54 protein-coding genes and 1 riboswitch (1 of these 55 running past the window's edge) are annotated in these 57671 nt (G+C 66.0%); of the genes, 22 read left to right on the plus strand and 32 right to left on the minus strand.

Going from position 1 to position 57671, the window contains the following annotated elements; translation table 11 throughout:
- Positions 1 to 525 precede the first annotated feature (525 nt).
- The 11 genes from groL to NU1_RS36675 form a co-directional block, all read right to left on the minus strand.
- On the minus strand, positions 526 to 2151 hold the full coding sequence (groL, locus tag NU1_RS36625) for a chaperonin GroEL (RefSeq protein ID WP_067528831.1): 1626 nt from the start codon (positions 2149 to 2151) through the stop codon (positions 526 to 528).
- A 240-nt stretch (positions 2152 to 2391) separates the two neighbouring features.
- Positions 2392 to 3114, minus strand: coding sequence for a Clp protease N-terminal domain-containing protein (locus NU1_RS36630; protein ID WP_067528832.1), 723 nt, complete (start codon positions 3112 to 3114; stop codon positions 2392 to 2394).
- A gap of 63 nt (positions 3115 to 3177) precedes the next feature.
- Positions 3178 to 3531, minus strand: coding sequence for a PH domain-containing protein (locus NU1_RS36635; protein ID WP_067528833.1), 354 nt, complete (start codon positions 3529 to 3531; stop codon positions 3178 to 3180).
- A gap of 103 nt (positions 3532 to 3634) precedes the next feature.
- Positions 3635 to 4717: an NAD(P)/FAD-dependent oxidoreductase gene (locus NU1_RS36640; RefSeq protein WP_067528834.1), complete on the minus strand. Its 1083-nt coding sequence runs from the start codon at positions 4715 to 4717 to the stop codon at positions 3635 to 3637.
- Positions 4718 to 4840: 123 nt separating this feature from the next.
- Positions 4841 to 5731, minus strand: coding sequence for an RNA polymerase sigma-70 factor (locus tag NU1_RS36645; RefSeq protein ID WP_067528835.1), 891 nt, complete (start codon positions 5729 to 5731; stop codon positions 4841 to 4843).
- A gap of 316 nt (positions 5732 to 6047) precedes the next feature.
- Positions 6048 to 6476 carry a hypothetical protein gene (locus NU1_RS36650; protein ID WP_067528836.1) on the minus strand — a complete coding sequence of 143 codons (429 nt, stop codon included), beginning with the start codon at positions 6474 to 6476 and terminating at the stop codon, positions 6048 to 6050.
- Positions 6477 to 6613: 137 nt separating this feature from the next.
- A complete protein-coding gene (locus NU1_RS36655) occupies positions 6614 to 7570 on the minus strand; it encodes a helix-turn-helix domain-containing protein (RefSeq protein ID WP_067528886.1) in 957 nt (318 codons plus the stop codon).
- A 302-nt stretch (positions 7571 to 7872) separates the two neighbouring features.
- On the minus strand, positions 7873 to 8226 hold the full coding sequence (locus NU1_RS36660) for a UBP-type zinc finger domain-containing protein (RefSeq protein ID WP_067528837.1): 354 nt from the start codon (positions 8224 to 8226) through the stop codon (positions 7873 to 7875).
- The gene (locus NU1_RS36665; RefSeq protein ID WP_067528838.1) at positions 8226 to 9695 is read right to left on the minus strand and encodes an ATP-binding protein; all 1470 of its coding nucleotides are present in this window, start codon (positions 9693 to 9695) and stop codon (positions 8226 to 8228) included. The genes NU1_RS36660 and NU1_RS36665 overlap by 1 nt, the downstream gene beginning before the upstream one ends.
- Before the next feature lie 8 nt (positions 9696 to 9703).
- The gene (locus NU1_RS36670) at positions 9704 to 11377 is read right to left on the minus strand and encodes an NAD(P)/FAD-dependent oxidoreductase (RefSeq protein ID WP_170264365.1); all 1674 of its coding nucleotides are present in this window, start codon (positions 11375 to 11377) and stop codon (positions 9704 to 9706) included.
- Between the two features lie 52 nt (positions 11378 to 11429).
- Complete coding sequence (locus tag NU1_RS36675) at positions 11430 to 11615, minus strand: hypothetical protein (RefSeq protein WP_067528840.1); 186 nt, start codon at positions 11613 to 11615, stop codon at positions 11430 to 11432.
- Positions 11616 to 11829: 214 nt separating this feature from the next.
- Here NU1_RS36675 and NU1_RS36680 point away from each other — a divergent pair, with 214 nt between their 5' ends.
- Positions 11830 to 12282, plus strand: coding sequence for an SRPBCC family protein (locus NU1_RS36680; RefSeq protein ID WP_067528841.1), 453 nt, complete (start codon positions 11830 to 11832; stop codon positions 12280 to 12282).
- Positions 12283 to 12347: 65 nt separating this feature from the next.
- On the plus strand, positions 12348 to 13037 hold the full coding sequence (locus tag NU1_RS36685) for an SIMPL domain-containing protein (RefSeq protein ID WP_067528887.1): 690 nt from the start codon (positions 12348 to 12350) through the stop codon (positions 13035 to 13037).
- 49 nt (positions 13038 to 13086) lie between these two features.
- Here the strand turns inward: NU1_RS36685 and NU1_RS36690 are convergent, their stop codons facing one another.
- Positions 13087 to 14115: a beta-ketoacyl-ACP synthase III gene (locus NU1_RS36690; RefSeq protein ID WP_067528888.1), complete on the minus strand. Its 1029-nt coding sequence runs from the start codon at positions 14113 to 14115 to the stop codon at positions 13087 to 13089.
- 210 nt (positions 14116 to 14325) lie between these two features.
- Between NU1_RS36690 and NU1_RS36695 the strand changes: the two genes are divergently transcribed.
- The 5 genes from NU1_RS36695 to NU1_RS36715 all read left to right on the plus strand — a co-directional run bounded on the left by NU1_RS36695 (position 14326) and on the right by NU1_RS36715 (position 20752).
- A complete protein-coding gene (locus tag NU1_RS36695; RefSeq protein WP_067528842.1) occupies positions 14326 to 14598 on the plus strand; it encodes a GlsB/YeaQ/YmgE family stress response membrane protein in 273 nt (90 codons plus the stop codon).
- Between the two features lie 213 nt (positions 14599 to 14811).
- Positions 14812 to 15528 (plus strand): phosphatidylserine decarboxylase, encoded by a 717-nt coding sequence (locus tag NU1_RS36700; RefSeq protein WP_067528889.1) that lies wholly within the window; start codon positions 14812 to 14814, stop codon positions 15526 to 15528.
- Positions 15528 to 16436 carry a CDP-diacylglycerol--serine O-phosphatidyltransferase gene (gene pssA, locus NU1_RS36705; protein WP_067528843.1) on the plus strand — a complete coding sequence of 303 codons (909 nt, stop codon included), beginning with the start codon at positions 15528 to 15530 and terminating at the stop codon, positions 16434 to 16436. The genes NU1_RS36700 and pssA overlap by 1 nt, the downstream gene beginning before the upstream one ends.
- Positions 16437 to 16696: 260 nt before the next feature.
- On the plus strand, positions 16697 to 18907 hold the full coding sequence (locus NU1_RS36710) for an AAA family ATPase (protein WP_067528844.1): 2211 nt from the start codon (positions 16697 to 16699) through the stop codon (positions 18905 to 18907).
- Between the two features lie 573 nt (positions 18908 to 19480).
- Positions 19481 to 20752 (plus strand): hypothetical protein, encoded by a 1272-nt coding sequence (locus NU1_RS36715; protein WP_169815192.1) that lies wholly within the window; start codon positions 19481 to 19483, stop codon positions 20750 to 20752.
- 3 nt (positions 20753 to 20755) lie between these two features.
- Here the strand turns inward: NU1_RS36715 and NU1_RS36720 are convergent, their stop codons facing one another.
- The 5 genes from NU1_RS36720 to napA all read right to left on the minus strand — a co-directional run bounded on the left by NU1_RS36720 (position 20756) and on the right by napA (position 25259).
- A complete protein-coding gene (locus NU1_RS36720; RefSeq protein WP_245720482.1) occupies positions 20756 to 22057 on the minus strand; it encodes a phosphatase PAP2 family protein in 1302 nt (433 codons plus the stop codon).
- A gap of 189 nt (positions 22058 to 22246) precedes the next feature.
- A complete protein-coding gene (locus NU1_RS36725; protein ID WP_067528847.1) occupies positions 22247 to 23392 on the minus strand; it encodes a glutamate--cysteine ligase in 1146 nt (381 codons plus the stop codon).
- 11 nt (positions 23393 to 23403) lie between these two features.
- Complete coding sequence (sodC, locus tag NU1_RS36730) at positions 23404 to 24090, minus strand: superoxide dismutase[Cu-Zn] (RefSeq protein ID WP_067528848.1); 687 nt, start codon at positions 24088 to 24090, stop codon at positions 23404 to 23406.
- Positions 24091 to 24206: 116 nt separating this feature from the next.
- Positions 24207 to 24761 carry a LytR C-terminal domain-containing protein gene (locus tag NU1_RS36735; RefSeq protein ID WP_067528849.1) on the minus strand — a complete coding sequence of 185 codons (555 nt, stop codon included), beginning with the start codon at positions 24759 to 24761 and terminating at the stop codon, positions 24207 to 24209.
- 144 nt (positions 24762 to 24905) lie between these two features.
- Positions 24906 to 25259 carry a nucleoid-associated protein NapA gene (napA, locus tag NU1_RS36740; RefSeq protein ID WP_067528850.1) on the minus strand — a complete coding sequence of 118 codons (354 nt, stop codon included), beginning with the start codon at positions 25257 to 25259 and terminating at the stop codon, positions 24906 to 24908.
- Between the two features lie 300 nt (positions 25260 to 25559).
- Here napA and NU1_RS36745 point away from each other — a divergent pair, with 300 nt between their 5' ends.
- From NU1_RS36745 to NU1_RS36765, 5 genes are all read left to right on the plus strand, one after another.
- Positions 25560 to 26150, plus strand: a complete 591-nt coding sequence (locus tag NU1_RS36745) for a peptide deformylase (protein WP_067528851.1) — start codon at positions 25560 to 25562, stop codon at positions 26148 to 26150.
- A complete protein-coding gene (locus NU1_RS36750) occupies positions 26143 to 27150 on the plus strand; it encodes an N-acetylglutamate synthase, CG3035 family (RefSeq protein ID WP_084522149.1) in 1008 nt (335 codons plus the stop codon). Before NU1_RS36745 ends, NU1_RS36750 begins: the two co-directional genes overlap by 8 nt.
- A 154-nt stretch (positions 27151 to 27304) precedes the next feature.
- Positions 27305 to 28120: an exodeoxyribonuclease III gene (locus NU1_RS36755; RefSeq protein ID WP_067528852.1), complete on the plus strand. Its 816-nt coding sequence runs from the start codon at positions 27305 to 27307 to the stop codon at positions 28118 to 28120.
- Between the two features lie 334 nt (positions 28121 to 28454).
- Entirely contained in the window at positions 28455 to 29306 is an 852-nt protein-coding gene (locus NU1_RS36760; RefSeq protein ID WP_067528853.1) for an alpha/beta fold hydrolase, read from the plus strand.
- Positions 29299 to 29868, plus strand: coding sequence for a TetR/AcrR family transcriptional regulator (locus NU1_RS36765; protein ID WP_084522150.1), 570 nt, complete (start codon positions 29299 to 29301; stop codon positions 29866 to 29868). The genes NU1_RS36760 and NU1_RS36765 overlap by 8 nt, the downstream gene beginning before the upstream one ends.
- 54 nt (positions 29869 to 29922) lie before the next feature.
- Here NU1_RS36765 and NU1_RS36770 read toward each other — a convergent pair whose 3' ends face one another.
- The 3 genes from NU1_RS36770 to NU1_RS36780 all read right to left on the minus strand — a co-directional run bounded on the left by NU1_RS36770 (position 29923) and on the right by NU1_RS36780 (position 34864).
- Entirely contained in the window at positions 29923 to 30564 is a 642-nt protein-coding gene (locus tag NU1_RS36770; RefSeq protein WP_067528855.1) for a hypothetical protein, read from the minus strand.
- 409 nt (positions 30565 to 30973) lie between these two features.
- Positions 30974 to 32797: an acyl-CoA dehydrogenase gene (locus NU1_RS36775; protein ID WP_067528856.1), complete on the minus strand. Its 1824-nt coding sequence runs from the start codon at positions 32795 to 32797 to the stop codon at positions 30974 to 30976.
- Between the two features lie 147 nt (positions 32798 to 32944).
- Positions 32945 to 34864 carry an acyl-CoA dehydrogenase family protein gene (locus tag NU1_RS36780; RefSeq protein WP_067528857.1) on the minus strand — a complete coding sequence of 640 codons (1920 nt, stop codon included), beginning with the start codon at positions 34862 to 34864 and terminating at the stop codon, positions 32945 to 32947.
- Between the two features lie 179 nt (positions 34865 to 35043).
- On the opposite strand from NU1_RS36780, the gene NU1_RS36785 reads away from it, so the two are divergent.
- A complete protein-coding gene (locus NU1_RS36785) occupies positions 35044 to 35670 on the plus strand; it encodes a TetR/AcrR family transcriptional regulator (protein WP_067528891.1) in 627 nt (208 codons plus the stop codon).
- Between the two features lie 71 nt (positions 35671 to 35741).
- Here the strand turns inward: NU1_RS36785 and NU1_RS36790 are convergent, their stop codons facing one another.
- Complete coding sequence (locus NU1_RS36790; protein ID WP_067528858.1) at positions 35742 to 36011, minus strand: hypothetical protein; 270 nt, start codon at positions 36009 to 36011, stop codon at positions 35742 to 35744.
- Positions 36012 to 36039: 28 nt separating this feature from the next.
- Entirely contained in the window at positions 36040 to 37212 is a 1173-nt protein-coding gene (locus NU1_RS36795) for an LGFP repeat-containing protein (RefSeq protein WP_067528859.1), read from the minus strand.
- Between the two features lie 255 nt (positions 37213 to 37467).
- Here NU1_RS36795 and NU1_RS36800 point away from each other — a divergent pair, with 255 nt between their 5' ends.
- The 3 genes from NU1_RS36800 (at position 37468) to NU1_RS36810 (ending at position 42263) form a co-directional block, all read left to right on the plus strand.
- Entirely contained in the window at positions 37468 to 38673 is a 1206-nt protein-coding gene (locus NU1_RS36800; protein WP_067528860.1) for a homogentisate 1,2-dioxygenase, read from the plus strand.
- Positions 38670 to 39863: a fumarylacetoacetase gene (fahA, locus tag NU1_RS36805; RefSeq protein ID WP_067528892.1), complete on the plus strand. Its 1194-nt coding sequence runs from the start codon at positions 38670 to 38672 to the stop codon at positions 39861 to 39863. The genes NU1_RS36800 and fahA overlap by 4 nt, the downstream gene beginning before the upstream one ends.
- 105 nt (positions 39864 to 39968) lie before the next feature.
- On the plus strand, positions 39969 to 42263 hold the full coding sequence (locus NU1_RS36810) for an MMPL family transporter (protein ID WP_307645723.1): 2295 nt from the start codon (positions 39969 to 39971) through the stop codon (positions 42261 to 42263).
- A 163-nt stretch (positions 42264 to 42426) separates the two neighbouring features.
- On the opposite strand, the gene NU1_RS36815 is transcribed toward NU1_RS36810, so the two are convergent.
- On the minus strand, positions 42427 to 43107 hold the full coding sequence (locus NU1_RS36815; protein ID WP_067528862.1) for a TetR/AcrR family transcriptional regulator: 681 nt from the start codon (positions 43105 to 43107) through the stop codon (positions 42427 to 42429).
- Positions 43108 to 43205: 98 nt separating this feature from the next.
- On the opposite strand from NU1_RS36815, the gene NU1_RS36820 reads away from it, so the two are divergent.
- Positions 43206 to 44633 (plus strand): lipase family protein, encoded by a 1428-nt coding sequence (locus NU1_RS36820; RefSeq protein ID WP_169815193.1) that lies wholly within the window; start codon positions 43206 to 43208, stop codon positions 44631 to 44633.
- Positions 44634 to 44839: 206 nt separating this feature from the next.
- Here NU1_RS36820 and NU1_RS36825 read toward each other — a convergent pair whose 3' ends face one another.
- On the minus strand, positions 44840 to 45034 hold the full coding sequence (locus NU1_RS36825; protein ID WP_067528864.1) for a hypothetical protein: 195 nt from the start codon (positions 45032 to 45034) through the stop codon (positions 44840 to 44842).
- 105 nt (positions 45035 to 45139) lie between these two features.
- Positions 45140 to 45265: riboswitch (TPP riboswitch) on the plus strand.
- Between NU1_RS36825 and thiC the strand changes: the two genes are divergently transcribed.
- On the plus strand, positions 45257 to 46951 hold the full coding sequence (gene thiC / locus NU1_RS36830; protein WP_084522152.1) for a phosphomethylpyrimidine synthase ThiC: 1695 nt from the start codon (positions 45257 to 45259) through the stop codon (positions 46949 to 46951). Its footprint overlaps the riboswitch before it by 9 nt.
- Before the next feature lie 268 nt (positions 46952 to 47219).
- On the opposite strand, the gene NU1_RS36835 is transcribed toward thiC, so the two are convergent.
- A complete protein-coding gene (locus tag NU1_RS36835; RefSeq protein WP_067528865.1) occupies positions 47220 to 47627 on the minus strand; it encodes a VOC family protein in 408 nt (135 codons plus the stop codon).
- Positions 47628 to 47695: 68 nt separating this feature from the next.
- Positions 47696 to 48343, minus strand: coding sequence for a TetR/AcrR family transcriptional regulator (locus NU1_RS36840; protein WP_067528866.1), 648 nt, complete (start codon positions 48341 to 48343; stop codon positions 47696 to 47698).
- Positions 48344 to 48430: 87 nt separating this feature from the next.
- Here NU1_RS36840 and NU1_RS36845 point away from each other — a divergent pair, with 87 nt between their 5' ends.
- Positions 48431 to 49579, plus strand: a complete 1149-nt coding sequence (locus NU1_RS36845) for an epoxide hydrolase family protein (protein WP_067528867.1) — start codon at positions 48431 to 48433, stop codon at positions 49577 to 49579.
- A gap of 343 nt (positions 49580 to 49922) precedes the next feature.
- Positions 49923 to 50546, plus strand: coding sequence for an NAD(P)-dependent oxidoreductase (locus NU1_RS36850; RefSeq protein ID WP_067528868.1), 624 nt, complete (start codon positions 49923 to 49925; stop codon positions 50544 to 50546).
- 211 nt (positions 50547 to 50757) lie between these two features.
- Here the strand turns inward: NU1_RS36850 and NU1_RS36855 are convergent, their stop codons facing one another.
- Complete coding sequence (locus tag NU1_RS36855; RefSeq protein WP_067528869.1) at positions 50758 to 51906, minus strand: GTP-binding protein; 1149 nt, start codon at positions 51904 to 51906, stop codon at positions 50758 to 50760.
- Positions 51907 to 51986: 80 nt separating this feature from the next.
- Between NU1_RS36855 and thiD the strand changes: the two genes are divergently transcribed.
- Both thiD and NU1_RS42435 read left to right on the plus strand, forming a co-directional pair.
- On the plus strand, positions 51987 to 52829 hold the full coding sequence (thiD, locus tag NU1_RS36860; RefSeq protein WP_067528870.1) for a bifunctional hydroxymethylpyrimidine kinase/phosphomethylpyrimidine kinase: 843 nt from the start codon (positions 51987 to 51989) through the stop codon (positions 52827 to 52829).
- A gap of 117 nt (positions 52830 to 52946) precedes the next feature.
- Positions 52947 to 53114: a hypothetical protein gene (locus NU1_RS42435; protein WP_169815194.1), complete on the plus strand. Its 168-nt coding sequence runs from the start codon at positions 52947 to 52949 to the stop codon at positions 53112 to 53114.
- A gap of 5 nt (positions 53115 to 53119) precedes the next feature.
- Here the strand turns inward: NU1_RS42435 and NU1_RS36865 are convergent, their stop codons facing one another.
- From NU1_RS36865 to NU1_RS36885, 5 genes are all read right to left on the minus strand, one after another.
- Positions 53120 to 53893 carry an SDR family oxidoreductase gene (locus NU1_RS36865; protein WP_067528871.1) on the minus strand — a complete coding sequence of 258 codons (774 nt, stop codon included), beginning with the start codon at positions 53891 to 53893 and terminating at the stop codon, positions 53120 to 53122.
- 80 nt (positions 53894 to 53973) lie between these two features.
- The gene (locus NU1_RS36870; protein ID WP_067528872.1) at positions 53974 to 54588 is read right to left on the minus strand and encodes a TetR/AcrR family transcriptional regulator; all 615 of its coding nucleotides are present in this window, start codon (positions 54586 to 54588) and stop codon (positions 53974 to 53976) included.
- A gap of 5 nt (positions 54589 to 54593) precedes the next feature.
- Entirely contained in the window at positions 54594 to 55385 is a 792-nt protein-coding gene (locus tag NU1_RS36875) for an enoyl-CoA hydratase family protein (RefSeq protein WP_067528873.1), read from the minus strand.
- Positions 55386 to 55431: 46 nt separating this feature from the next.
- Positions 55432 to 56592 carry an acyl-CoA dehydrogenase family protein gene (locus NU1_RS36880; RefSeq protein ID WP_067528874.1) on the minus strand — a complete coding sequence of 387 codons (1161 nt, stop codon included), beginning with the start codon at positions 56590 to 56592 and terminating at the stop codon, positions 55432 to 55434.
- A gap of 3 nt (positions 56593 to 56595) precedes the next feature.
- Positions 56596 to 57671: the 3' portion of an ATP-binding protein gene (locus NU1_RS36885; protein ID WP_067528875.1), read on the minus strand. The gene runs 913 nt beyond the window's last position; 1076 of the gene's 1989 nt are visible here — the last part of the coding sequence; its start codon lies off the right edge, out of view; it ends in the stop codon at positions 56596 to 56598.

The following is a 57671-nucleotide window of genomic DNA, read 5'->3' on the forward strand; positions in this document are numbered from 1 at the left end:
GCAACCATCCCAGCAGAACCAAATCCGCTGTTCGGGCCGAACCATGTGAGCATCAGGCGCTCCTCGTACGACCTCGTTTCCAAGGGGCTTCGCAGATCCGCTCGAGATACTCGAGTTGATCAGCGTCTCGGCCCCTGGTCGGTGTCCGTGTCGCTCTGACCTGGAATAAGTTACGTGTTGGCGAATGCAGTGTCAAATCGGCTGGTCAGAGGCCCAAAACTTAGTTGGCACGTTCGCACGATTGCGACCTGCCCGCACGAACTTTCGAAGAAGTCGCCTAAAACAATGCGACCGGTCCCTTCGAATGCGTCGAAAGCCAATCATCCGAATCGGTTAACCCGCCTTGCTTCCGCACGATCCGTGCGCTGGGACCCACGGAATCCGACCCACCGAATGAATTCCCACACGGCGTCCCGGGCCTCGCATCCCACCGATAACGCCGAAGACCGGCCCACCCGTAGGTGGACCGGTCTTCGGTGAGTGCTGCGAGAACCGGGATGGTTCAGCGCGGACTGCTGATCGGAATCAGAAGTCCATGCCGCCCATGCCGCCGGTCGGATCGCCGCCCGCGGGGGCAGCCTTCTCCGGCTTGTCGGCGACGACGGCCTCGGTGGTGAGGAACAGAGCCGCGATGGAGGCCGCGTTCTGCAGGGCCGAGCGGGTGACCTTGACCGGGTCGGCAACGCCGGCGGCCAGCAGGTCGACGTACTCGCCCGAATCGGCGTTCAGGCCGTGGCCCGCCGGGAGGTTCGAGACCTTCTCGGCGACAACGCCGGGCTCCAGGCCCGCGTTGAAGGCGATCTGCTTCAGCGGCGCGGACAGCGCGACGCGAACGATGTTCGCACCGGTGGCCTCGTCACCCTCGAGCTTCAGCTCGTCGAGAGCCGGAGCCGACTGCACGAGAGCCACGCCGCCACCGGCGACAATGCCCTCTTCGACGGCGGCCTTGGCGTTACGCACGGCATCTTCGATGCGGTGCTTGCGCTCCTTGAGCTCGACCTCGGTCGCGGCACCGGCCTTGATGACCGCAACACCGCCGGCCAGCTTGGCCAGGCGCTCCTGCAGCTTCTCGCGGTCGTAATCCGAATCCGAGTTCTCGATCTCGGTGCGGATCTGCGCAACGCGGCCCTTGATGGCCTCCGCGTCGCCGGCGCCCTCGACGATGGTGGTCTCGTCCTTGGTGATGACGACCTTGCGGGCCTGGCCCAGCAGCTCGATGCCGGCGGTGTCCAGGGACAGGCCGACCTCTTCGCTGATGACCTCGCCACCGGTGAGGATGGCGATATCGGCCAGCATGGCCTTGCGGCGGTCACCGAAGCCCGGCGCCTTGACGGCGATGGACTTGAAGGTGCCACGGATCTTGTTGACCACCAGGGTGGAAAGGGCTTCGCCCTCGACGTCCTCGGCGATGATCAGCAGCGGCTTACCGGCCTGGATAACCTTCTCCAGCAGCGGCAGCAGGTCCTTGACGGTCGAGATCTTCGAGCCGACCAGCAGGATGTACGGATCCTCGAGCGAGGCTTCCTGACGCTCCGGGTCGGTGACGAAGTAGCCCGAGATGTAGCCCTTGTCGAAGCGCATGCCCTCGGTGAGCTCCAGCTGGAGCCCGAAGGTGTTGCTCTCCTCGACGGTGATGACACCTTCCTTGCCGACCTTGTCCATGGCCTCGGCGATGAGCTCGCCGATGGACGAGTCGCCAGCCGAGATACCAGCGGTAGCGGCGATCTGCTCCTTGGTCTCGACCTCCTTGGCGGACTCCAGGAGGCGGGCAGTGACGGCCTCGACGGCCTTCTCGATGCCACGCTTCAGACCCAGCGGGTTGGCGCCGGCCGCGACATTGCGCAGGCCTTCGCGCACCAGCGCCTGGGCGAGCACGGTCGCGGTGGTGGTGCCGTCGCCAGCGACGTCATCGGTCTTCTTGGCAACTTCCTTGACGAGCTCCGCGCCGATCTTCTCGTACGGATCCTCGAGCTCGATTTCCTTTGCGATGGAGACACCATCGTTGGTGATGGTGGGGGCGCCCCACTTCTTCTCCAGCACGACGTTGCGACCCTTGGGGCCCAGCGTCACCTTGACAGCGTCGGCCAGGGCGTTCAGACCCCGTTCGAGACCGCGGCGAGCCTCTTCGTCGTACGCAATTGTCTTGGCCATTGCGTTGAGATCCTCCAGATCAGGGGATTGACACGATCTGGCCAGGCGCGGTGCCCGCGACGGACGACCAGGGTTACCGGCCTCACCGTCCCGACCTAGCACTCACAAGTCGAGAGTGCCAAAGCCATTTCTAGCACTCACCGATGGCGAGTGCAAGGTCGGGGTGGGCGCCCCCAACCACCGCAAAGAGGAGTCCGGGGGACTTGCCCCCGGACTCGGCGAAGGTGCGCACGACGCGAACTATTTGCCCGAGGTGATGGAGGCCAGCAGGGCGGCGATATCCGATTCGACCGATGCCTTGTCCAATCCGAGGCCGGAGAGCAGGCCGGTGCCGTCCTCGAGTTCCAGCAGGGCCAACAGGATGTGCTCGGTGCCGATGTAGTTGTGGCCCATGCGCAGGGCTTGCCGGAACGTGAGTTCGAGCGCCTTGGTGGTCTGCGCGTCGAATGGAATGAGAGCGGGCGGGGCCGCGTCCCCGGCAGCGGGGATATTGGCCTCGGCCACCCGGCGAACCGCGTCGGCGGCAATGCCCTTCGCGGTGATGGCCTGCACCGCAAGACCTTCGGGCTCGCTGAGCAGGCCCAGGATCAGATGCGATGTGTGGATCTCCGCATTGCCGGCCGTGCGGGCCTCCTCCTGCGCGGCCACCACCACATTGCGGGCACGCGGGGTGAACTTGGCGAAACCGGCATTGGGGTCCATGGCCTCGGTCGGAGCTCCCGGGGCCTTGGGGACGAAGCGCTTCTGGGCGGCCTGCTTGGTGACTCCCATGCTGGAACCGATCTCGGTCCAGGAGGCGCCGGAGCGGCGGGCCTGATCCACGAAGTGGCCGATCAGGTGGTCGGCCAGGCCATCGAGGTGATCACCGAGAACCACCGCGTCGGACAGCTGTTCCAGCACATTGTCGGGGCGGGCCTTCTTGATGCCATCGATCAGGTCGTCGAGGCGGAGCGAGTGCGTCATGCGTCAACTATAGGTTGACCATTGAGCATTGGTCAACCATTAGTTGACGATAGTGCCGACGGACTAGCGCCCGATCGCGGTCCGCAGCTTCGACACCACCCGGTCCGGACGCTCGACCTCGACCACCACCCGCGCGTACTTCCCATCGGACAGCTCGATGACCACCGCCTTCTCCGGATTCCGCACATCCCAGAAGGTCCGCTTACCCTTATGGAGGTAGGTCCCCGCCGTGATCACCCGCGGCAGGTAGGTACCTCCGAAGCGAATACCCCTGGGCTTGCGAGCCAGCTCCGGATCGAGCTCCACCCCGCGCACCTCGCTCAGTGGAATCACCACGCGCCGCTTCAATGTCCACAACCGGTGCCAGCCCTGCGGCTCCACAACCAGCGTCCGTCCCTCGGTGCGCACTTCCGCCATGCCACATTCCTCCACTCGACGAAACCGGACCCGGACAATCGGCCCATATCCGATCATTCCCGAATCCGGAGCCGAGTGGCGGTAAGCCGACACGCCCGGATTCCTAGGGGCGAGCAGTCCAGGCCGCGCCGCGGACGACTCCCTCCTTGAACCAGGCTGCGGAGCGACCGGTCAGGACGGTGCCGGTGGGTGTGTCGTCGGCTCGGAGGAATTGGATTACGCCGTCGCGGCGACCGAGGCTCAGGCACTGGATGTAGTAGCGGAAACGCAAGGGATGAGCCGGTTTTCCGTGCAGAGCGTCGGCGATGGCGGCGGCCGCCCGGGTACCGGTGGGCAGCGCGGTGGCGCAGGCCATGCGCAGGTCACGGTCGCCGGGGCCGGGGATTACGGCGGCGTCGCCCGCGGCGTAGATCTCCGGGTGCGATTGCGAGCGCATGGCCGTGTCAACCAGGACGCGACCGCGGTGGTCGACCGCCAGACCGGAGTCGGCAGCCAGCTCCGGGACGGCGAAACCGGTTGTCCACAGCACTGTTTCGGCGTCGACGTGGTCGCCGTCGGCGAGGTCGAGGCCGGTCGGGGTCACCGCTATGACCTTGGTGCCGGAACGGACCCGCACGCCGAGCCGATCCAGGACCGCCGCCACGTGCGCACCCGCCCGATCCGACAGCCAGGCCGCCGGTTCCGCGGAGGTGATCAGCAGCACCGACAGATCCGGTCGGGTCTCAGCCAATTCGGTCGCCACCTCGATACCGGTCGAGCCGCCGCCGACCACCGCGACTCGGCCGGTGAGGGCGGGTACGCGGGCGGTGTCCTCCGGTGTCGCGACCGAATGCGCGTATTCGGCCACGCCGGGGGTGGTGGCGTCCGCGATACTGCCGAGGGCGTAGGCGAGCGAGTCGTAGGCGATCTCCCAGTCACCGTCCAGGGCCACCAGGCGAGCGCGGGTGTCGATGTGGGTGGCGCGGGCCTGGACGAATTCGATGCCCTTGCGCTCCAGCCGCTCCCGCAGGTTCCAGCGCGGTACCGGCTGGCCGACCAGAGCCTGATGCAGGCGTACCCGCTCGACGAATTCCGCTCGCGCGTCGATCACCGTGACCCGCGCGCCGCGCACTTTCGCCGCGCGCCCGGCCGCCGACAATCCCGCGTAACCCGCGCCGAGTACGACAATCCGATGCTGTTCGGTCATTGGAGTGACTCCTTTCGAAGGGCCGATACTCCTCAGACCGGATAGCGATGCCATCCCTGACAGCTCCGAGACGTGTGCTGCGTCACTGTGGCCCGTCGACGATGGCGACCGCCCCCGCGGCGATCAGCGAGATGTCTTGTCGGTGCGGGCGAAATAGTCCAGCTTGTCCGGGTTCAAGATCAATCGGACAGCATGCACCAGGTCACCGGATACATCGAACGCGGCGACCACCAGTACGACGCCGGTGACCCGAACCACCAGGGCGAGAGCACCATTGACCTCTTCGACGGAGAACTCCAGCTCCGAGATATCACGATCGAGCAGGCCGGTGAGGTAGCGGGCCACCCGATTCGCACCCGCGATCGGCCTGCGGGCGGCGGTTACCTTGCCGCCACCGTCCGCCCTGGCCACGATATCGGTGGCGAACATGCGCTCCAGTGCGGTCACATCCCCGGAACGGGCCGCGAACAGGAAGCGGTCCAGCAGTTCTCGCACGCGCTCGGGGGTCGCGTCGAAGCGCGGGCGCTCGTCGCGCACCCGCTGGCCCGCACGCCGATACAGCTGTTGCGAATTGGCCTCGGAAAGCCGCAGCATGTCGGCGATTTCGCGGTGTGTGTAGCCGAAAGCCTCGCGCAGTACGAAAACCGCGCGCTCGGTGGGCGTCAATCGTTCCAGCAGTGCGAGGAAGGCCAGCGACACCGACTCCCGCTGCTGCGCCGATTCCAGCGGTCCGAGTTCACCGTCGCCGGTTCGCACCGGCTCCGGAAGCCACTCCCCCACATAGGTTTCGCGGCGGGCACGCGCCGAATCCAGCCAGCTGCGGCACTGATTGACCAGCACCGTGGTCAACCAGGCTTCGGCGGAGCGGATTTCGGCGCGATCGGCACCGTCCCAGCGCAGGTAGACCTCCTGCACCGCATCCTCGGCCTCACTCGCCGACCCCAACATGCGGTACGCGAGCGCGAACAACCGCCGACGCTGCCGTTCGAATTCCGACAGCCCACCGATGTCCACTGGCCCACCCGTTCTCGCACTACTAGGTCGAGCGGGGACGATACGCCTACGTGACCGCCGAACGCTGTGACCACTCGCACGCCGCCACGGTCCGCGCGCTACCAATGAACGGCCGACCGATCCCTATTGGCGATCGACTGCACCCGACCGCCCAGGCAATTCGGACTGGCATCGACCGCTGGGGTACCCACACCGTCATTTCGGCGTGGGTTTGGCCGGAATCCACTGCGATTGGTTCAGGCATACCGAGTGTGGATCCCGGCCAAAAGCACGCCGGGATGACGAGCGGTCACCGTTCGAGCCGATGATCGCCGAATTACTTCGCGGCGACGCGGATGGCTACGGCGACGGGGGTGTCGGTGTAGGTCTGGGCCAGGCAGGCGAGTTTGGCGGTGCCGAGGGCGACGTTGGGGCTACCTTCCAGCTCTGAGCCCGGGTTGGCGGTCAGGACCTGATCGATCACCTGTTTCTGGGTGTCGTCGGTGAGGTCGCGGAATTCGCCGCAGGTGGTTTGCGCGCCATTGGCCGTGGTCTGCTTCGCCAGGGCCGGGGTGGTCGGCGCGTCAGCGGGCGGCTCCACGACCGTGAACGTGGTTGTGGTGGGCGCGGTGGTGTGCGCCTCGGAGCTACTGGACTGCGTTACCTTGCGCAGCCCGTTCACCTCAGGGGACTCGTCCTGCCCACAGCCGGACAGCCCCAACGCCAGCGCGCCGAACGCGCAGACGATGACCGACATTCGCTTCATACCGTGCTTTCCGAGTGTGTTCTGGGCGCCGGACCTGCCCGGCGCTCGCAGCAGCGTACCGGGTGGGCACGATGCCGGGGAGGCGAGCAGGAAACAGGACGGTCGCTTCAGCACCTTCGCACGTTCGGCAGGGGTGGCTATCGCTCACGCGCGATGGACCGCCACTCCCGCGGGGTCATCCCGTACGCCTGGCGGAATCGGCGTGCGAAATGCGAGGGATCACGAAAACCCCCGAGCGCCGCGATCACCGCGATCGACCGATGACCATTGCGGGGACGGACCAGTTCGGCCCGTACCCGTTCCAGTCGCTGACCGATAATCCACTGCTCCAAACGGAAATCCGCACTGTGACAGAGCTTGTACAGATAGCGCACCGACACGCTGTGGGCGCGGGCGATCGATTCCGGGCCGAGGTCGCAGTCGGTGAGGTTGCGGCGCACATATTCCCGAACCTGGGTCAGGAGGATGTCGGCGGGCACCGCGGTTCCGTCGACGCTGTTCGCGCCGGCGGCCGAGGTCAGCAACGCGCGCACCAATTCTGTACTCGCGCTGCCGAGTTCCCTGGCGGCCGGATCGGAGGTGAGTGTGTCGGCTCGGCGCACGAGCAGTTCGATGTGACTGGACATCAGGTCGTGGAGCGGGCTGGCCAGTAGCCGCAGCGCCGCCGTTCGAATCGTTTCGGCCGGCAGCCCCAACTGCTCCAGCGGCACCAGCACGGCGGAGAATCTCGATAGTTCACGCCAACCGACTTCGTACGGCAGGTTGTAGTCCAGGACGAACAACTCATTCGACCAGACCGCCTCATGAGCACCGAAGCGGTGCCAGGTGGTCCCCGATTCGGCCAATCCCAGCGCAATTACCGGTGACGGTCCGCCGCATACCTGCTTCCCCGTACGAAGGAGCCGGAATCCGGAGCACTCGACGTGATAGATCGTTGCCGCGCCGAGTTCCCACAGGTCGAAACGCGCGTTCAGTTGATCGCCGGCGGTCTCGGGCAGGACGTACTGTGGCGCGGCGGCACGGACCACATGATCGGCCACCATGTCTGCACGCTCATCGGGACGGACCCCGTACGTATCCAGCACAGTCGCCATGACGTCCTCCGGAAGCATCCACGACGGTCACCGCTGCGCGACCACAACCGTGCGCCCTCGGACCGGACTCGTGCGTTCACAGTCGATTCTCGCCGCCGCGGTCCGCCTATGGTGACAAAACCGGCTCTCCTTTGCTGGCTGTTTGGGATACAGGGCTCCCGCCCGCACATCGGGGACGTGATCCAAGGGCGCTCCCGGGGATCACCTGCCGCGCACGCTGTCGATGACGCCAGATGGGCAGCAGGTCATCCCGCCCACCGATAGGCGAGCGGGGCCATCCGCGATTCAGGTGGCCGCGCTGATCAATTCAGGTGACGCTGCCAATCCGCGGGCACCCGGTCACGCGGTCCCGGCACCGTCTGATCCAGCGGATGATGCCGCGGTGCCGCCAATTCCGGACCCTCCCCATAGGTCTCGCTGGTGGCGTAGTTCCAGAACCACTCCTCGCCCGGCTCGTAACTCTGCACGAACTGGTGGCCGGTCTGCTTGAAATGCTTGGTGGCGTGCTGGGACGGGGAGCTGTCGCAACAACCCACGTGGCCGCACTGGGCGCAGCGGCGCAGATGCACCCACCAGCCCTGGGCCGCGTCGCATTCCACACAGCCGGGACCGCTGGGGGCCACCGCGGCGTCGATTCCCTCGATCTGCTTCGACATCACTTTCCTCCCGTATCGGATTGTGCCGCTTCGATTTCCGCGCCCTTCGGCGGATTCAGCGGCAGCCGGACGATGAAGCGGGTATTACCGGGCTCGGATTCCACGCGAATATCGCCACCGTGCTTGTTCACCACAATGCGGAACGAGATGTCCAGACCCAGCCCGGTGCCCTCACCGACCGGTTTGGTGGTGAAGAACGGCTCGAAGATTCGGGTACGGATATCCGGTGGCACACCGGGGCCATCGTCGCCGATTTCCACTACCGCACAGTCGTTCTCGCGATAGGTGCGCACCGTGAGGGTGCCGTGGCTGTTCATCGCGGCAATGGCATTGTCGATCAGGTTCGTCCACACCTGATTCAGTTCCGCCGCGAAGCAGGGCACGGGCGCCAGCCCGCGGTCGTACTCCTTGACCACCTCGATATCGTCACCGATCTTGCGGCCCAACATGACCAGGGTGCTGTCCAATAATTCGTGGATATCCACCACCTGGAAGGGCGCGCGGTCCATCTGCGAATACTGTTTGGCCGCGTTCACCAAAGACGATATGCGGGTGGTGGAGTCGGCGATCTCGTTCATGAGCAGCTCGGTCTCGACCGTGTAGTTGAGCCAGCGGATCGCGCCCTCGAACACACCCTCACAATCGGCGAGCGCGCCGTGCACCCTCTCCAACCAGTCGATATCGAATCCGGCCTGTACAAAGTTGGGCGCGAGGTCCCAGCCGTTCGAAATACCGTGCGCCTGGAGCCAATCGCCGAGTTCGTCCTCACGATCGGCGGCCTCCAGCGACGTGAGCGTCGGAGCCTTGGCGACCTGTGCGGCCGCCTCCTCCTGAAACTGCACCAGCGCCTCGAGGGTATTGGAGTCGAATGTGCCGTGCGCCATCATCTTGAGCTTGTGGCGCATTCCGGCGACGCGCTCACGCAGCGATGAGGTGGCCCGAACCGCCGCTGCCGCAGGGTTGTTCAACTCGTGCGTCAAACCCGCCGACAGCGAACCGAGGGCCAGCAGGCGTTCGCGCTGCCCGAGGATCTCATTGGAATTGCGGTTGCCGAAGAACACGCCCTCCAGCAGGTGCAGCGCCATCGGGAACCACTCCTGCATGACGCGGGCGAAGGTGCCCGCATCCAGGACGAAGAATTTCGACGGACGGGTCACATAGAACGAGCCGGAGTAGTTCTGGTCGACCTTGTCGCCCATATACGCCGTCCACGCGCCGGCGTAGGAACCGTGATGGCTGGTACGCACCAGCTCGATCTCCTCGCCACCGGACAGTTTGGTCAACACCACCTCGCCGTCCATGAGCACGTAGAAGCAGGTGGCGGGATCACCCTCCCGGAATACCGGACCCGGTTCGAAATACTCGACGCGACCCTCGCGGCACAGCAGGGCCAGCTGCTCGTCGTCCAGCTTCTCGAACAGGAACAGATCCCGTAATTCGTTGGGATCGCAAATCACCTGGGCGCCCATCAGGCCTCCTACTGTTTCGCCAGGTAGCGGTGCACGAGCATGACGGCCATGGCACCTTCGCCCACCGCCGACGCCACCCGTTTCGCCGAGTCCGATCGCACATCACCGGCCACGAAGACGCCGGGCACGCTGGTTTCCAGATGGCCGGGCGGCCGGGGCAGCTCCCAGCCCGCCGGACGTTCACCGTCCACCATGAGATCGGGTCCGGCCACCACGTATCCGTCGCTGTCGCGCTGCACCACACCGTCCAGCCACTCGGTTTCCGGTGCGGCACCGATGAACAGGAACAGCCGCTCCGCCTCGACCTTCTCCTCGACACCGGTGTCGTTATCGCGTAGGACGATTCGCTCCAGGTGATCGTCACCGTCGACGGAGACCACCTCGGTGCGGGTGTGCACCTTGATATTCGGGATACGCTCGATCTGCTGAATCAGGTAGTGCGACATGGAATCCACCAGTGACTCCGCCCGCACCAGAATGTGCACATCGCGCGCGTGCCGGGATAGGAAGACTGCCGCCTGGCCCGCCGAATTCGCCCCGCCGACAATGTAGACGTCACGTTCGGAGCAATCGGAGGCCTCGGTCATTGCGGAGCCGTAGTAGACGCCGCGGCCGGTGAAGTCGTCCACGCCGGGGGCCGGGTGGTGCCGGTAGTTGACGCCGGTCGCGATGAGTACCGCGTGCCCCGCGATATGGCCGCCGTCGGCGAACTTCACCACACGCGCGGAACCACAGGGTTCGATGGTCTGCACCTCACGGGCGGTCACCAGCTCGGCGCCGAATTTGACCGCTTGTCGCCGCGCCCGATCGGCCAGTTGCGCGCCGGACAATCCATCCGGGAAGCCCAGGTAGTTCTCGATGCGGGAGCTCTGCCCGGCCTGGCCGCCGGTCGCGGTGCGCTCGACCAGAACGGTGCGCAAGCCCTCCGACGCGCCGTAAACCGCCGCGCCCAAACCGGCGGGGCCGCCGCCGATCACAATGAGGTCGTAGAACTCACCCGATGGGTTGGTATTCAGACCCACGCTGGCAGCCAGTTGCGCGTCGCTCGGCTCCATCAGCGCTTCCCCGGCCGGATTGATGACCACCGGGCACTGGTCCTCGGTGGCTCCCGCCGCCGTCAACAGTCGCGCGCCCTCCGGCTCATCGGCCAGGTACCAGCGATACGGCAGCTGATTGCGCGCCAGGAATTCCCGCACCTCCGAACAGCGTGCCGACCAGCGGTGTCCGACCACCTTGGTTTCGGTCACCGGCCGCCGCTCATCACCGCGCCACGCCTCCAGCAGTGCGTCGATCACCGGGTACAGCTTCTCCTCCGGCGGATCCCAGGGCTTGAGCAGATAGTGATCGAGATCGACCACATTGATCGCCTCGATGGCGGCATTGGTGTCGGCATAGGCGGTCAGCAGTACGCGGCGGGCATGCGGATGCAGGTCCATGGCCTGCTCGAGAAATTCGATGCCATCCATACCGGGCATCCGGTAGTCGGCAATGAGGACCGCGACCGGCTGACCACGCAGCTTCATCTCCCGGAGGGCATCGAGCGCGTCCGCACCGGACTCGGCCCGCAGAATTCGATAGTCCGCCCCGTAGCGGCGGCGCAGGTCGCGGACCACCGCACGTGAGACGCCGGGATCGTCGTCCACGCTGAGAATGGCCGGTTTCACGGCAGCAGGTGAAGTCACCTAACGAGTATGAACGTCGACGTCAAACCGGGCCGACGCGTTCGCCGCGGGCTCAAATCTGATGCTGCTGAACCAGATCGAGCTCGGACGGGGTGAGCAGCCGTTCGAGGCGCTCCTCATTGGGCGGTCGGGACCGCTTGCCGGAGTTCATGGACCGAATCTCATCGGTTTCTGGCGGCGGCAGCAGGGGCACGGTCTCGTTGCCCTGCTTGCGTTGAAGGAGCGAGCGCAGATTCACGGCCGATCACCTCACGTTTCAGTCGAAGCTGGAGGCAGTGTCTTGCTACGTCTATCAGCCATTGTGCGCCGGTTATTACGTGCAGCGCCGCCAGCGCACCGGAATGTGATCTAGTTGATTTTCAGTGTTCGGCCCTCTGTTCGATTGCCGCGGCCACACCGGGCCCAACTAGGATGTGTTCCACCCCTAGTTCCAGCTCCCGGAGGCCTGAGCGTTGCCCAAGAACATCGAAGCCAGCATCGATATCGCCGCGGCGCCGGAAAAGGTCTGGGCGGTCATCTCCGATCTCAAGCGGATGCCGGAATTCAGCCCGCAAACCCTGCGTATGCAGCCCCTCGGGGCCGTTCGCACCGGAACCTGGACCCTCAACTTCAATACCGACGGCAAGGCCTACTGGCCCACCACATCCCGCGTGGTCCGCTTCGAGCCGAATAAGGCCATTGCCTTCCGGGTCCCGATGAACCGCACCGTGTGGAGCTTCATTCTCGAGCCCACCACCGATGGCACCCGGCTCGTACAGCGTCGCGACTGCCCGAACGGCACCACCACCTGGATCTCGCGCAAGGCCATCGATGCCGCCATGGGCGGCGAGAAGCCGTTCGAGGAGAAGCTCGAGCAGGGGATGCGCGAAACCCTCAGCAAGATCAAGGCCGTCGTCGAGAAGTAGGTGGTTACGGCATCGCAGCCGTTTCTACCGGGTTGGACGTCGGCGCGGGCGTAGGTTCGCTGGGTATGCGACGAATGACAACCATCTGTGCCGCAGCCGCCGGTTTCGCGCTGGTGCTGACCGGCTGCGGTAGTTCCGATTCCGACCGCGATCGCAATGTCAGCGTGGTCGGCACCGGGGAGGTACGGGGTGCGCCCGACATCCTCAATGCCGATCTCGGCGCCCAGGTGAACGCTGGCGATGTATCCGCCGCGGTGGACGGCGTGAACGCCAAGGCCAAGGCCATGGCCGATGCCATGGTGAATGCCGGGGTGCAGCGCGAGGATATTCAGACGAGCCAACTATCGGTACAGCCGGAGTACGCGCCGGAGGGCCGCAATATCACCGGCTATCGCGCCACCAATTCGGTCCACGTCGTGGTGCGTGACCTGAGCAAGGCGTCGGCGGTGTTGGACGCCGCGGTCAAGGCCGGGGGCAATGACACTCGCATCAGCAATGTGTCCTTCGATCTGGCGGACAACTCCACCCTGTTGACCGATGCGCGCGCCCGCGCCTTCGAGGACGCGAAATCCCGTGCGCAGGAGTATGCGGACCTGTCCGGACTGAAGCTCGGTGAGGTCGAGACCATTACCGAGAGCAGCAATGGCGGAAACACTCCGATGTATCGCGAATCCGCGCCCACCAGCGATTTCGCCCTGGAACCCGGTCAGCAGACGGTGAGCTTCACGGTGCAGGTCACCTGGAATTTGAAGTAACCGACCGTCATCCCGGCGGTATTCACGCGGCCGGGACGACGGTGCGGCGCTACTTCCAGTTCGGCAGCGTGACCACCTGCGCGGCGTAGGACAGACCCGCGCCGAAGGCGATGAGCAGCGCGGTGCCGCCCGGTTTGGCATCGCCGTTACGCAGCAGGGCCTCCATGGCCAGCGGAATCGAAGCGGCGGAGGTATTTCCGGCCTCCTCGATGTCATTGGCCAGCGCGCAATTCTCCGGCAGTTTCAGGACGCGGGCCATGATCTCGATAATCCGGCCATTGGCCTGGTGCGGGATCATGGCGTCCAGGTCGTCGACGGTGATTCCGGCGCTGTCCACGGCATCGCGGCACACCTTCTCCAGCGAATGCGCGGCCCAGCGGAATACGGCCGTACCCTCCATCGCCAGATACGGGCGCACCGCGTCGGTGCCCTGCTCGTCGATCTCGCGGAAGAACTCCATCCAGTCCTTGTCCTGGCGGATCGCGTGATGCTGGGTGCCGTCCGAACCCCAGACGGTGGGGCCGATATTGGGCTCCTCCGACGGGCCGACCACCACCGCGCCCGCACCGTCGGCGAAGAGGAAGGCGGTGGAGCGATCCTTGGGATTGATGGTGTCGGTGAGCTTCTCGACGCCGATCACCAGCACGTTCCGGGCGGTGCCGCCCTTGACGAGATCCGAGGCCACCGCGAGCGCATGGCAGAAACCGGCGCAGCCGGCCGAGATATCGAACGCGGCGGCGCCGTTGATCCCCAATTCGGTGGCGACCTGCGGCGCGGCGGCCGGGGTGAGGAGCAGCCAGGTCGAGGTAGCGACTATGACGCAATCGATGTGATCGGCGGCTATCTCGGCGGCCTCGATGGCGTCCCTGGCGGCCGCCACGCTCATACTCTTGACGGTTTCGTCCGCGTCGGCGAACCGGCGGGTCTTGATCCCCGAGCGGGTACGGATCCATTCGTCACTCGAATCGATCGGTCCCGCGACCTCGTCATTGGTTACGACCCTTGCTGGGCGATAGACGCCGAGCCCAAGGATCGCGGTGTGCTCTGCCCCTCGGATCGAGGCAAGTCGAGCCGGCATCATCTTCTCCTATGTACTGCGCGTCGAGCTGTCACCTTCATCGGGTCCCCCACGGCCGGCCTGCGACACCGTAGACATGAGGCCCCCTCATATTAATCGGAACAGGCTCGACCGCGAGTGCGTATTCTCACTACTGAGGGGTATTGCAATGTGGGCCACGTCGGTTCACCCCGACTGGTTCACCCGTTTCTCGGATCAAGGGAGAACAGCATGCTCGGCCTCGGGATCATCGGCTGGATCATCATTGGCGGACTCGCCGGATGGATTGCCAGCAAATTCATGGGCACTGACGCCCAACAGGGCATCTTGCTAAATATCGTCGTCGGCGTGGTGGGCGGCCTACTCGGCGGCTGGATTCTCACCCTCTTCGGTGTCGACGTTGAGGGCGCAGGCCTCATCTTCAGCTTCCTCACCTGCCTGGGCGGCGCGACGATCCTGCTGTTCCTGGTGAAGCTGGTGACAGGACGCCGCGCAGGCGTCTGATTCCGCCCCACACGCGTCAGTGACTCGACGTACGGGCACCGGTCGGCCATGCGCCGCGCCGGTGCCCTGTCACGTCACGGCAACTTCTCGGCATCCTTTCGGCATGATCTGCGGTATCGCACCTACAGCCGAGAACACGAGGGAGGCGGCGCATTCCCGTAAGGTGTGAGCGCGGTCCCTGACCGCCCCTATCCACGCATGAAAGAGGAGCTTGTGGCCCGCCGTCCCACCCCGCCCGGCACTCCCGAAACCACCGGACTCGGCCATGTGGCCGATCTGGTTCGCTCCGCGATCCCGCCGCTGCATCCCGCCGGTCTGCCGTTCGTCGCGGCCCCGCTGGCCGTGGCCGCGATCGGATACCGGCGCAAGTGGGTGCGTCGCGCGGGCCTAGCAGCCGCGGCCGCCTGCGCCACCTTCTTCCGGCATCCGCACCGGGTGCCGCCGAACCGGGCCGGAGTGATCGTCTCCGCCGCCGACGGTGAGGTCGCACTGGTCGATACCGCCGTGCCGCCCGCCGAGCTCGGGCTGGGTGATCAGCCGTTGCCGCGCGTGAGCGTCTTCCTGTCCGTACTCGATGTGCATGTGCAGCGGGTTCCGGTCAGCGGTGTGGTCACCGAGATCGCCTATAAGAAGGGGCAGTTCCTCTCCGCCGACCTGCCCGATGCCAGCGAAGCCAATGAGCGCAACAGCATGGTGCTGGAAACCGAGGGCGGACAACGCCTGGTGGTGGTGCAGATCGCGGGACTGCTGGCGCGTCGCATCATCTGTGAGGCCAAGGTCGGCGACAAGCTGGCCATCGGTGACACCTACGGACTCATCCGGTTCGGCTCCCGCGTGGACACCTACTTCCCGATCGGCACCCGCCTGCTCGTCAACCCGGGCCAGCGCACTATCGGCGGGGAAACGGTGCTGGCCGAACTGGATTCATGATGGAGCAGCTTGCGCCTTCTCCCACCGATCATCAGCGCCGAGGTCGCCGCACCGTGCGGTTGCTGCCCAGCATGGTCACCATTCTGGGGCTGTGCTCGGGTCTGTCGGCGGTGAAGTTCGGTATCGAGGGCAAGCTCGGTATCGCGCTGGCGCTGGTCGGCGCGGCCGCCATTTTCGACATGCTGGACGGTCGGCTGGCCCGCATGCTGGATGCCACCACCAAAATGGGCGCGGAGCTGGATTCGCTGTCCGACGCCATTGCCTTCGGTGTCGCACCCGCCCTGGTGCTGTACGTGACATTCCTGCATACCGACAGTGTCGGCTGGATCCTCGCGCTCATGTTCGCGGTCTGCATGGTGTTGCGGCTGGCCCGCTTCAACACCCTGATGGACGACGACGACAACATCCCCGACTGGCAGCGTGAATATTTCGTCGGCGTGCCCGCCCCGGCCGGAGCGCTGGTCGTGCTGCTGCCGATCGCGCTGTCGGAGCAGTTCGGCGACGGCTGGTGGGTGAGCTTCCCGGCGGTGGCGGTGTGGATCGTATTCACCGGCCTGCTGTGTGTGAGCACGGTGCCCACCCTGGCCGTCAAGTCGGTCTCGGTGGCCCCGCGCACCGCGCCCATTCTGCTGGTCCTGGTGGCGCTGGCCGCCGCACTGCTGGTCACCTACCCGCTGATCCTGATGATGGGATTGGTGGCGCTCTACCTCGGCCACATTCCGTTCGCCATTCGCTCGGCCCGCTGGGTCGCGGCGCGGCCGGAGACCTGGCACCACAAGCCCGCCGAACGGCGGGCCCAGCGCAAGGCCCAGCGGCGGATGCGGCCCATCGGACGGGTGTCGTCGGCGCGGCTGCGGCTGCGGCGGCCAGGAGCCCGGCAGCCGTATCGCGAAGACGCCAACCACTGAGATCACCCCACTCGGAGAAGCCGCGCGGTTCACGCAACCGCGCGGCTTCGGCCATTTTCGGCGTTCTTCGGGCCTGGTGCGTGGCTCCGCGGGATCCGGGAAACCTCCTGTGATCGGGCCGGGCCGTCCGGCACAGCCGCGGCCCTGACGAATTGCGCTACCGAACCGCCTGGCCCGGCAAGCGCGGAAGTAGCGCGGGAAAGGATGGAAGTAGTGCGGGAATTCGCGGGGCGGTCGCGAAGCGGGGCGGGGCAGGCACAATGGTTTGCGTGCCAGAACTCGCGTTGACCGCTCGTCTCAATATCTCGGCCGCTGATGCGCGGCGGGGGCTGGTGCGGTTGCATCCGGAGGCGCTGGCGGCGCTGGGGTTGCGGGAGTGGGATGGAGTGGCGTTGATGGGGGCGCGGCGAACCGCCGCGGTGGTGGCGGTCGCACCGGCGGGGACACCGACCGGGGTAGTGCTGGTGGATGATGTGACGCTGTCGAATGCGGGGGTGAAGGAGAGCTCGGCGGTGGTGGTCTCACCGGTGACCGTCTATGGGGCCAAACAGATTTCGGTGACGGGGTCGGCGTTGGCGGCGGGGACCATTCCGGAGGCGACGCTGCGACAGGCCTTGCTGGGGAAGGTGGTCACGGTGGGCGATACCGTGTCGTTGCTGCCGCGCGATCTGGGGCCGGGAACGAGCACTTCGGCTGCCAGCCAGGCATTATCGCGCACGTTCGGGATCGCGTGGACGTCGGAATTGCTGACCGTGACCGCCACCGATCCCGCGCCGGGCCCGGTGAGCGTGCAGCCCAATAGCGCGGTGGTGTGGGGCCCCGGGGTGGCGGAGACCGATCGGCCGCTGGCCATTACCGATGAGGCGACGACATCCGGGCGGGTGCCACCGACCATAGCGACGCCGGCGGTACCCCTGGCCGATCTGGCGGGTGTCCAGGCGCAGGCGGCCAAGCTCACCGAATGGCTGAATCTCGCGCTCGACGAACCGGAACTATTGAAAACCCTCGGCGCCCCACCGCATCTCGGCGTTCTGATCTCCGGACCCGCCGGCGTCGGTAAGTCGACGCTGGCGCGGGCGGTGATCTCACCGCGACGGCTGGTGGAATTGGACGGACCCTCGGTCGGTGCGGCCGAGAGCGGCAACCGGTTGCGTGAAGTGGGCATGGCGGTCGCCGAAATCTGTTCCGGCGCAGGGGGTGTGCTGCTCATTACCGATATCGACGCGCTACTACCCGCCGAGGCCGAACCGGTCGCGACCCTTATTCTCGACCAGTTGCGCGCGGCGGTGGCCTCCCCGGCGGTGGCGCTGCTGACCACGACGGCGCACCCATCCCGGGTGGACGCCCGCCTCCGTGCCCCCGACCTGTGCGACCGCGAACTGGCGCTGCCGCTGCCGACCGCCGCCGTGCGCACGGCGCTATTGGAGCAGCTGCTGCGCAAGGTGCCCACAGACAGCCTGAAGCTCGATGAAATCGCTGCCCGCACACCCGGATTCGCTATCGCCGATCTGGCCGCGCTGGTGCGTGAGGCCGCACTGCGAGCAGCATCGCGGGCCAGCCGCGACCACACCGACCCGATACTGCTGCAGGACGATCTGGTCGGGGCGCTGCAGGTGATTCGGCCGCTGTCGCGCTCCGGGACGGAAGAACTCGCCATCGGCAGCCTGAGCCTCGACGATGTCGGCGATATGGTCGAGACGAAACAGGCACTCACCGAGGCGGTGCTGTGGCCGCTGCGCCATCCGGACTCCTTCGCCCGCCTCGGTATCGATCCGCCGCGCGGCGTCCTGCTGTACGGCCCACCGGGCTGCGGTAAGACCTTCCTGGTCCGAGCCCTGGCCGGAACCGGACAGTTGAGTGTGCAGTCGGTGAAGGGCGCCGAACTCATGGACAAGTGGGTCGGCTCCTCGGAACGGGCGGTGCGTGAACTGTTCCAGCGCGCCCGCGATTCCGCCCCCTCGCTCATCTTCCTCGACGAAATCGACGCCCTCGCACCCCGCCGCGGCCAGAGCAGCGATTCGGGCGTCACCGATCGCGTGGTCGCGGCCCTACTCACCGAAATGGATGGGGTGGAGCCGCTGCGCGATGTGGTGGTGGTCGCCGCCACCAACCGCCCGGACCTCATCGATCCGGCGCTGACCCGCCCGGGCCGACTGGAAAAACTCATCTTCGTCCCGCCGCCGGACACCGCCGCCCGCGCCGAAATCCTGCGCACCGCAGCCAAATCCGTACCTCTCGCCCCCGATATCCGGCTCCGGGTACTGGCGGCGGATCTGGACGGCTATTCGGCCGCCGACTGCGCCGCCCTACTCCGCGAGGCGGCGCTGGCCGCCATGCGCCGAGATGTCCACACCGCCGACGTCACCGCCGATGACATAGCGAAGGCGCGGGCAGCGGTACGCCCGTCCCTCGACCCCGTGCAGGTGGAGACGCTGCGGCTGTATGCCGCCCAGCGTGCCAGCGCGGGCTGAGCGGACTCGCGCACCGAGGGTCGGACCCGAGCCCCTCCGCGCGCGGGCGGATCCACGACTGCCGAGCGACGCATCAGAAACCCCGGCGTGTTCTTGCCGGAAGCACTGTTGACCACGTCTCTACCGATCGCAGCTCGCCACCCCGCCATCCCGGCGCGCTTCCTCGCCACCCCATCAGCCCGGCACGCTTCCGCGCCACCCCATCATCGCGGCGTGCTTTCTCGTCGCCCCCGTCATCCCCGCGTGATTTCTCTCGCCCCGTCATCCCGGCGTGCTTTTGGCCGGGATCCACTTCCGATCGAGGGTGGATTCCGGCCAGAAGCGCGCCGGAATGACGAGAGGGTGGGTGACATCGCGCGTTGACGCTCAGTAGTTGCCGCAATAGCTGCTATCCAGCCAAAAGCAGACCAGTCGGTCGCTTATGAATTCGTTCAGCAAACCTCGCACATCAGGCGAGTCGGACTGTTCGGTTGCGTCTACAACGGTAGTTTCAGGCTGGTGAGGGCGTATAAGGTAGCAGCCGAAACGATCACAGCGCTAGTCGCGGCGACGGTTGCCGGACTGTCGCTGGCGATGCCTATCGACTTTGCCTGGACATCTCAAACTTCGGCATTGCAACTCGATCTGCTGGCTTACAGCCTGCCGCGCGCCATTGCGGCCGGAGCGCTGGCCGCATTGATCACGGCGGTACTGCTCACCACGCTCGGCAGCGTTGTCGCCGCGTGGATTACCGCTCTGGGCGGTATGTCGGTGCTGCTGATCAATCACGTCTTCGGGGAGAGCCATCCGTCGAGCGTGTCGCTATCGACGATGAACTTCATCGACTCCCTGGCCGGAGGCGCGGCACTGGGCGCGCTCGGCGCGGCGGTACTGCATCACCGGCTCCCGGCCTACGGCTGGACACTGGGCGTACTCACCAGCGTGTTGATCGGTTCGGTGAATCCACTCCCCCATGTGGGCGGATTTCTGAACGAGACGGTCCCGGCGGCGAACTGGCACCCCACCGATATGCCGCCGATGTGGATGATTCTGGTGACGATGGCGCTACTGACCATCAGCGCGCTGGCCAATCGCAAACGCCGTCCCGTGGACCGACCTTCGATCGAACTCCCCATGACGCCGATCCTGGCGGGTGTGTTGCTGGTGCTGGTCTTCATATTCAGCGCCGAGTGGTTGTCCCGGCACGGGCAGAGTCTCGCCGATATCGGGGTGGCGGTGCTGGCCACCGTCGGCGGCGCGATTATCGCCGCCATGCTGCTGCCGGGTCGCGATGGCGGACTGGTGCTACTCGTGGTGGCGGTGAGCGCGGTCGGCAGCGCCGCCATTGCCGCCTCGGTGCCGGCCTGGACGATTCCACTGCTATTGATCGTGACGGCGCTGGGGTTGCTCGGGGGCAGCCGCAAGCCCGCCCCGACCGCCTGTCTGATCGCCCTCTTGGGATTGGCGGTGTACACCGCGTTCACATCCAATACCGAGAGCTCGCTACTGATCATGATCGGCACCACCGCGCTGGCGTGGATCGCCGGATACGCCCTGGGGTCGGCCACACCGCGCTTTGTGCCGAACCGGGTCCTGGGCACCGTGATGCTCTTTGTCCCGTCGGCGGTACTCGGGTTGCGGGACTTCGTCTCGCGCGGGAACTACGTGCTGCGGGAGAACCGCGATGACCCCCTGGTGTGCACGATAACGCCGCAGGATTCCGCATCCCCGGCGTGGGCGGCATTCGCCATCACCATCGGATGCCTGATCGGCTGGCGGCTATTGCACATCAGCCGCCCGGCCACCGAGCCCACCGGGGCGGCACCGGGCAGCTCCCCTGACTCGGACGCCGATTCCGATACCTAGAAATCAGCCGCGGACAGTAACGACCTGGCGGGATTCGGAAGGTACGGCCGCCGCGAACCAGGTGCGATAGAACAGCGTCACGAAAGCGGCGAAGGACCCGAGCACCAGAGCGCCTGCGATAACCGGGGATTCGGCCATGGTCACCGGCAGGAATCGGTATGCCAGCAGCAGTCCGGCCAGCAGCGCCGCACCGCCCGCGACAAGACGAACGCGGAACCAGCCCCAACCGCGATCGGGAGCGCGCAACACGGATTCGATGGTGAGGCACAGCACCGCACCCGCTACCAGGTCCACGCCGTAGTGGTAGCCGAAACCGAGGGTCGCGGTGAGAGTGGCCGCCAGCCAGAAGGTTCCGCCCCAGCGCAGCCAGCGCGGCGCGGGCGCGCCATTGTTATCGCGGCGCGTATGGACGAAAATGGCCATGGCCCAGGCGGTGTGCATGGAGGGCATGCAATTGCGCGGCGTCGCATTGTCGAATGGCATGGGCGCGGGATTCTGCTCCATGGGCGGCACCAGCTGCGGCCAGTAATTGCCGATCTGCAAACCGTTTCCATCGGGACCGTAGGCGAACATCGGCCCGACCACGGGAAAGAGCACGTACACAACGGGTCCCACCAGGCCGAGCAGCAGGAAGGTCCGCACCAGGTAGTGATCCGGCCACACCCGGTGGGTCACGACACCGCGCAACTGCCAGGCCGCGACCACCATGGCGGCGACGGGCAGTTCGATATAGACCCAGTGCAGCACGGCGTACACCACGGGTCCGAGCGCGTCGACGAGCTGGCCCATGAACCAGGCCGGATCACCCAGCGCGTGGTCGGCGAGCAGCACGTACGGATCGAGCACGGTGGGCCCGGCCAGAATGGTGATGTGCAGCCACACGTCACCGACCTTGGTGGCGAGTGCCAGCAGCGCCCCCAGAGCGGCGGCGTGCAGCGCCGTGGTGAATGGTCGCGTATCCGCGCCGCGCCGGACAGCGGAACGCCATCCCCAGCACGCGCCGATACCGATGGCGGTGAGCACGATGGTCGGGCCGTTGCCCAGGGCGAAATTCCCGTCGACCAGCAATCGGGCGGTCGCGAACACCACGTCGATCCCCACCGCGGCGCCCAGCGCGATACCGCGCCACTTCCAATTCAGGCCGACCAGCGCCAGGGCCAGTCCAGCCCAGGGCACCGATATCGACTTCGGTGTCCCGACGTAGTCACGCCACAGGCTGACCAGCGGGCCTTCGAAGTTCTTGTGGGAGGCCACAATCTGCAGCGTGACCAGCAGTACGGGCACAGCGGCGACGGCGGCGACCACCGCGACCTGCCGTCCGGATACCGATCCACGACCGCGGCGCGCCTGGTCAACCGAATCGCGCGGGTCGTCTACGAGCACGCGGACAATAGTAAACGTCGTATGAACGTGACCCGCGCCCCAGCTGAACGGCTGGTTGGCTCCGGGGATTTCGGCCGCGCGAAATACCGGGACCGGCCGGTCGGGACCCCGCTACTGCTCGAGCTCCTTGACCAACGCATCCACAACCGCGACGAGGTCGCCCTGCGCCGCCGCGGCCACTCGACGCTGCCGCTGATACGACGCGCCGCGCTTCGGAATCTCCGCGACCATCGCCAACTCGTTCTCGCAACCGAGGCTCTTGGCCGTCGGCTCCAGCCGGTTCAGCAGTTCCATCAGGTCATCGGTGACGAGGCGTTCATTGCTCTCGGCGTCGGTGATGACAATGGCGTCCAGACCGTAGCGGGCGGCTCGCCATTTGTTTTCCTGGACGTGCCAGGGCGGGATGGTGGGCAGGGTTTCGCCGGATTCGACTCGGCGGTCCAGGTCCACAATCAGGCAGTGGATCAGCGATACCAGGGCGGATAGTTCGGTCCGGGTGGACATGCCGTCGCAGACGCGGACCTCGATGGTGCCCCATTTGGGGGCCGGGCGGATATCCCAGTGCATACCGCCGAGCTGCTCGAACACGCCGGTTTTCATCTGGTCGTGCGCGTAGGCCTCGAACTGGGTCCAGTTCTCGAATTGGAAGGGCAGTCCGGCGGTGGGTAGCTGCTGGAACATGAGCGAGCGGTTGCTGGCGTATCCGGTGTCCACTCCGGCCCACATGGGGGAGGACGCGGAGAGCGCGAGCAGGTGGGGGTAGGACAGCAGCAGGGTATTGAGGATCGGAAAGACTTTTTCGGGGTGCGAGATTCCGACGTGCACGTGCACACCCCAGATGAGCATCTGCCGCCCCCACCACTGGGTGCGTTCGATGAGTTCGTCGTAGTGGGGAGTGCGGGTGAGCTGCTGGGCCGACCACTGTGCGAAGGGGTGGGTTCCGGCGCAGAACAGGTCGACGCCGAGCGTGTCGGCGGCGCGGCGCACGGTGGTGATGGTCTCGCTGAGCTCGTCGACGACCTCGCTGACGGTGTCGTGCTTACCGCTGACCAGTTCGACGGTATTGCGCAGCAGTTCCTTGGTGATCTGCGGTGTGCCGTCCCAGGCACGCATATCACCGCAGGCGTCGAAAACCGCTGCGGCCTTGCTGGACAGGTCGCGCGTCGTCTTGTCGACGAGCGCGACCTCCCACTCCACGCCGAGCGTGGGCCGGGGGGACGAGTTGAAGGGAACCTTCGAGATACCTGCCCCGCCCATGGCTCTCCTGTTTATCCGATAACGCCGCACGCGACCCGGCTGCCGGCGTCACCGGTCGCCAAGGTGTCGGCGTCGGGTCCGGAGCCGCCGGGGTGGCTGTAGCGGCTGGGGATGTTTCCGAAGTTGTCCGCACCCGCGTGGATCATCAGGGCTTTGCCCTTGATGTCGTCGAGTGAAACCTTGTCGGTGGTCGTGACGAGCTTGGCGTTGCCATCGCCTCGCACCTCGAGGGAGGTGAGGTCACCGCTCATGGGGCGGGCGTTCTGGTCGCCGACCTGCAGGTGCGAACCCGCGGACAGGAAGTCACCGGCCGGGCCGCCGGTCGGCGCGACCGAGTTCGGCTCGCATTTGCCGAACTGGTGGATGTGCATGCCGTGGAAGCCGGGCTTGAGACCGTGCGCCTCGACGGTGATCTCCAGGTGGCCGCCGGTGCTCCGGAAGGTGGCGGTCCCGATGCTGGCGCCGCTGGAGTCCTTCAGCTGGGTGCTGACGGAGTCGGAGGTCGGAGTGGCGTGGCCGCCGTCGTGTCCGGTCTCCGCACCCGCCGGGGCGGGCGAACTCGTGAAGACCGGCGGGTTGATCCCCTTGACGTCGCTCGATTCCTGGCTGCTGGAGCAGGCCGCGAGGCCCAAGGCCGCGACCGCAAGCACCGGGGTCACAGTCCGCCAGGACGGGCGACGAGTTGTGGACGGGGCCATCGGGGAACTCCTTTACGAGTACCGAGTTTACGGGTACAGCGGGGTGGACAGGTTTCGTACCGGACAAGATGATGCCAGAGACATCACGGTGTCCCGTGCAGGGGCCGGGCGGTCGTTCAGTTGCCGGTCACAATGACGATGACTCCGGATGGCGAGTCGGCGATCCCGGGAAAACGTGGTTCGGCCGTGACACCGAGTTCCTCGGCGATGGCAACGGCCGCGGCCTGCTCAGTTGTCGAACTGCCGTAGTACACGGTGGTTTTCGGGACATTGGTGCTGCCATAATTGCCGGTCTCGGCGACATTCCAGCCGCTCGCGGTCAACTCTCCAGCGGTTTGCGCGGCGAGCCCCGCGACCATGCTGTTGTTGAACACCCGCACCGGGACCGTCTTGTCCACCGCGTCGACCGAGGCGGTGGTGGTCGGCGGGACCGTGGTGGTGGGGTCGGGCGGCGTGGTGGCGGTGGGGGTCTCCGGCGGCGTCGAATTCGACTGTGTCGCCACAACACTGGCGGTGGTCGTCGGTGAACTCGGCGCGGCTTCCGGATCCTCGGTGTCCGAACTCGACAGGGCCATCGCACCGATGCCCGCGAACACGATGGCCAAGGCGATCAGCACCATGGCCAGCGCCCGCAACGGCGGGCCGCCGGACGGCGTATTCGGATTGCTCACGGCCCCGAGCCTAATCCCAAGTGCCGTCGGTACGCCGGATCACATGGGTAATGCGCCAGAACGAGGTCGAAAATGCCTGTCACGCCGGGCAGCCGGTACGACCGGAAGACCGGGGCCGTGTCAGGCTTGGAAACCCGGGCCGTGTCATACCTGGAAACCCAGGCGACGGGCCGCGCGGGCCTTCTGTCTACTTGCTCGCAATCGCCGCAGCCGCTTGACCAGCATCGGGTCGGCGGCCAGTGCTTCCGGCTTATCCACCACGGCATTCAGCACCTGGTAGTAGCGGGTGGGCGACAGCGCGAACAACTCCCGAATCGCTTCTTCCTTGACTCCGGCGTACTTCCACCACTGCCGCTCGAACCCGAGGATCTCGAGTTCCCGGCGGGAAAGGCCATGAGCCCCATCCTCGTCGGGCAGCGCGGCGTTCACCGCGATCGCATCGCTCGCGGAAGGACTGTCCTCGCTTGCGGAGATATTCCGTGCCGCTGCGCCGTCCATAGTGCTCCCTCGCCGAGTTGTCACCAGACGAAATTGGTGCTGGTCCGTCGCCGATCATTCAACCACGCGGTACAGACTTGACAGCGCGTACCGTTCGGCGTGTTCGCGACACGAGCGACCGGCGTGGCTGTGTTAATTGCCTCCGCTTCGCTTTGGCGGTTCGTGGCCCTGTTGAACCCCGGTCTTCCCTCCCTCCGCTCCTCCGCAACGCTGCCCCGCTCCACTCGGTCCAGACCGGGGCGGGCCACGAACAGGCCGGTCAGAGGATTGGTGATGGTTCACACAAAGTAGGCTGCTCGCATGGCTATCCTCCCCATCGTGATCGTCGGTGACCCGGTTCTGCATAACCCGACGACACCGGTTACCGGGTCGTTGGAGGAGATCGCGACGCTGATCGCGGACATGTACGACACGATGGACGAAGCCAATGGCGTGGGTTTGGCCGCCAATCAGGTAGGGGTGGGCAAGCGACTGTTCGTCTACGACTGCCCGGACGAACTTCCCGACGGCTCGATGACCCGCCGCCGGGGGTGCGTGATCAACCCGGTGCTGGAGACCTCCGCGATCCCGGAGACCATGCCGGATCCCGAGGATGACGAAGAGGGCTGCCTATCCGTTCCGGGTGAGCAGTTCCCCACCGGCCGCGCCGAGTGGGCCCGGGTAACCGGCATCGATGAGCACGGCGAACCGGTCGATATCGAGGGCAAGGGCTTCTTCGCCCGCATGCTCCAGCACGAGACCGGCCATCTCGACGGCTTCCTGTACACCGATGTGCTGGTCGGCCGCCACGCCCGGGCGGCGAAGAAGGCAATCAAGCGAAGTGGTTGGGGTACACCGGGTTTGACCTGGGTGCCGGGTACCGTGCCGGATCCGTTCGGGCATGATGACTGATCCCGCCGTGCCCAATCCCGCCCTGCCCGATCCCCCCGCACCCGATTCCAGCCCCGATTTCTCCGCACCGCCGATCGGGCGGCGCGTGGTGGTGCGCTACCGACTGCCCGAAGGCTATGCGCAGCCGCTGACCGATGTTATCGGCGAGCTGGTTTCGGCGGATCCGCTCGTGGTGCGCACCGGCGACGGCCAGGTGGTGCAGATCGCCGCCGATCGGGTAGTGGCATGGAAGTCACTGGGCCCCAGGCCTATCCGCACCAAAGAGATCCGCGCGCTGGAGGCGGCGGCCGCTGACGGCTGGCCCGGATTGCAGCGCAGCTGGGTGGACGGCTGGCTGCTGCGCGCCGGTGCGGGTTACACCGGACGCGCCAATTCGGCTGTGCCACTAGGCAGTTCGGGTGAACCGGCAATCGCTTCGGCGGAGACGCTGCGTCGCATCGGCGAGTGGTACGCCGCGCGCGGCCTGCCCGTGCGACTCCAACTGCCGGATCGACTGGCACCGGTGCCGCCGGATTGGCGGACCTGGAGCGAGACCGCGGTACTGGCCGCGGATATCGCGAATATGGCGCTGCCGCAGGGGCCTTCCATGGTGCGGATCGATCCCGAACCGTCCGATGGCTGGCTGGCTGTACATCGCGATCGTGGCGGGGACACCCCTGCTGCGCCCACACCCGACCTGGAGGTGCTGACCGCCATCCGGGAGGGTGAGTTGGGTTTCGCGACACTCGGATTGCCCACCCCCATCGCCATTGCCCGCGGTGCGATCACCACCGCCCCGGACGGTCGGCGCTGGGTCGGACTGACCTGTGTCGCGGTGGCCCGCGAGCATCGTCGGCGCGGGCTGGGTTCACTGGTGTGCGCGGAGCTGGTTCGCTGGGGCCGTACCCGCGGCGCGACCCACACCTACGTCCAGGGGGAGGTCGATAACGAGGCAGCTCTGGCGATGTACCGGGAAATGGGGTTCGTCGACCACCACCGGTACCGGTACGCGGCACCGTGACGCGGTGCGCGGTGAGCTCGGGCCCGTCGGCTCCGGCATCGGCGCGATAGCCGCGCGCACGGTACGTCCGTAAGGATTCGAAGCGGTAAACAAGGGGCTCGGCAGCGGCGACAATGGATGCTGTCGGCGTCGACATTCGATCGAGAGGTTTTTCGTGCGGCTCGCGACCTGGAACGTGAATTCGATTCGCTCCCGTGTGGACCGGGTGCTGTCCTGGTTGGACCGCTCCGACGTGGATGTCCTGGCCATGCAGGAAACCAAGTGCCGCGACGACCAGTTCCCCTTCGAGCGTTTCGAGGAGGCCGGGTACGAGGTCGCGCATGTCGGCCACAGCCAGTGGAACGGCGTCGCCATCGCCTCGCGCATCGGATTGACCGATGTGGAGACCGGCTTCCCGCATCAGCCCGGCTTCGACAAGGACGCCGGTGAGTCGCTGCTGAGCGCCCCCGTGGTGGAGGCCCGCGCCATCGGCGCGACCTGCGGCGGGGTGCGCGTCTGGAGTCTGTACGTACCCAATGGCCGTGCGCTCGCGGACCCGCACTACACCTACAAGCTGGAATGGCTTGCCGCCCTGCGCGATAACGGCACCGACTGGCTGGCACAGGATCCGGCGGCGCAGATCGCCCTGGTGGGTGACTGGAATATCGCCCCCACCGACGACGACGTCTGGTCCCCGGAGTTCTTCGTGGGCAAAACCCATGTCTCCCAGCCGGAACGGGATGCCTTCGCCGCCATGACCGCCGCCGGATACGCGGATGTCATGCGCCCGATCCACCCCGGCCCCGGTATCTACACCTACTGGGACTACACCCAGCTGCGCTTCCCCCGCAAAGAGGGTATGCGTATCGATTTCATCCTCGGCTCCCCCGCCCTGGCGGCGCGGGTCACGGACGCGAATGTGGACCGCGAGGAGCGAAAAGGTAAGGGCGCGAGCGATCACGCCCCGGTAATCACCGACCTCGCGGACTGAGGCCCGCCCGGCCTGCGCGTCGTCCAGCCCCGTCATCCCGGCCCGCCGACGCAGCTCGCGTCGCAGCTCGTCATCCCGGCCCGTCGACGCGGCCCGCCGTCCCGGCTCGTCATCCCGGCGTGCTTTTGGCCGGGATCCACGCCCTTGCCAGCGCCTCAACTCACCACGGTGGATTCCGGCCGAAAGCATCCCGGAATGACAAGATTTGGACGCCCGAGATTGGGCCCACGGGGTCGGGACCCGCGAAATTGGACCCATGTCTTGACAGCGAAAGCTATGGCTATTAGCTTTGTGGCTACAGTGATTAGCTGAAGCAGTTCGACAGGAGTTCGACATGACCGAGTACCTCACCCTCGACGGTGGACGGATCGCCTACGACGTGGCGGGCAGCGGACCCCTGGTGGTGCTGTCGCACGGCATCGGCGATCGGCGTCAGGCTTACCGGCACCTCGCTCCCATCCTCATCGAGGCGGGCTACCGAGTCGCCAACGCCGATATCCGCGGCCACGGCGAATCCTCGATGAACTGGACTTCCCACGATGGGAGCGAAGCGATCTCACGCACCGATATAGCGGGCGACCTACTGGCCCTCATCCGGCATCTGGGCGGCCCGGCGGTCATTATCGGCCACTCGATCTCCGGCGGCGCGGCCACCATTGCCGCGGCCCAGGACCCCGCGGCGGTCAGCGGCGTCATCGAACTCAACCCCTTCACCAAGACGCAGGGGTTCCCCGTGAGCGCACTGTTCACCGTGCCGCGCTACCGCCGGGGTATGTCGCGACTGCTGGGCACGATGATCTTCAAGAGCCAGAGCCTGTGGTTCAAGTACCTGGATGTGGCGTACCCGATCAAGCCCGCCGACTATGACGAGTACATGGCCGATCTGGCGGCGAAGCTGAGCGAGCCCGGCCGGTTCGCCGACTTCATGAAGACGAGCAAGTCGACTCCGGCCGATGCCGAGGCGCACCTGTCCCAGCTCACCTGTCCGGCCCTGATCATTATGGGCACCGAGGATCCCGACTTCGCGGACCCGAAGGCCGAGGGCGATGCCATTGTCGCACTCATGCCCGCCGGGATCGGCGCCGTCACCTTGGTCGAGGGCGCGGGACACTATCCGCACGCCGAAACCCCGGCCCGCATCGCGGAATTGGCGGTGCCCTTCCTGAAGCAGCACGCTCGTGCCTAGGGCCGGGCTCTCCACCACCGAGGTGATCCGGGCGGGGGCGGAGTTAGCCGATGAGGTCGGCTACCCCAACCTCGCCATGGCTCCGCTGGCCCAGAAGCTCGGCGTCCGAACACCTTCGCTGTACAAGCACGTGGCGAGCCTGGCCGAGCTACAGCGCGGTATCGCCGTGCTGGCCATGACCGAACTGGATCGCGCTACCCGTGATGCCATGCACGGGTTTTCGGGTACGGCGGCGCTGGACGCGTTCGCGCGCTCGTTCCGTGATTACGCGATCACCCATCCCGGCCGCTACGCCTCGACCGTCGGGGCCGGATATCACGGCGAGGGCGATCCGATGCTGGAACCCGCTGCGCGCATGGTCGATTCGATCACCGTGGTACTGCGCGGCTACGGCATTCCGGATGCGGAAATGGATCACGCGATGCGCACCATTCGCTCGATGATCCATGGATTCGCCGAGCTACAGCTGTCCGGCGGATTCCAGTGGAGCGGCGATCCGGAGGTCAGCTTCGAGTGGATGCTGCGCTTCATCGACGCGGGCCTGCGCCACCACACCCGCTGAGCCGTCGCCGAACCCAGCCGACGGGCACCGAAACCGGACCAGCGCCACCGATTCTCATTCGGTCGGTCGGGCCTTGATGGCGTCGCGGGATATGAAGACGTCGTAACTGCCCGGTACGGCAATGACCGCATTGCCGTACGCGGCGCGCACGAAGGGTTCGGTGTACCAGCTTTCGGCGCGCATATCGTCGAAGAAGTCGCCGTCGCCGCCATTGAGGAAGATGTGGTTCTGCTTGGTGGCGATACCGTCGAGGCGCTGGCCGTAGAGGCGGGTGACCTTGTATCCGGCGTTGACGCCGAGGGCGTTCACCCACGGTTCCATTTCGACGATATTTGCCTGCAGCACCCACATATCGCCCTCGATGCGGTACTGCAGATGCTGCTCGTCGTACTGCTGGTCACCGAAGAGCGTGAGGTCCACATTCATCAGGTGTTCCTCGCCCGGGACCTTGGTGGCGACGATATGGGCTGCCTTCACTTCGCCGGTGAGTCCGAGGAAGGTCTGCAGCAGCGTCGTGACCCAGAGGATGATCACCGCCACCAGAATGAGTGCGACCGCGCCCATTCCGCGCCCGGCGACCACCCGCCAGCCGAGTCGGCGAGCCTTGAGAACAGCGGTCACCAGCATTGCCAGTGCCAGAACAGCGAGCACAATGAGCAGGACCTGGATCCAGCCGAACGTCACCGGGAAGACCATGCGGTAGTTGTACCCGGAACTACCTGTGCGACACCGCAAGTTATCCACAGTTGTCCACACCGTTGGCGTGTCATGTCGGCGCGTCCTCCACACACCGCGCCGGAGTTCCCCACTCCACTACCGGTATGCGCGGCTTCCACCACCCCGGTATGCGCGGCTTCCATCATCCCGGCACGCTTTTGGCCGGGATCCACACCTGTGAGTGCAGCGAACAATCGCGGTGGATTCCGGCCAAAAGCACGCCGGAATGACGAGGCAGGCGACCGGCACGACGAGTGCGCGAAGCTGGCACAACGAGTGCGCGCCCGGAGTGACGAGTGCGTGCGGCCGGAGCGCGAGGGCCGCAGCGGAAATGACGCGGCCCCGGCGTTGCGATGTCGCAGCGCCGGGGCCTTCGGGTCGCAACGACCTAGAACGCCGCTTCGTCGAGCAGCATGATGTCGTTGTCGATGTTCTCGATAATCGTGCGCACACCGCTCAGCAGCGGCAGCTTGTTCTTCGCGAACCAGGAAGCCACGGCCACCTTGCCGGTGTAGAACGACCTGTCCTTGTCCGAGGCACCGGCCTCGAGCGCGGCGTGGGCGATCTTCGCCTGCTCCAGCAGTCGCCACGCGATAACGAGATCGCCTGTGGCGTACAGGAATCGAACCGAACCTAGGCCGACCTTGTATAGCTCCTGCGGATCCTGCTGCCCCGCCATCAGGTAGCCGGTCAGCGCGGCCGCCATGGCCTGCACATCGGTCAGGGCCGCGCCGAGCAGCTTGCGCTCGTGGTCGAACACGGTGCCCTCGTCGACGAACTTCTGAATGAGTCCGGCGACGTGCGCCAGCGCCACACCCTTATCGCGAATGATCTTGCGGAAGAAGAAGTCCTGCGCCTGGATGGCGGTGGTGCCCTCGTACAGCGAATCGATCTTGGAATCGCGAATGTACTGCTCGATCGGGTAGTCCTGCAGGTAGCCGGAGCCGCCCAGGGTCTGCAGCGATTCGGTCAGGGTCTCGTATCCGCGATCGGAGCCGCAGCCCTTCACGATGGGCAGCAGCAGATCGTTGACCCGCTCCGCCAGCTCGGCGTCCGCACCGAAGTTGGCGGTCGCCACATCGGCGTTCTGGTATGCGGCGCAGTACATGTAGAGCGCGCGCAGCCCCTCCGAGTACGCCTTCTGCAGCGCGAGGCTGCGACGCACATCCGGGTGATGGGTAATGGTGACGCGCGGCGAGGTCTTATCCGCCATCTTGGTCAGATCCGCACCCTGCACGCGCTGCTTGGCGTACTCGAGGGCATTCAGGTAGCCGGTGGACAGCGTGCCGGTGGCCTTGGTGCCCACCATCATTCGCGCGTTCTCGATGACCTTGAACATCTGCGCGATGCCATTGTGGATACCGCCGACCAGGTAGCCCACTGCGGGCTTCTCGCCGCCGAAGGTGATCTCACAGGTGGGCGAGGACTTGATGCCCATCTTGTGTTCGACGCCGGTCACGTACGCGCCGTTGCGATCGCCGATGGCCATGGTCTCGGAATCGAAGTGGAACTTCGGCACGATGAACAGCGACAGACCCTTGGTGCCCGGTCCCGCGCCCTCGGGGCGAGCCAGCACCAGGTGGAAGATGTTGTCGGCGGTATCGCCCACGTCGCCGCCGGAGATGAAGCGCTTGACGCCCTCGACATGCCAGGTGCCGTCGGCCTGCTCGACGGCCTTGGTGCGACCCATGCCGACATCGGAACCGGCATCGGGCTCGGTGAGCACCATGGTGCCGCCCCAGCGGTTCTCCCAGGCGTGCGCGGCCCAGCGCTTCTGCTCATCGGTGCCCTCGGTGTAGATCACCTGGTGCATGAGCGGACCCATATTGAAGAAGCTGGCCGAGTTATTGGCGGCCACCAGCATTTCCTGAATGCCCCAGATGAGCGCGTTGGGGGCCGAGACGCCGCCCATCTCCTCGGGCATGCCGAGACCGGAGTAGCCGGCCTCGTTGACCGCGGCCACGGTCTTCTTCAGCGATTCCGGAACGGTGATATCGAATGTCGCGGGGTGGTACTCCACCGGATTGCGATCGGCGTCGGCGAAGGATGCGGCAATGGGCCCGACCGCGAGGCGTTCCGCCTCGGCGAGCATGGTGCGTGCCGTTTCACCGTCCAGATCGCCGTAGGCGCCGCCATCGAGCAGCGTCCCGATTCCAAGCACTTCGAACAAGTTGAACTCGATATCACGCAGGTTCGCCTTGTAGTGCGACACGGGCCCGGCCTCCTAGCCGTAGATGATCAGTTAACTGGAGGTTGCCGTACGTTTGTCCGGTTACGCAACCGTAGGTGCTTGTGCAACTAGGCGCATATGGCCGGACCCGTGCTCTGCGGGAAGATAGCTTGGTCTATTGAACCTGTTCTAGGGGTTCATCTCATAAGCTCCCGCCAGCGCACGAACCTGGCCCAACACCTGCTCGAACCGCTCCGGATCGGCAATCGGGCGGCGGATGAGATCCAGCGATCGCACCTGCTGAGCCCTGGTTGCCGATGGTTTGCTATTCAGGCTAACCGCATGTTTTGAGAATTCGCGCACAAACAGGTCGAAGAGTTGATCGATCACCGCCGGATCGGTCCCCTCGATCGCCGCCTGTTCCAGGATCAGCTGAGCGTAGGGCACCATCGAGAACAGCTCGCCGAGCGCGAAGAGGAAGTCCACATCCTGCTGCTGCTCGGCGGTCGGGGTCGCGGCGGCCAGCAGCGTCTGCAGGGCCTGCGCCTGCTCCAGGAAGACCGCCACATTCGGGATATGCGAGTACTGCTCGAAGACCGGCCGCCAGTCGGCGAAGCGAATCTTGCCCAGACCCTTGCTCGGGCCTTGACGGAACAGGAATTCGTCGTCGGCGCCGTCGCGGCGGGTGGGTATGGGAGCGTGTGTGGCGCGGGCGAATTCGGCCTTCAGCTTGGGCACGGCCCTGCTCGCCGGCGCGGCCGCACGACGACTCGCCCAGCTCAGCGCGCCGGAGACCGCGCGCACGGCACCCTGCGGTGCGATGGCCGCTCCGGGCAGGTAGCGCAGTGCGGCCAGACCGGCGTCGGCCGGATGGAACATGTAGGCGGGCATGAACTTCAGCGACAGCGCCAGATTCACGTGCACCGTGCCCTCCAGGCGCGGCAACCCGAACATGCCGATCATGGCCATCGGGAAGTACATATCGTTCTCGAAGCCGCGGGCGGCGATGACATCGGCGACGTCCTCGTACAGCCGCTGCCCGTGCCGGGTGACCGACATCTTCTCGATGGCGTTGAACAGCAGGTAGCGGCGATCGTCGTCACCGGCCGAGCGCATGTAGTCGATGGCGCGCTCGCTGTAGAGCTTCATACCGATGAGCCGAGCGTAGGAGTCGGCGAGCAGGGCGCGCACCTGGGGGAATTCGGTCACCCTGTGCCCGAACAGCACTCGGTTCTCGGCATGGGTGCCGGCCTCGTACATGGCGTGCTCGCACGCGCCGACCGCACCGAAGCCGAGATTGAACTTGCCGACATTGACGGTATTCATGGCGGCGTCGAAGGCCTCGCGGCCGGTATGCAGAATGTCTTCGGCGGCAACCGGGTATTTGTCGAGATCGAAAGCGGCGACGTACATCTGAGAGTCGACGACATTCCTGCGCAGCTTGTAGTTCTTGTGCCGGGAGTCGGCGGCGAAGAACAGGTAGCCGGAGTATTCCTCGTCGGTCATCTGCCGCATGAAGTCGGCGGAGTCGATAATCGGCTTGTCGGCGCGTCGGCCGAAGACCGAAACCATCGCCGCCGCATTGCCATTGCCGATGTAGTACTTGCCGCCGGTGGCGGTGAAGCCACCGCGCGCCTTGGGCTCGAGGACCATATCGGTGGAGTAGATATCCGCGCCGTGCGCCTGTTCGGAGAGTCCGAAGGCGAAGATCTCACCGGAGTCCAGCGCCGCCGCGGCCCGCGCCTTGGCCGCCTCGTTGCGGCTCTGCCAGATCGGCCCGAGGCCGAGAATGGTGACCTGCCAGACGTACCAGTACTGCATCCCGTAGAAGCCGAGGATCTTCGACATCATGGCGATACGGGCGGTGTCCCAACGCTTATCGGGATCGCCGGCCGCCTGCGCGGCGGGGGTCAGGAAAATGGCGAAGACCTTCTCGCTCTTCACGAAGTCCAGGAAGTCGGAGTACCAGACCCGATCACGGCTGTCGGCCAGCAGCCGCACCTTGCCCTTCCGCTCGAACCAGTCCACGGTGGCGCGCAGCAGGCGGCGCGATTCCGCGTCGAATTCGGCGAACTCGCAGGTCTTGGGGTTGAACAGGGCTTCGGTCATGGTCGGCTCCTCCGGCCTCGTCCACCGCACCCAGGGCAACGGACGCAGCGTGACGCGGGACTATCCTGACGATTTCATTCGTGAATGTAGCATTATCCTTCACCAACGTAGGAAACGATCTTGTGAATCCCCGTGACCAGCCGTTCACCGCGAGGATCACGCTGCTATCGTCGGTGCCCATGGGTACCGAACCGGCTGTACGAGGGCGACAGCGCGCGCAACATCTCGGTCCCGAACGTCGCCGACCGCAGGTACTCGATACGGCACTCGAGATCGCCGTGGAGAACGGCATCGCGGACGTCACCATCGCCGCCGTAGCCGACCGCATGAAGGTGACCCGCCCGGTCGTGTACGCCTGTTTCACCGACCGCGTCGAACTCATCGAAGCCCTGATCCGCCGCGAAGAGGACTACCTGCTCCGCGGCATTCTGGACGCCCTCCCCCGCCGCCGGGTCGAGGCCGACGAGGCCGTCTTCGTCGAGGGGTTCCGTGCCCTCCTACACACGGTGAACGCCCGCCCGGTCACCTGGCGTCTGTTGTACGGCAATCCCGATCCCGCCGTGGCGGATTCGTTCGGCCGGGGCCGTGAACTCGCCATGGAGCGCTGCACGCGGCGGCTCCGCCCGACCCTGCGCGCGTGGGGCACCGCGGAAGCGGAGCGGAAACTGCCCGCCCTGGTGGAACTCTGGGTCTCCGCCGGGGAGGGGGCCGTGCGCACACTGCTGTCCCGGCACGGTGAATGGAATCCGGATACGTTGGGCGAATTCGTCGGGGCAGCCGTATACCGCGCCCTACGGCACGCCTGAGAAGTGTCGGCGCGACCCGGAAGCGGGTCGCGCCGAACATCATTGGGTCGATCAGCGAGTCAGTGCGTCGATCAGTGCGCGGTCCCCGGAGGCCGCTGCGACTTATGGGTGACCATCGCGACCAACGCGGTCAGCACCGCGCCGACCACACCACCACCCGCGACCTGAGCGAGGATCTGGCCGAAGTCGAGGCCGCCACTGGTTACCGCCTGAATGATGGCACCGGTAATACCGCCGCCCACCGCGCCGACGGCGCTATTGCCCGCCACCCCCAGGCCGTTGCGCGCACCGGCGAGATTACCGCCGATCAGTCCGGCGACAAGTCCCAGAATCCATTCCATAGCTCCAGTCCCTTCTCGGTTACCGCGGTTACGACCTGCGCCCGGTGTTCTCGTCGGTGCCGCTCTCCTGGTCCGCGCCGGTCCGACCATCGGTGAGCGGCGGTATGTCATCGCCCACCAGTGGGGTCAGCCGGGTGGTTTCGCGCTTCGCGTGCCGTCCGCCTCCGGTCCCCACCTCGGGGTTCTGCCACTGCGGTGCATCCACATTCGGCGTATTCGGTCGGCGCACCTCCGTACCGGACATGCCGGGCTTGCGGACCTCCGCATTCGGCATATCGGCGCTGGGGGCCGTCATGCGCGGCGGATTCGACTGCGGCACAGTCGCCTCGGGCGCCTTCGCGTTCGGCGTCTTCGGCTTCGGCACCGACATCGACGGCGCGGTCACCGGACCACGGCGGCGACCACCCAGCATCGCGAGCAGCCCGCCCGCGACCGCGGTGATGGCCAGTCCGATCGGGACGGCCCACCACCGGTTGATTCCGGAACTCGACGCTTCGGGTGCACCGATATTCGGGGAGGGCACCCCGGGCACGTCGATATTGGGATTAGGGACGGCTCCCCCTTCGGCATTCGCCCGGAAGCCGGGCAGCGAGGCCGCCAGGGCGGGCGGCTGGGTGGTCAACCCATTCGTCTCCGACCAGCTGATCTCGGTTCCGCCCGGACCACTGAACTGTCCGGTCTCGATGCCGTTGACGACGGCGGTATCGGTGGTCGGGTAGCCGAAGGGTCCTTCGACACCGCCGCTGGCCGTCCATGCGTCGAGCACCTCACCCCGCATCAGGTGGGCACCGGACTGCGGACTCCAATAGATCGCCGCCCCACCGGGTCTGGCGAAATCATTGAAGCGCCCGGTCCCGTCACCGGCACCGCTCTCATCGTTGCGCGGGAATCCGAGCGCGGCCGGGCCGCCGAGCGACCGGTACTTGTCGAGGATCCCGCCGTGCATCACGTGGGCGCCGGTGTCGGCCGAGTAGAAGATGGTGCCGCCCGCATAGTCGCGTTCGGCGCCATCCGCGATATCGGTGGCCGCTCCGACCGGATTACCGAGCAATGATTCGGAGCCGCCGAACTCGGTGAAGCGCTCATTGATCGCAGTGGTCGCCTCATCGGATGGCGCGGCCGATGCGGCGGGGGCCCCGCATAGGCCGGAGGCGAGTAGGGCAGCGAGTCCGCTCGCGAATGCGAGACGCGAAATTGACATAACCAACTCCTCTGACGGCGATGTCCACGACGAAATGTCAAAGAATTTCAGCGAGAAAAGTCGGAATACGATGGATCGCGCACCCGCTCGGGCACTCGGCCATTCAAGCACGACCAGAGGAAGGTGCAAGGAAACAATTCAGCAACATATTTCTAATTCCATTGTTGGAATTACATCGTTGCAAATATCGCAATCGCGTGGCTACGATGGACGCGGGGCTGGCGGGGCCAGCGCAGTCGGACGGGAGGCCGGAACATGGCGTTCTATCGACAGGTGGGGGCAGTGCCGCCAAAGCGGCACACCCAGCATCGCGATGCCGATGGGAAGCTCTACTACGAGGAGCTGATGGGCGAGGAGGGGTTCTCCGGCGATTCGTCGCTGCTCTATCACCGCGGCCTACCACCGGCCATTGTGGATTCGCAGGTCTGGGAGTTGCCGGATCAGCGAACCTACCCGAATCATCCACTCCAGCACCGGCATCTGCGGTTGCACGAACTGTTCCCGGGCGACGTACCGGCTGCCACCGACGTGGTGACGGGTCGACGACTGCTGCTCGGCAATGCCGATGTGCGGATCTCATATGTGGTGGCGGCGCAGGAATCGCCCTTGTACCGCAATGCGATCGGCGACGAGCTGGTCTACATCGAAGCCGGGGCCGGGCGGGTACAGACGGTCTTCGGTGAGTTGCCGGTGCGGCAGGGCCATCAGGTGCTGCTACCGCGCGCCACCACGCACCGTTGGCTGCCGGAGGGACCGGAACCCTTGCGCGCCTACATTATCGAGGCTTCCGGGCATATCACCCCGCCCAAGCGGTATCTGTCCCGGTTCGGCCAACTGCTCGAGCACGCGCCCTACTGCGAACGCGATCTACACGGGCCGGCCGAACCGCTGCTGGGCGACGGCACCGATGTCGAGGTGCTGGTGAAGCACCGACCGTCCGGCGAGGTCGTCGGCAGCCGAATGGTTTACGCCGCACACCCGTTCGATGTGGTCGGCTGGGACGGCTGCCTGTATCCGTTCGTGTTCGATATCGCCGATTTCGAGCCCATTACCGGTCGTATACACCAGCCACCGCCCGCGCATCAGGCCTTCGAGGGCAGCAATTTCGTGATCTGCAATTTCGTACCGCGCAAGGTCGATTATCACCCGTTGTCTATTCCGGTGCCCTACTACCACTCCAATGTGGACTCCGACGAAATCATGTTCTACTGCGGCGGAAATTACGAGGCACGCAAGGGTTCCGGTATCGGACAGGGTTCGGTGTCGGTACATCCCGGTGGCTACGCGCACGGGCCGCAGCCGGGGGCCTATGAGCGCAGTATCGGCCTGGAGTTCTTCGACGAGTTGGCGGTAATGGTCGACACCTTCCGCCCGCTCGGGCTCGGGGAGGGTGCACTGGCCTGCGAGGATTCCGAGTACGCGTGGACATGGTCGGGTCGTGGTCCGAGGGGGCGGGAATGAGTAGTCGGGTGCGTATCGAGATTCCGGAGGGCTCCGGGTTCGGGCCACAACATTTGCCGTACTGTGTCTTCGCCCCGGCGGGTGGCGAACCCCGTGTCGGGGCCCGGCTGGGCGATTGTGTCGTGGATCTGGCCGTGGCACTGGATGATCCGATGTTCGCGCAGCCCAGCCTCAATGCCTTCATGGCACAGGGCCCGGCCATCTGGCGTGAGGTCCGCGAACGCCTGCAGGCGGCGGCGGACGGCGAATTCCCGGCCGCCGCGGTGCATGCGGTATCGGCGGTTCGGCTGCAACTGCCGGTGCAGGTCGGCGACTACGTGGACTTCTACGCCAGCATCGATCACGCCACCAATGCCGGGCGCATCTTCCGGCCGGATTCCGAACCGCTGCTGCCGAATTGGCGGCATCTACCGGTGGGCTATCACGGTCGCGCCGGAACCGTGGTGGTATCGGGTACCGAGGTGGTGCGCCCCTGCGGACAACGCCGGACCGATTCGGGCACACCGGATTTCGGTCCGAGTCAGCGCCTCGATATCGAGGCGGAGCTGGGTTTCGTCATCGGTGCGAGCACCCCGCTGGGTGATCGGATCGGCACCGAGGAGTTCGCCGACCATGTGTTCGGGGTGGCCCTGGTCAATGATTGGTCGGCCCGCGACCTACAGGCCTGGGAGGCCCAGCCGCTGGGGCCGTTCCTCGGCAAGTCCTTCGCCACCTCGCTGTCGGCGTGGGTGACGCCCCTGGATGCCCTGCGGGAAGCGCGGATTCCACTGCCCGAACAGCAACCACGGCCACTGCCCTATCTGCGGGATCGCGATCCCTGGGGTTTCGATATCGAGCTGCGTATCGAATGGAACGGGCAGGTGGTCTCCACGCCCCCGTATTCGCGTATGTACTGGTCCCCGGCGCAGATGCTGGCCCATATGACGGTGAACGGCGCATCCACCCGTACCGGCGATCTATTCGCGTCCGGCACCATTTCCGGACCCGAACGCGAACAGCGCGGATCGCTGTTGGAATTGAGCTGGGGCGGCACCGAACCGGTGGATGTGGGCACCGCCGAGCACCCGGATAAACGCACCTTCCTGGAGGACGGCGACGAGGTGGTGATCACCGCATCGGCTCCGGCCGCGCACGGTGGCCGCATTACGCTGGGCGAGGTGCGGGGCGCGATCACGCCCGCCCGCGACTGACCGCGACGACCCTCCCGCCGGGCTGTTCGATAGCCGATCGGCATGTCCATGACCATGGTCACTGTCGATCGCTAACCCCGGATGTGGACAGCTACCGTTCCGACGTTGAGGACTTCGGAGGGTAGTGCGTCGATGCTGACCAATCTCGCTCGCTTCGCCATGGCGCGCCCTCGCGCCGTCCTGGTGGCCGCGCTGTTGCTGATGATTATTTGCGGTGGCTTCGGCGCGACCGTGAAATCCCATATGGTCGGCGGCGGCTATCTCACCGATGAGCTCGAGGCCGTCCAGGCCAATGACTTCATCGAGGACAACTTCCCGGGCGGCAACCCGAACCTCATCATCATGATCACCGCCGAGGGCGGGGTGAACAGCCCGGAGGCGCGCGCCGCGGCGCAGCGCATTACCGCCGATCTCAGCGATGACGCCGATGTGACCGGAGTGCGGTCCTACTGGACCACCGTCACCGAGCGCTCCGATCTGGCGACCGCGCTGCGCAGCAAGGACAGTAAGCGCGGACTGATCATGGCCAGCCTGGTCGGCACCGATACCGAGATCCAGAACCGAGCCGCCGTCCTGTCGAAGGATTTGACCGGCGATTACGACGGCGTGCAGGTGCGGCTCGGCGGTATGGCGGGCACCTTCGCCGATATCAACCATCAGGTCGAGAAGGATCTGCTGCTCGCCGAGGCCATCGCCATCCCGATCTCCGGTCTGCTGCTGGTGCTGGTGTTCGGCAGCCTGGTGGCGGCCGCGCTGCCACTGGCCGTGGGGCTGTTCGCGATTGCCGCCACCCTCGGCATTCTGCGGGCCCTGACCACGGTCATGGAGGTGTCGATCTTCGCGCTGAATATGACCAGCGCACTGGGGTTGGCACTGGCGATCGACTACAGCCTGTTCATAGTCAGCCGCTTCCGGGAGGAGAAGGAGCGGGGCCGCGATACCCGTGCCGCCGTCCTGCGCGCGGTGCAGACGGCGGGGCGCACCGTGGTGTTCTCCGGTCTGACAGTCGCGCTGGCACTGGCCGCGCTGGCGGTATTCCCGCAGCCGTTCTTCAAATCCTTCGCCTTCGCCGGCGTGGCCGTGGTGCTCGCGGCGGTGGCGGCGTCGGTGCTGCTGCTCCCGGCGGCGCTGGTGCTGCTCGGCGATCGGGTGAATGCCCTGGATCTCCGGAAACCACTGCGCCGCGTATTCGGTCGCGGCGAGGCGAAACCGGTACGACCGGAGGACAGCGGCTGGTACCGCCTCGTCACCTGGGTGATGCGGCACGCCGCCCCCGTTGCGATTGTCACCACCGCACTGCTGCTGGCACTCGGATCGCCCTTCCTCTCAGCGCAGTTCGGCAGCCCGGATGATCGGGTGATCGGGGACTTCGCCTCCAGCCGCCAGGTCGGTGATGCGCTGCGCGAGGAGTTCAATGCCGATATGGCGTCGAGCGCGGTCGTGGTGCTACCCGAATTCCAGGGCACGACGGCCGATATCGCGGCCTACGCCGTGGCGCTGTCGAAGGTGCCGGATGTTCCGGCGGTGCTCTCCAGTGACGGCGTCTACGTCAATGGCACGAAAATGGCGGCCGGAATTCCGGAGATGGCCGGACCGACCGGGACCTACCTGTCGGTCGGCACCACGCTTCCGCCATCCTCGGTGGCGGGCAAGGAGCAATTGGCCGCGCTGCGCGCGGTACCCGCCCCCGGGGCGGTGCTGTTCGGCGGTGCGACCGCGCTCGACGCCGACACCATGGCGACGGTGGTGGACCGGCTGCCGGTGGCGATAGCACTGATCGCGGTGATCACCCTGATTCTGCTGTTCCTGTTCACCGGCAGTGTGGTGCTGCCGCTCAAGGCCCTGCTGTTGAACCTCTTCTCGGTGACGGCGACCTTCGGCGCGATGATCTGGATCTTCCAGGATGGCCACCTGTCGAGCGTGCTCGGTTTCACCCCGACCGGCACCATCGATCTGTTCATGCCCATCCTCATGTTCTGCCTGGCCTTCGGCGTGTCCATGGACTACGAGGTATTCCTGCTGTCCCGCGTCCGCGAAGAGTGGCTGGCGTCGGATCGCGGCCGCGACGCCAACACTCGTTCCGTGGCCATGGGCGTGGCCCGCACCGGCCGGATCTTCACCGCCGCCGCGAGTTTGATGGCCGTGGTACTGCTCGCGGTCGCGACGTCGGAGGTCGCCGCCATGAAACTGTTCGGCATCGGCCTCGCGCTGGCGGTAATCGCCGACGCCACCGTTATTCGCGGCCTACTCGCCCCGGCCCTGATGCGCCTGATGAGCACCGGCAACTGGTGGGCACCGAAACCGCTTGCGGCGCTGCACAAACGGATCGGCTTGGAAGAGGAGCCGATGGAAGAACCAACCGCTGCGACGAAGTTCGAGAAGGCACCCGCCGTAGGCTGACGGGCGGCCGGAACTACCGCACGTTTCGTCATCGAACCGCCCCCGTCATCGAAGCGCTCCACCGACCGCCCTGTTCGAGTGTGGATTCCGGCCAAAAACATGCCGGAATGACAGGGGTCCATGACGGGGGACGTTACGTGTGGGCTTCTGAGCAGGTGCTTGGCTATCGACTCTCCGCGGCCGCGCGACGGCCGAGTTCGACCACCTTCACGAAATGCATCAGATCGTCGGTCAGCGTCTGCACCGAATCCGGCGCACCGCCGTCGTCGTGATGGTGCAGCCAATCCGCGACCAGTTCGAACATGCCGCCGATGGCGGCCAAACTCACTGCGAGACTTCGCCGTTCATCGGCATCCACCGTCGGCCACTGGGTGTTCAGGAAGGCCCCGGCCCAGCGGCGGTTGCCACGGCGCTGCTTCTCCACGGCGGGCGAGATGCCGCCCGCCTCCCCGAAGGTCACCTTGGCCAGTCGCACATCGTCGGCGATGGCGTGTACGAACGCCGCCACCACGGCGCGTAGCCGCTGTTCCCAGTCGAGGGCGGCGCTCTCCGCGGCGACCTCGGCGACCCGTTGCTGGAACTGAACCGTGATCTGTTCCAGCAGCGCTACATAGCAGGCTTCCTTGCTCTCGAAATGATCGTAGAAGCCCTTGGTGCCGACATAGGCGTGCTGGCAGATCTGCTCGATGGAGGTTCCCGAATAGCTCTGTAGGGCAAACAGTTCGGTGGCCGAGGCGAGCAATTGCCGACGACGCTGCTCGCTGCGCTCATCGGCGTCGAGGCCACGGATACGGCGCCGAACGGGGGTGTGGTCGGGCCGCGCGGCGGATTTGCTGCGGGTCATGGATGGAACCTTAGCTGCGTCTATTTCAAAAAGATGTCTTGTTGACAACAGGATACCGTGTTGTAATCGCTGTCACGTCGATGAGGAAGGGAGCAGACGTGTCTGTGATCAATGGGGATCGCCGTCGACGGGGGTGGCGTCGGTTTACGGCGGCCGCGCTCGCGGCGGCTATGGGGTTCAGCACCGCCGTACTGCTGGGGAGCACCGCGCCCACGGCGACGGCAGCGCCGCAGCCGGTGGATATCGACCCGTTCTATCAAGCGCCCGCCGACTTCGAAGCCGCCGCGCCGGGCGATATCCTGCGCAGCCGTGAGGTGCAGCTGGCGGTACTCACGGTGCTGCCGGTGCGAGTTCGGGCCTGGCAGTTGCTCTATCGCACCACCGACCTGTTCGACAATCCGACGGTCGCGGCCACCACGGTGGCGGTTCCCATGGGGGCCGACACTTCTCGTAGCCGACCACTGGTTTCGCACCAGTTCTTCTACGACAGCGCCGCACCACACTGCGCACCCTCGTTCGTACTGCAGCAGGGCGGCGGGCTGGCCGGGGTCGAGGGCATCCACTCCAATGTCGAATACCTGGAACTGGTGGCCTCCATCAGCCAGGGCTATGCCATCAACGTTCCCGATTACGAAGGCCTGAACGGGCATCTGGCGGTCGCCAAGGAGCCCGGCTACATGGTGCTCGACAGCATTCGGGCCGCCGAACGCTTCGAACCCCTCGGCCTCGATGGCGTGAATACGCCGGTGGCGCTGTGGGGTTACTCCGGTGGCGGTATGGCCAGCGGTTGGGCGGCGGAAATGCAGCCCACCTACGCGCCGGAGCTGAATATCAAGGGCGCGGCCATCGGCGCACCGGTTTCGGATGTGGAGTCGCTGCTGCACGTGAACGGCTCGATGTTCTCCAGCCTCATCGGTATCGGCATCGCCTCACTGAAGAACGCCTACCCCAAGTTCGCGGAGACCACCGAGCGGTACATGACGCCGGAGGGCCTGGCCCTGCTGAACCGCACCAATAGTCAGTGTCTGCCGCGCAATGCGCTGACCATGATGTTCATCGACTATCAGAAATTGCTGACCATTCCGATCAAGGATTTCCTGGCGCTGCCGGAGATCCGCGAGGTGTTCGACGCGACCGTGCTCGGCAAGACCGCGCCGACCATGCCGATCATGCTGTACCAGGGTGTATTCGACGAGGCCGTACCGGTGTACGACAGCAATGATCTGGTCGATCAGTGGTGTGCGGGCGGCACCTCGGTGCTCTACAAGCGCGACCATTTGAGCGAGCATCTGACCCTGCCCACACTCGGCATGGGTGATGCCTTCAACTGGGTGCGCAGCCGCATGGCTCCCGGTGCGGTCGACCCGGTGGGCTGCCGGACCGAGAATCACCTGTCACTGTTCTTCGACATCGACGACATCCTCATGACGAGCGAAATCAATATCAACGCCACCTTCGGTGCGCTGGGCTGGCCCATCGGCCCGCAAGAGCTCGTCCGCCTCCCCGGGACTTCAGCGCACGGCTGAGAGCCGTTGACCGTCGCGGACGCGTGCCGACGGTTGGGAGCCGATCCGATTTTGGACGTCCCCGACGAGTTACCCCCCACCGTCGCGAAATCGGTTGTCACGTACGAAACGGCACACGCGCCTCGACGAACGGGGTGTTCATGCCCCGACCTCATCGGAGAGTCGGGGCATGATTCGCGACGCCTACGCTGGCAAGCGCACCTGATCTATTCCTGAATGGTCCAGACGCCGACCTCTTTGTAGGCCGAGTTGAAGATGCCCGAACCGTCGCCCGCCACGAGGTCGTAGTGCTTCATGTTCCCGCCCCAGTACCGCAGGATGCGGCCCAGCTCATCGGCGAGATCGGGTGATTCCACGCCGCCGGGCAGGGCGTCCAGGTCCACTTCCAGGGTGAATTTCACTTCTCGAAAGTAGCGCGGGCGTCCGGTTTGCGCGGCTATCAGCCGCAGCGAGCCGTCCCGCGTCGCGATTCTCGGCGAACCGGTATGGTCGGCTCCGTCAACTAATCGCATGCCAACGGGGGCTCGCACCAGCGGGCTGAGAGGACGGCTAGCCCATTCCGGGCGTCAGGGCCGTCGACCGTATGAACCTGACCGGGTAATGCCGGCGTAGGGAGGATTCAAATGTCACCTGATCGTGTCGCGCCCAAAAACGGGGCTACCAAGAACGGGTCCGCCAAGAGCAAGGCACCCGTCGACACTGTGACTACCGGACCCATCGAGGGCAGCGTCAAGCACTACGAGCAGGTCGAGGCCGATGGCACGGCCCTGCGGATTCCGGTGCGGCGTATCAATCTCACCAATGGCGATCACTTCGACGTCTACGACACCTCCGGCCCGTACACCGATTCCACCGCGGCCATCGATCTCGAGGCCGGGCTGCCCGCGCTGCGTGGCGAATGGGCCAAGCCCGAGGTGCCGGGCCCGCCGACCCAGCTGGCGTGGGCGCGCGAGGGCATCATCACCAAGGAGATGCGCTATATCGCGGCACGTGAGGGCGTGGACCCGGAGCTCGTGCGCGAGGAGGTCGCCGCGGGTCGCGCGGTGATTCCCGCCAACCACAAGCACCCCGAATGCGAGCCGATGATCATCGGCAAGAAGTTCGCGGTGAAGATCAACGCCAATATCGGCAACTCGGCCGTTTCCTCCTCCATTGCCGAGGAGGTGGAGAAGATGGTGTGGGCCACCCGGTGGGGCGCGGACACCATCATGGACCTGTCCACCGGTAAGAACATTCACGAGACCCGCGAGTGGATTCTGCGCAACTCCCCGGTCCCGGTCGGCACCGTGCCGATCTACCAGGCCCTGGAGAAGGTGAACGGCGATCCCACCCTGCTCACCTGGGAGCTCTACCGCGACACCATTATCGAGCAGGCCGAGCAGGGCGTGGACTACATGACCGTGCACGCGGGCGTGCTGCTGCGCTACATCCCGCTGACCGCCAAGCGTGTCACCGGCATTGTGTCGCGCGGTGGCTCGATCATGGCGGCGTGGTGTCTGGCGCACCACCAGGAATCGTTCCTGTACACGAATTTCCGTGAGCTGTGCGAGATTCTGGCCAAGTACGACATCACCTTCTCCCTGGGTGACGGTCTGCGTCCGGGCTCCATCGCCGATGCCAATGACGAGGCCCAGTTCGCCGAGCTGCGCACCCTGGGTGAGCTGACGAAGATCGCGAAATCCTATGGCGTGCAGGTAATGATCGAGGGCCCGGGCCACGTACCCATGCACAAGATCGTGGAAAACGTTCGGCTGGAAGAGGAGTTGTGCGAGGAGGCCCCGTTCTACACACTGGGCCCGCTCGCCACCGATATCGCGCCCGCCTACGACCACATCACCTCGGCCATCGGCGCGGCCATCATCGCGCAGGCGGGCACCGCCATGCTCTGCTACGTGACGCCCAAGGAACACCTGGGTCTGCCCAACCGCGATGACGTGAAGGTCGGCGTCATTACCTACAAGATCGCCGCGCACGCCGCCGATCTCGCCAAGCAGCACCCACGTGCGCAGGAGCGCGATAACGAACTGTCCAAGGCGCGCTTCGAATTCCGCTGGAAGGACCAGTTCGCGCTCTCGCTCGATCCGGATACCGCGCGGGAGTACCACGACGAAACCCTGCCCGCCGAACCGGCGAAAACCGCGCACTTCTGCTCCATGTGCGGGCCGAAGTTCTGCTCCATGCGTATCTCGGCGGATGTGCGCGAGTACGCGGAGAAGCAGGGGCTCACCGATGTGGCCGCCATCGAGGCGGGCATGGCGGAGAAATCGGAGGAGTTCGCGGCCACCGGCAACCAGGTGTACCTGCCGATCGTCTCCTGACTTGGCACCCATCCCCGTGTTGGTCGTGCACTGTTGAAGGTGGCGACCAACACGGGAGGTGGACAATGACGGCTACACCGCCTGATCCACAAGACAACTCATTCCATCGAACAAGGGCATCCTCCAAGATTGCCCTCCACTTCGAGCGCGCCCAACGGTGGGACGCGGTCGCACACGCGGCGCAGCTACATCGCGCCCAAAAAGTCGGCGCGTGACGGATGATCTCGTCCACTCCGGTGAGTGGCGAGCGCAGATGCGCGCGGCCGATTCAGGCGAGCGCCGAGATCTGCTGCACGCCCCAGCTGTTCCCATCCGGGTCGTCGAAGAATACGAAGCCGACATTGTCGAGCGGATCGGGCATGGGCCTGGGATTCTCGCCCAAGACCTGGATATCGCTGACCGCGACGCCGCGCGCGACCAACTCGGCATGCGCCTGTTTCAGGTCGGGCACCACCAGTTGCAGGCCCTTGATCGAGCCCGGTTCCATCTTGGGCACCGCACCCTCGCCGATCACAATGGAGCAACCGGATCCGGGCGGGGTGAGCTGCACGACCCGTACACCGTCGGCGATCTTCGTGTCGTGGTCGACGGTGAAGCCGAGCTGATTGCTGTAGAAATCCTTGGCGCGGTCCACGTCCGTCACCGGAACGATGACCACTTCGAGAGTCCAGTTCATGGGTCCTCCGTTTCGAGGCGATCCCCCCGTCGAAACGATAGTTCTCGCAAGGGAATCCGCGCTGGATTTCAGCGGCCCGGCTGCCAGCGTCCGGCGAATTCGCCCGGCTCCGGCGCCGGGCCCGGGAGTTTTCCCGAGGCGGCGAGCCCGTCCACCAGCATGGCCAGAATGCGACGGCGCAGCTGTGCGGAGCGGGTTTTGTCGGGCAGGGTGATGGCGGCACAGGCCTCGAGGATCAGGCCGAGGTCGGCGGTGGTGACACCGGCGCGCAGGCGGCCGGATTCGTGGGCGCGACGAATGATCTCGTCGTTCAACTCCCCCGCGCGCTGTACGTCCGGAAACATCGAGGGTTCCGGGGTGAAGGTGCCCGCCAAATGCGTGGTGAGCGAGTGGACATCCGCGTCCACCACCCGTTCCAGGAAGTCCACCAGCGCCTGCCAACCGTCGGAATCCCGCAGCGCCGCTTCGGCTTCGGTGTTGTAGCGGCGTAGCCCCTCGTGGCAGAGGGTGCGCAGCAGCACCTCCTTGCTGGAGTAGCGGCGGTACAGGGCGCTGATGCCGACGCCCGCGCGTTCGGCGACGGCGGCGATGGGGGCGGCGGCATCGGCGAGGAAGACCTCGCGGGCGGCCTCCAGGATGCGTTCATCATTGCGGGCGGCCTGGGCCTTGCGGCCGGGCAGGGCGCGCTGAGCTGGTACTTCAACGGTTTCGGGCATGACTTCACCATAACACTTGAAACGGAATGCTCCGTTCTGTTACGGTTAGAACAGAACGAAACATTCCGTTCCACAGAGGAGCTACAAATGACTCACACCGCCGACGCCATCCGCCCCTTCCGCATCGACGTCCCCCAGGCTCAGCTCGACGACCTGGCCGACCGGCTGCGCCGGGCGCTGTGGCCGAACGAGCTGCCGGGTGTCGGCGACGCGTACGGCGTTTCCGGCGACCGGGTGCGGACCCTGGCCGAGTACTGGTTGGCGGAATTCGACTGGCGGGCACTGGAGGCCAAACTCAATGCCCATCCGCAATTCACCACCGAGATCGATGGCGAGGACATCCACTTCCTGCACATCCGGTCTTCGCGAGAGGATGCGACGCCGGTGATCCTCACGCACGGCTGGCCGGGTTCGGTGCTCGAGTACCTCGATGTCATTGCCCCGCTGACCGAACCCGAATCGGCCGAGGATCCGGCCTTCCACCTGGTCATCCCCTCGCTGCCCGGTTTCGGTTTCTCCGGCCCGACCCGCAGCACCGGGTGGAGCCGGTACCGCACGGCGCAGGCGTGGGTCGAACTGATGAGCCGTCTCGGTTACGAGCAGTACGGCGCGATCGGCAATGACGGCGGCTCGATGGTCTCGCCGGAGATGGGCCGGATCGCGCCGGACAAGGTGATCGGCGTCCATGTCACCCAGCTGTTCTCGTTCCCGTCCGGGGATCCGGCGGAGTTCGAGGGGATGTCCGAGGAGGATATGGCGGCGCTGCAGCACCTGCAGTGGTTCCACGAGAACAAGATGGCGTTCAACACCCTGCACAGCCAGCAGCCGCAGACCCTGGCCTACGCGCTGGCCGATTCGCCGCTGGGGCTACTCGGTTGGAACGCACAGCTTTTCGGTGAGGGCCTCGACGCGGAATTCGTGATCGGCAATGTGGCGATCTACTGGCTGACCGGGACCGCGGGTTCGTCCCTGCGCTTCTACTACGAGGACGCGCACACCGCCGAACACCCGACCGAGCCGACCACGGTGCCGACCGCGCTGGCCATGTTCAAGGGCGATTTCCAGTCGATCCGCCGCTTCGCCGAGCGCGACCACAAGAACATCGTCCGCTGGAACTCCTATGACGCCGGATCCGAGACAGGTGGCCCGAACGACGCGGCCGGACACTACGCCGCACACGAAGCACCCGAGGTGATCGTCACCGACATCCGGGAGTTCTTCGGGCAGCTGCGCTGATCAGCGATAAGAACGCGTAGGGGCCGCGGCGACGACCGCGGCCCCTACGTCTCGGTCCGCGACAGCTGATTTCGCAAGAATCGGGGTAACTCACCGGGTAGGCCCAAATCGGCTCGACTCCAGCCGTCGGCACGCGTGCGAACAGTCGACGGCTCTGAACTGCGCGCTGAAGTCTCGGGGAGGCGGGGGAGCTCAACGGCTCTCAGCCGCGCGCTGAAGTCTCGGCGAGGTGGGGAACCGAGCTCCTGACGTATGTCTGCGAGACGCACGACGATGGTTCCCGGGACTCTCCGTTGATGTACTGAATTCAACAAAGTCACAACGGATTTCAAGGAGCACGACAATGCGAGTAGCTATTTTCGGATCCACCGGCACCCTCGGCCGCCACGTCGTCACCGGGGCGCTCGAACAGGGTCATGAGGTCACCGCTTTCACCCGGTCCGCCGCGAATGTCAGCACCACCCATGAGCGACTGCGCGTGGTGGTGGGCGATGTGCTCGATCCGGCCGCGGTCGAGCAGGCGGTCATCGGCCAGGACGCCGTTATCGTCTGCCTCGGTTCCGGCCGCAAGGGCGTGGTGCGCGCCGAGGGCACCCGCACCGTGATGGCGGCCATGGAGCGGACCGGGGTGAAGCGGCTCATCTGCCAGACCACGCTGGGCGCGGGCGACAGCCACGGGAATCTGAACTTCCTGTGGAAGTACATCCTGTTCGGGATGCTGCTGCGCAAGGCCATGGCCGACCACAATGTGCAGGAGGGGTACGTGCGGGCTTCCGATCTGGAGTGGACCATTGTGCGACCCAGTGCCTTCACCGACGGCCCGCGCACGGGTGCGTACAAGCGCGATTTCGGAGTCGGTGCGAAGGGGCTCGAACTGAAGATCTCGCGAGCGGATATCGCGGCGTTCCTGGTGGAACAGCTCGATGACCCGACCTATGTGCGGCGCACCCCGGCGATCTCGAATTGAGCTGACCGGCAATGGGTCCCGGCCTCGCCGCAGCACCTACACCTGCTTCCTGCGCATCCCGTCATTCCGGCGCGCTTTTGGCCGGAATCCACACCGTGAGCTGCGGGCCTCGGGGGTGTGGATCCCGGCCAAAAGCATGCCGGGATGACGAAGAGGGCAGCACGCCGAGGTGACGGGATTCGGGATCGGGACGTAGGGACGGGGATTCCCCTCAGGCGTGTTCGTGGATATCGCCCCAGGCGGGGAACGGGTCGGGGTAGCTCGCCCAGACCTGTTGTCCCGCAGCGAATTCAGCGTCCGTGAGCAGGGCCGCGTCGAGCAACCCGCGTACCTTCTCGCGGTCCAGCTTCACACCGATGAAGACGATCTCCGATCCGGGCACCTCGTTCAGCGCGGACCAGAACGCGGCGGGTTCGAAGGTGAGGTTCGGTCCGGCCTGCGACCAGATGGCGACCATATCGGCGCGGCTGGCGAGCCAGCAGAAACCCTTGCTGCGCAAGAGGCCTCGCAGCTGAGTCAGGGCGTCGTCGAGGCGCTCGGGGTGGAACGGCCGCTCGGCGGTGTAGGTGAGGCTGCGAATACCGTATTCCTCCGTCTCCGGGGTGTGCCCGCCCGCCAATTCCTCATCCCAGCCCGCGGTTTCGGCGGCGAGGTCCGGATTGAACAGACCGGTATCGAGCACTTCCGCCAGATCGACCGAGCCGTTGACCGCACGCAGGATCTTGGCCTGGGGATTGAGGCGGCGAATGGTGGCCTCCACACTGCCGACCGCATTGGCACTCACCAGGTCGGTCTTGGAGATGATCAGCACGTCGGCGAACTCCACCTGATCGACGAGCAGGTCGGAGATGGTGCGCGCATCACCCTCGCCCGCCTGCATTTCCCGATCCTCCAGGGATTGCCCGCGCACCACCTCGGGCAGGAAGGTGGAGGCGTCGACCACGGTCACCATGGTGTCGAGCCGGGCGACATCGCCCAGTTTGAACCCGTCCTCGAATTCCCATTCGAAGGTGGCGGCCACCGGCATGGGTTCGGAGATTCCGGTGGATTCGATCACCAGCTGGTCGAAGCGCCCCTCGCGCGCGAGCTTGCCGACCGATTCGATGAGGTCCTCGCGCAGCGTGCAGCAGATGCAGCCATTGGTGAGCTCGACCAGTTTCTCCTCGGTCCGATCCAGGTGCCCCTGCCCCGCGACCAGCGCGGCATCGATATTCACCTCGCTCATGTCATTGACAATGACCGCCACCCGACGGCCCTCGCGATTGGCCAGGATGTGGTTGAGCAAGGTGGTCTTCCCGGCACCGAGAAAGCCGGAAAGCACGGTTACGGGCAGCGGGGCGATGGGCTGGGCTGAGGTCATATCTTAATGGTAACGGTTTTCATTTGCAGAACTGCGGCGGGGCTCCCGCTCCGGGCCGCACGCCACGTAGGGTCTGGTGCGTGGAACTGCTACCGCTGACTCCGAATGGCAAGACTCCGGTTCGCGTGCTCACCATTGCCGGAACCGACTCCGGCGGCGGCGCGGGAATTCAGGCCGACAGCCGCACCATGGCCATGTGCGGGGTACACGCGTGTGTGGCGGTGGCCGCGGTGACGGTGCAGAACACACTGGGTGTCAGCGGTTTCCACGAGATCCCGGCGCATATCGTGGCCGACCAGGTGCGGACCGTGGTCACCGATATCGGGATCGGGGCGGCCAAGACCGGGATGCTGGCGTCGACGGCGATTATCGAAGCCGTGGCGGGGGTGTGCCGGGAGGTCGGAATCGGGCGCGACGGCGACATCCCACTCGTCGTGGACCCGGTGGCGGCGTCCATGCACGGCGATCCGCTGCTGCACGCCGAGGCCCTGGATGCCGTGCGGTACACGCTGTTTCCGCTGGCCACCGTGGTCACACCCAATCTCGACGAGGTGCGGCTCCTGACCGGCATCGAGGTGATCGATGATCGCACCGCCCGGCAGGCCGCCGAGGCGTTGCACGCGCTCGGGCCGCGCTGGGCGATTGTGAAGGGCGGGCACCTGCGCGGGTCGGCCAATAGCCCCGACCTGCTGTTCGACGGTGAGACCTTCCATGAGATCACCGCCTCGCGCATTCCCACCGGCAATGACCACGGCGGCGGCGACACCATGGCCGCGGCCCTGGCCTGCGCTCTCGCGCACGGATATTCGGTGCCCGATGCCTTCTCCTTCGCCAAGGAGTGGACGCGGCGCTGTCTCGAAGCCGCCTACGACCTGGGTGCCGGCCACGGCCCGGTCTCCCCGCTCTGGCGATTGCACGAGTGAAGCTCGCAGCCCCCATCAAGACCGGTAGACGCCCGCTTCCTCGGAAGCGGGCGTCTACCTCGTTCGCGCGTCTTACGCTGAATTCACCACGAACACAGCACATTCAGGGATGTCGCCATGGCCGATCCCATTCCGCTGAGCCCGCTACCGCTCAGCGACGCACACCGTGAATCCTTCTGGCGTCGAGTCGGCTGGACCCCGAATCTCCCAGCGCGGGAACGCGAAGCGATCGAACAACGCTGGGATGACGAAACCATCGACCTGGCAGAGACTTTCGGCTGGTAGTCCGATCAGACAAGGTGGTTGGCCCGCGCCCATTCCGCGAAGGTGGGACCGGCCAGGTACGCGTGCGCGCCGGGGAGCAGGGTGCCGTCCTCGAACTGCTCACGATCCGGGTTCTCCGGATCGCTGACCTCGACCACGCGAACCCCATTGCCGAGCCGCTCCGCGAGCAGGGCGGCCGCACCGGCCATGGTCTCCGGCTGGGGTCCGGCAACCTCCAGGAACGGGCCGACGGCGATTTCGGCCGGACGCACGGCCAGATCGACCAGCGCCTCGGCAACCGTGCGCGCCGCGACCAACTGGGTGCGCATATTCGGCAGGTAGGCGACGTCGCCCTGGGTACCCCACCCCAGCATGACCTCGACCAGCTCGTGGAACTGCGCGGCCCGCAGAATCTGCGTCGGCAACGGCCCGTCGAGCAGTGCGCGCTCGTGGGCGAGCTTGGCGGCGTTGTAGCCCGCCTCGGATTTGTCGATGCCGACAATGGACACCGCGATCAAGCGCTCGACCCCGGCCGTGCTACCCGCTTCGTGCAGGTTGTGAGCGGAGGCGGTGAAGAACTCCGTGGCGATCCGCTGATCGGCGGACGGGGTGCTCGACGTGTCGATGACCACCTGTACACCGTCGAGGGCCTCGACCAGACCCGCGCCGGTTTCGATATCCACCCCATTGGCGCGGGAGAAGGCGACGACCTCGTGGCCCTGCTCGTTCAGCACCTCCACCACGTGGCGTCCCAGCCGTCCGGTCGCTCCGGCCACCGCGATCTTCATCGACTTGCTCATGATCCCTGCTCCTTCGTCCTTGGTTTCTACAGAGACGACGAGGCAGCCCGCGCGGGTGTGACATCCGCGCGAAAATAATTTCAGCGCGGCGCGTGCAGGGCGCTGTGCAGGGTGTTCGCCCACTGCTGGACGATTTCCTTGCGCCGCAGGGAATCATCGGTGAGCACGTCGGCGAGCCCGAGCCCGCGCGCCAGGTCGAGGGTGGCCTGCACCAGATGGTGGGTCACCGGGTCGGTGTCGTCCACCCCGAGCGCCTCGACGGCCATCCGGTGCGAGATCCGACCGAAGCGCGCCTCCATCGGCACAATTCGTTCGCGCAGCGCCGGATCGGCGGCGGCATGGGTCCACACCTGCAACGCTGCCTTGAACAGCGGCGTGGTGTAGGACTCGACGAGGGAGGCGACCACCGCCTGGGTGCGGCCCGCACCCTCGGCTACCTCGCCCAGGGCGAGCGCCTCGGATTTGGATTGCGCCATCCGAGTTTCGAACATGTACTCCAGCGCGGCGGTGATCAGGTCCTCACGGGTGGGAAAGTGATGCTGGGCCGCACCGCGCGACACCCCGGCGCGTTCGGCGACCACGGCCACCGTGGCGGCCGCCCAGCCGGTTTCGGCGAGGCAGTCGATGGTGGCCTCCAGCAGCCGCTGCCGGGTGGCCCGGCTGCGGTCCTGCTTGGGCTCGTGGGGTGTCGCCATGATCGCTATTCTGCCCAGCTCGGCGGGCGGCGCTGAAAGAAGGCCGTCATGCCCTCGATGACCTCGGGGGTTCCGAAGCAGCCGCCGGAGCGCTTGGCCAGGTCATCGGCCGATCGATCGAATTCGGCGAGGATGTGGGCGGTAGTGAGGCGCTTGCTCTCGGCCAGGCCCTGCGGCGAACCCTGTCGCAGTTCGCCGCGCAGTCGCGAGACCTCCGCGGCAGGGTCGTCGGCGGCCACGGTGATGAGGCCGATGCGCTCGGCTTCGGCGGCGTCGAATTTCTCGCCGGTCTGGAAGTACCGGGCGGCCGACCGCGAGGTCATTCGCGGTAGCAGCGTCAGCGAGATAATGAAGGGGGCGAGTCCGAGTCGCGCCTCGGTGAGCGCGAAACTACTGCCGCGACCGGCGACGACGATATCGCAGGCGGCGACAATCCCCATGCCGCCCGCCCGCACATTGCCGTCGATCTGTGCCACCACGGGTTTCGGAAGTTCCAGAATTCGGCGCAGTACCTGCACCGCCCACCGGGTGCGGATATCGGCGGCGGCCGCCGGATCGGCGTCCAGGGCCTCCTTCAAATCCGCACCGGCACAGAAGGTATTGCCGGTGTGGGTGAGGACCACGCCGCGAACGGCCCGGTCCTCCCCCGCCCGTTCCAGACCCGCCAGCAGCTCCGTCACCATTCGCGACGACAGGGCGTTGCGGTTATGTGGCGAATCCAGTGTGAGCACCGCGAATCCGTCGCGCACGTCGTAGCGCACGTAGGGGGCGGTCTCGGTGGAAGTCGTATCGCTCATCGAATACTCCTGCTGCTGTGGGTCTTTCGCGGATCTTCTCGGCGGCTCAGTACGACCGCGGCAGACCCAGCGAGTGTTGCGCCACGAAATTGAGGATCATTTCGCGGCTGACGGGGGCGACGCGGGCAATGCGCGAGGCGGCGAGCATGCCGCCGAGACCGACATCGGCGGTCAGACCGGCACCACCGTGCGTCTGAATGGCCTGATCGAGGGCCTTGATACTGGCCTCCGCCGCAGCGTATTTCGCCATATTGGCGGCCTCGGCGGCACCGAAGTCGTCACCGGAGTCGTAGAGCACGGCGGCCTTCTGCATCATCAGCTTGGCCAGTTCCAGTTCGATCTTGACCTGTGCGAGGGGATGCGAAATGCCCTGGTGCGCACCGATCGGCGTCTTCCACACCTGCCGTTCCTTGGCGTACTCCACGGCCCGGTCGATGGCGTAGCGGCCCATACCGACCGCCATGGCCGAACCCATGATGCGCTCCGGGTTCAGACCGGCGAACAGCTGCGCGATGGCCGCGTCCTCCTGGCCGACCAGGGCCGTCGCGGGCAGCCGCACATCGTCGAGGAACAGCGTGAACTGGCTGTCCGGCTCGATAATGTCCATTTCCTGGCGGTTCTTCACGAAGCCGGGGGCATCGGTCGGCACGATGAAGAGCGCGGGCTTGAGGTTGCCGGTCTTGGCGTCCTCGGTGCGGGCCACAATGAGCACCGCCTCGGCCTGGTCCACCCCGGAGATGAAGATCTTGCGGCCGTTGAGGATCCAGTCGTCGCCGTCCCGGCGCGCGGTGGTGGTGATCTTGTGCGAGTTGGAGCCCGCATCGGGTTCGGTAATACCGAACACCATCTTGGCGGTGCCGTCACCGATGCGCGGCAGCCAGTTCTGCTTCTGCGCCTCGGTGCCGTACTTGGTGATGATGGTGCCGCAGATGGCGGGCGAGACCACCATGAGCAGCAGACCCGCACCCTGGGCCGACAATTCCTCCAGCACGATCGCGAGTTCGTAGATACCCGCGCCGCCACCGCCGTACTCTTCGGGCAGGTTGACGCCGAGGAAGCCGAGTTCGCCCGCCTCGTCCCACAGTTCCGACAGCGGCTCGTTCTTCATGGCCTTCGGGCGCACGTAGTCGCGGAAGTTGTACTTGGCGGCCAGCTGGGCGACGGCGGCCCGCAGTGCCTTCTGTTCGTCGGTTTCGATGAAACTCATTGCCTACTCCTGGGTTTCGTTGTGCACAACGGCGAGCACAGCGCCTACTTCGACCTGCTGACCGACCGCGACATTCAGTTCGGTGAGGATGCCGTCGGTGGGCGCGGCAATGGTGTGTTCCATCTTCATCGCCTCCAACCACAGAATCGGCTGCCCCTTGCTCACCTGCGCGCCGACCTCGGCCCCGAGGCGAATGACCGAGCCGGGCATGGGCGCGAGCAGTGAGCCCTCCGCCACCTGGTCGGCCGGATCCTCGAAGCGCGGGAGGCGGCGCACAGCCACCGGACCCAGCGGGGAATCGATGGCCACGACATCGCCGTAGCGGGCGACCTCGAAACGGCGCTGCACCGGGCCACGCTCACCGGGGATCCGCAGCACCACGGACTTCGGGGTGGCCTCGATGAGTTCGAGTCCCGGCTGCCCTTCCACCTCGAGACCGGCACGGGTCAGGGTGTAGCGCACCTCGTGCTTGCCACTGACCCGGCTCTCATACGACTTGGACTGCGGTACCGAGGGCAGGTTGCGCCAGCCGCTGGGCAGACCGGGGGCGACCCGCGCACCCGCGCGGTTGGCGGCCGATTCGGCCAACGCCGCCGCCACAATGGACAGCTTCTCGTCGGCCTCGGACACCAGTGGGGTGGACAGCTTGTCCAGGCCGTGGGTGGCGAAGAAGGCGGTATCGGTATCCCCGGCCAGGAAGGCCTCGTGCCGGAGTACCCGCACCAGCAGGTCTCGGTTGGTCACCAGGCCGTGAATCTGGGCCCGCTGTAGGGCCGATGCCAGCAGATGTGCGGCCTCGTCCCGGGTTTCGGCGAAGGAAATGACCTTGGCCAGCATGGGGTCGTAGTGCACGCCGACCACCGAGCCGTCCACTACACCGGTATCCAGGCGTACGCCCGGCTCCGCGAGGACGGTGAATTCCCCGGTGGTGCCGGGGATCTCGATGCGGTGCACGGTGCCGCTCTGCGGCTGCCAGTCGTGCGCCGGATCCTCGGCGTAGAGCCGCACCTCGATGGAGTGGCCACGCAGTTCCGGCTGCCGGGTCGGCAGTGGACGTCCGGAGGCCACCTGCAATTGCA

This window comes from Nocardia uniformis NBRC 13702 (assembly GCF_001613345.1).
Lineage (GTDB): Bacteria > Actinomycetota > Actinomycetes > Mycobacteriales > Mycobacteriaceae > Nocardia > Nocardia uniformis.

Coding starts and splice junctions, on each gene's coding strand:
- groL (WP_067528831.1), bottom strand. CDS start 2,151: ATGGCCAAGACAATTGCGTACGACGAAGAGGCTCGCCGCGGTCTCGAA.
- NU1_RS36630 (WP_067528832.1), bottom strand. CDS start 3,114: ATGACGCACTCGCTCCGCCTCGACGACCTGATCGATGGCATCAAGAAG.
- NU1_RS36635 (WP_067528833.1), bottom strand. CDS start 3,531: ATGGCGGAAGTGCGCACCGAGGGACGGACGCTGGTTGTGGAGCCGCAG.
- NU1_RS36640 (WP_067528834.1), bottom strand. CDS start 4,717: ATGACCGAACAGCATCGGATTGTCGTACTCGGCGCGGGTTACGCGGGA.
- NU1_RS36650 (WP_067528836.1), bottom strand. CDS start 6,476: ATGAAGCGAATGTCGGTCATCGTCTGCGCGTTCGGCGCGCTGGCGTTG.
- NU1_RS36655 (WP_067528886.1), bottom strand. CDS start 7,570: ATGGCGACTGTGCTGGATACGTACGGGGTCCGTCCCGATGAGCGTGCA.
- NU1_RS36660 (WP_067528837.1), bottom strand. CDS start 8,226: ATGTCGAAGCAGATCGAGGGAATCGACGCCGCGGTGGCCCCCAGCGGT.
- NU1_RS36665 (WP_067528838.1), bottom strand. CDS start 9,695: ATGGGCGCCCAGGTGATTTGCGATCCCAACGAATTACGGGATCTGTTC.
- NU1_RS36685 (WP_067528887.1), top strand. CDS start 12,348: ATGCGACGAATGACAACCATCTGTGCCGCAGCCGCCGGTTTCGCGCTG.
- NU1_RS36690 (WP_067528888.1), bottom strand. CDS start 14,115: ATGCCGGCTCGACTTGCCTCGATCCGAGGGGCAGAGCACACCGCGATC.
- NU1_RS36695 (WP_067528842.1), top strand. CDS start 14,326: ATGCTCGGCCTCGGGATCATCGGCTGGATCATCATTGGCGGACTCGCC.
- pssA (WP_067528843.1), top strand. CDS start 15,528: ATGGAGCAGCTTGCGCCTTCTCCCACCGATCATCAGCGCCGAGGTCGC.
- NU1_RS36710 (WP_067528844.1), top strand. CDS start 16,697: ATGGTTTGCGTGCCAGAACTCGCGTTGACCGCTCGTCTCAATATCTCG.
- NU1_RS36715 (WP_169815192.1), top strand. CDS start 19,481: ATGCCTATCGACTTTGCCTGGACATCTCAAACTTCGGCATTGCAACTC.
- NU1_RS36725 (WP_067528847.1), bottom strand. CDS start 23,392: ATGGGCGGGGCAGGTATCTCGAAGGTTCCCTTCAACTCGTCCCCCCGG.
- sodC (WP_067528848.1), bottom strand. CDS start 24,090: ATGGCCCCGTCCACAACTCGTCGCCCGTCCTGGCGGACTGTGACCCCG.
- napA (WP_067528850.1), bottom strand. CDS start 25,259: ATGGACGGCGCAGCGGCACGGAATATCTCCGCAAGCGAGGACAGTCCT.
- NU1_RS36745 (WP_067528851.1), top strand. CDS start 25,560: ATGGCTATCCTCCCCATCGTGATCGTCGGTGACCCGGTTCTGCATAAC.
- NU1_RS36750 (WP_084522149.1), top strand. CDS start 26,143: ATGACTGATCCCGCCGTGCCCAATCCCGCCCTGCCCGATCCCCCCGCA.
- NU1_RS36760 (WP_067528853.1), top strand. CDS start 28,455: ATGACCGAGTACCTCACCCTCGACGGTGGACGGATCGCCTACGACGTG.
- NU1_RS36770 (WP_067528855.1), bottom strand. CDS start 30,564: ATGGTCTTCCCGGTGACGTTCGGCTGGATCCAGGTCCTGCTCATTGTG.
- NU1_RS36780 (WP_067528857.1), bottom strand. CDS start 34,864: ATGACCGAAGCCCTGTTCAACCCCAAGACCTGCGAGTTCGCCGAATTC.
- NU1_RS36785 (WP_067528891.1), top strand. CDS start 35,044: ATGGGTACCGAACCGGCTGTACGAGGGCGACAGCGCGCGCAACATCTC.
- NU1_RS36790 (WP_067528858.1), bottom strand. CDS start 36,011: ATGGAATGGATTCTGGGACTTGTCGCCGGACTGATCGGCGGTAATCTC.
- NU1_RS36795 (WP_067528859.1), bottom strand. CDS start 37,212: ATGTCAATTTCGCGTCTCGCATTCGCGAGCGGACTCGCTGCCCTACTC.
- NU1_RS36800 (WP_067528860.1), top strand. CDS start 37,468: ATGGCGTTCTATCGACAGGTGGGGGCAGTGCCGCCAAAGCGGCACACC.
- fahA (WP_067528892.1), top strand. CDS start 38,670: ATGAGTAGTCGGGTGCGTATCGAGATTCCGGAGGGCTCCGGGTTCGGG.
- NU1_RS36815 (WP_067528862.1), bottom strand. CDS start 43,107: ATGACCCGCAGCAAATCCGCCGCGCGGCCCGACCACACCCCCGTTCGG.
- thiC (WP_084522152.1), top strand. CDS start 45,257: ATGTCACCTGATCGTGTCGCGCCCAAAAACGGGGCTACCAAGAACGGG.
- NU1_RS36835 (WP_067528865.1), bottom strand. CDS start 47,627: ATGAACTGGACTCTCGAAGTGGTCATCGTTCCGGTGACGGACGTGGAC.
- NU1_RS36840 (WP_067528866.1), bottom strand. CDS start 48,343: ATGCCCGAAACCGTTGAAGTACCAGCTCAGCGCGCCCTGCCCGGCCGC.
- NU1_RS36845 (WP_067528867.1), top strand. CDS start 48,431: ATGACTCACACCGCCGACGCCATCCGCCCCTTCCGCATCGACGTCCCC.
- NU1_RS36850 (WP_067528868.1), top strand. CDS start 49,923: ATGCGAGTAGCTATTTTCGGATCCACCGGCACCCTCGGCCGCCACGTC.
- NU1_RS36855 (WP_067528869.1), bottom strand. CDS start 51,906: ATGACCTCAGCCCAGCCCATCGCCCCGCTGCCCGTAACCGTGCTTTCC.
- NU1_RS42435 (WP_169815194.1), top strand. CDS start 52,947: ATGGCCGATCCCATTCCGCTGAGCCCGCTACCGCTCAGCGACGCACAC.
- NU1_RS36865 (WP_067528871.1), bottom strand. CDS start 53,893: ATGAGCAAGTCGATGAAGATCGCGGTGGCCGGAGCGACCGGACGGCTG.
- NU1_RS36870 (WP_067528872.1), bottom strand. CDS start 54,588: ATGGCGACACCCCACGAGCCCAAGCAGGACCGCAGCCGGGCCACCCGG.
- NU1_RS36875 (WP_067528873.1), bottom strand. CDS start 55,385: ATGAGCGATACGACTTCCACCGAGACCGCCCCCTACGTGCGCTACGAC.
- NU1_RS36880 (WP_067528874.1), bottom strand. CDS start 56,592: ATGAGTTTCATCGAAACCGACGAACAGAAGGCACTGCGGGCCGCCGTC.